This is a genomic window from Gordonia tangerina (genome assembly GCF_021556435.1).
Taxonomy (GTDB): Bacteria; Actinomycetota; Actinomycetes; order Mycobacteriales; family Mycobacteriaceae; genus Gordonia; species Gordonia tangerina.
This window is the reverse complement of record NZ_JAKGCU010000008.1, coordinates 115,343-173,013: the sequence shown is the minus strand read 5'-3', so window position 1 is coordinate 173,013 and position 57,671 is coordinate 115,343. Positions and strand designations below refer to the sequence as shown.

The 57,671-nt window shown below is 67.6% G+C and carries 55 protein-coding genes and 1 riboswitch (1 of these 56 cut by a window edge); of the genes, 20 read left to right on the top strand and 35 right to left on the bottom strand.

Going from position 1 to position 57,671, the window contains the following annotated elements:
• Positions 1-60 precede the first annotated feature (60 nt).
• From L1892_RS11610 to L1892_RS11595, 4 genes are all read left to right on the top strand, one after another.
• Positions 61-525 (top strand): Lrp/AsnC family transcriptional regulator, encoded by a 465-nt coding sequence (locus L1892_RS11610; RefSeq protein WP_235723736.1) that lies wholly within the window; start codon positions 61-63, stop codon positions 523-525.
• Positions 522-1,919: an aspartate aminotransferase family protein gene (locus tag L1892_RS11605; RefSeq protein ID WP_235723735.1), complete on the top strand. Its 1,398-nt coding sequence runs from the start codon at positions 522-524 to the stop codon at positions 1,917-1,919. Before L1892_RS11610 ends, L1892_RS11605 begins: the two co-directional genes overlap by 4 nt.
• A 3-nt stretch (positions 1,920-1,922) precedes the next feature.
• Positions 1,923-2,942: an adenosine deaminase gene (locus L1892_RS11600; RefSeq protein WP_235723734.1), complete on the top strand. Its 1,020-nt coding sequence runs from the start codon at positions 1,923-1,925 to the stop codon at positions 2,940-2,942.
• Between the two features lie 311 nt (positions 2,943-3,253).
• Positions 3,254-4,477: a D-alanyl-D-alanine carboxypeptidase family protein gene (locus L1892_RS11595; RefSeq protein WP_235723761.1), complete on the top strand. Its 1,224-nt coding sequence runs from the start codon at positions 3,254-3,256 to the stop codon at positions 4,475-4,477.
• Positions 4,478-4,480: 3 nt separating this feature from the next.
• Here L1892_RS11595 and L1892_RS11590 read toward each other — a convergent pair whose 3' ends face one another.
• From L1892_RS11590 to L1892_RS11580, 3 genes are read right to left on the bottom strand one after another with little or no spacing between them, the layout of a single operon-like run.
• Complete coding sequence (locus tag L1892_RS11590; protein WP_235723733.1) at positions 4,481-5,533, bottom strand: YhjD/YihY/BrkB family envelope integrity protein; 1,053 nt, start codon at positions 5,531-5,533, stop codon at positions 4,481-4,483.
• Positions 5,534-5,583: 50 nt separating this feature from the next.
• Complete coding sequence (gene trpS, locus L1892_RS11585; protein WP_235723732.1) at positions 5,584-6,618, bottom strand: tryptophan--tRNA ligase; 1,035 nt, start codon at positions 6,616-6,618, stop codon at positions 5,584-5,586.
• A 28-nt stretch (positions 6,619-6,646) separates the two neighbouring features.
• Positions 6,647-7,483, bottom strand: a complete 837-nt coding sequence (locus L1892_RS11580; RefSeq protein WP_235723731.1) for an exodeoxyribonuclease III — start codon at positions 7,481-7,483, stop codon at positions 6,647-6,649.
• A 114-nt stretch (positions 7,484-7,597) separates the two neighbouring features.
• On the opposite strand from L1892_RS11580, the gene L1892_RS11575 reads away from it, so the two are divergent.
• Positions 7,598-7,780, top strand: coding sequence for a (2Fe-2S)-binding protein (locus L1892_RS11575; RefSeq protein ID WP_235723730.1), 183 nt, complete (start codon positions 7,598-7,600; stop codon positions 7,778-7,780).
• Between the two features lie 105 nt (positions 7,781-7,885).
• On the top strand, positions 7,886-8,371 hold the full coding sequence (bfr, locus tag L1892_RS11570) for a bacterioferritin (protein WP_235723729.1): 486 nt from the start codon (positions 7,886-7,888) through the stop codon (positions 8,369-8,371).
• Here bfr and L1892_RS11565 read toward each other — a convergent pair.
• Positions 8,329-9,564, bottom strand: coding sequence for an MFS transporter (locus L1892_RS11565; RefSeq protein WP_235723760.1), 1,236 nt, complete (start codon positions 9,562-9,564; stop codon positions 8,329-8,331). The two genes, bfr and L1892_RS11565, sit on opposite strands and share 43 nt — an antisense overlap.
• A 103-nt stretch (positions 9,565-9,667) precedes the next feature.
• Complete coding sequence (locus L1892_RS11560) at positions 9,668-11,536, bottom strand: cutinase family protein (RefSeq protein ID WP_235723728.1); 1,869 nt, start codon at positions 11,534-11,536, stop codon at positions 9,668-9,670.
• A 241-nt stretch (positions 11,537-11,777) separates the two neighbouring features.
• Positions 11,778-11,897, top strand: a riboswitch (SAM riboswitch).
• Between the two features lie 61 nt (positions 11,898-11,958).
• Between L1892_RS11560 and L1892_RS11555 the strand changes: the two genes are divergently transcribed.
• Both L1892_RS11555 and metX read left to right on the top strand, forming a co-directional pair.
• Complete coding sequence (locus L1892_RS11555; RefSeq protein WP_235723727.1) at positions 11,959-13,287, top strand: bifunctional o-acetylhomoserine/o-acetylserine sulfhydrylase; 1,329 nt, start codon at positions 11,959-11,961, stop codon at positions 13,285-13,287.
• Between the two features lie 75 nt (positions 13,288-13,362).
• A complete protein-coding gene (gene metX, locus L1892_RS11550) occupies positions 13,363-14,511 on the top strand; it encodes a homoserine O-acetyltransferase MetX (protein WP_235723726.1) in 1,149 nt (382 codons plus the stop codon).
• 38 nt (positions 14,512-14,549) lie between these two features.
• Here metX and L1892_RS11545 read toward each other — a convergent pair whose 3' ends face one another.
• The 3 genes from L1892_RS11545 to L1892_RS11535 all read right to left on the bottom strand — a co-directional run bounded on the left by L1892_RS11545 (position 14,550) and on the right by L1892_RS11535 (position 17,392).
• Positions 14,550-16,049, bottom strand: coding sequence for an Hsp70 family protein (locus L1892_RS11545; protein WP_235723725.1), 1,500 nt, complete (start codon positions 16,047-16,049; stop codon positions 14,550-14,552).
• A gap of 120 nt (positions 16,050-16,169) precedes the next feature.
• Positions 16,170-16,517 (bottom strand): DUF3017 domain-containing protein, encoded by a 348-nt coding sequence (locus L1892_RS11540; protein ID WP_372475002.1) that lies wholly within the window; start codon positions 16,515-16,517, stop codon positions 16,170-16,172.
• On the bottom strand, positions 16,514-17,392 hold the full coding sequence (locus L1892_RS11535; protein WP_235723724.1) for a bifunctional methylenetetrahydrofolate dehydrogenase/methenyltetrahydrofolate cyclohydrolase: 879 nt from the start codon (positions 17,390-17,392) through the stop codon (positions 16,514-16,516). Before L1892_RS11535 ends, L1892_RS11540 begins: the two co-directional genes overlap by 4 nt.
• A gap of 53 nt (positions 17,393-17,445) precedes the next feature.
• Between L1892_RS11535 and L1892_RS11530 the strand changes: the two genes are divergently transcribed.
• Together L1892_RS11530 and L1892_RS11525 are read left to right on the top strand one after the other, a co-directional pair.
• Positions 17,446-18,396 carry a serine/threonine dehydratase gene (locus L1892_RS11530; protein ID WP_235723723.1) on the top strand — a complete coding sequence of 317 codons (951 nt, stop codon included), beginning with the start codon at positions 17,446-17,448 and terminating at the stop codon, positions 18,394-18,396.
• Between the two features lie 108 nt (positions 18,397-18,504).
• Entirely contained in the window at positions 18,505-18,969 is a 465-nt protein-coding gene (locus L1892_RS11525; RefSeq protein ID WP_235723722.1) for a tRNA (cytidine(34)-2'-O)-methyltransferase, read from the top strand.
• Between the two features lie 17 nt (positions 18,970-18,986).
• On the opposite strand, the gene L1892_RS11520 is transcribed toward L1892_RS11525, so the two are convergent.
• From L1892_RS11520 to L1892_RS11510, 3 genes are read right to left on the bottom strand one after another with little or no spacing between them, the layout of a single operon-like run.
• On the bottom strand, positions 18,987-19,214 hold the full coding sequence (locus tag L1892_RS11520; RefSeq protein ID WP_235723721.1) for a DUF167 domain-containing protein: 228 nt from the start codon (positions 19,212-19,214) through the stop codon (positions 18,987-18,989).
• Between the two features lie 37 nt (positions 19,215-19,251).
• On the bottom strand, positions 19,252-22,524 hold the full coding sequence (locus tag L1892_RS11515; protein ID WP_235723720.1) for an error-prone DNA polymerase: 3,273 nt from the start codon (positions 22,522-22,524) through the stop codon (positions 19,252-19,254).
• Positions 22,525-22,568: 44 nt separating this feature from the next.
• Entirely contained in the window at positions 22,569-23,120 is a 552-nt protein-coding gene (locus tag L1892_RS11510) for a GNAT family N-acetyltransferase (protein ID WP_235723719.1), read from the bottom strand.
• Positions 23,121-23,201: 81 nt separating this feature from the next.
• On the opposite strand from L1892_RS11510, the gene L1892_RS11505 reads away from it, so the two are divergent.
• A complete protein-coding gene (locus L1892_RS11505; protein WP_235723718.1) occupies positions 23,202-25,139 on the top strand; it encodes an SDR family oxidoreductase in 1,938 nt (645 codons plus the stop codon).
• Positions 25,136-26,233, top strand: coding sequence for an alanine racemase (locus L1892_RS11500; RefSeq protein WP_235723717.1), 1,098 nt, complete (start codon positions 25,136-25,138; stop codon positions 26,231-26,233). The genes L1892_RS11505 and L1892_RS11500 overlap by 4 nt, the downstream gene beginning before the upstream one ends.
• A 5-nt stretch (positions 26,234-26,238) precedes the next feature.
• Here the strand turns inward: L1892_RS11500 and L1892_RS11495 are convergent, their stop codons facing one another.
• The 3 genes from L1892_RS11495 to L1892_RS11485 all read right to left on the bottom strand — a co-directional run bounded on the left by L1892_RS11495 (position 26,239) and on the right by L1892_RS11485 (position 29,950).
• Positions 26,239-27,891 (bottom strand): DNA polymerase Y family protein, encoded by a 1,653-nt coding sequence (locus tag L1892_RS11495; RefSeq protein ID WP_235723716.1) that lies wholly within the window; start codon positions 27,889-27,891, stop codon positions 26,239-26,241.
• Positions 27,891-28,685, bottom strand: coding sequence for a DnaE2-dependent mutagenesis accessory factor ImuA' (gene imuA' / locus L1892_RS11490; protein WP_235723715.1), 795 nt, complete (start codon positions 28,683-28,685; stop codon positions 27,891-27,893). The genes L1892_RS11495 and imuA' overlap by 1 nt, the downstream gene beginning before the upstream one ends.
• A 245-nt stretch (positions 28,686-28,930) precedes the next feature.
• Positions 28,931-29,950: an Rv2578c family radical SAM protein gene (locus L1892_RS11485; RefSeq protein WP_235723714.1), complete on the bottom strand. Its 1,020-nt coding sequence runs from the start codon at positions 29,948-29,950 to the stop codon at positions 28,931-28,933.
• Positions 29,951-30,027: 77 nt separating this feature from the next.
• Between L1892_RS11485 and L1892_RS11480 the strand changes: the two genes are divergently transcribed.
• Positions 30,028-31,236, top strand: a complete 1,209-nt coding sequence (locus L1892_RS11480; protein ID WP_235723713.1) for a serine/threonine-protein kinase — start codon at positions 30,028-30,030, stop codon at positions 31,234-31,236.
• Positions 31,237-31,255: 19 nt separating this feature from the next.
• Here the strand turns inward: L1892_RS11480 and L1892_RS11475 are convergent, their stop codons facing one another.
• Both L1892_RS11475 and L1892_RS11470 read right to left on the bottom strand, forming a co-directional pair.
• Positions 31,256-31,939, bottom strand: a complete 684-nt coding sequence (locus L1892_RS11475) for a LuxR C-terminal-related transcriptional regulator (protein WP_308191702.1) — start codon at positions 31,937-31,939, stop codon at positions 31,256-31,258.
• Positions 31,936-33,222 carry an ATP-binding protein gene (locus tag L1892_RS11470; protein WP_235723757.1) on the bottom strand — a complete coding sequence of 429 codons (1,287 nt, stop codon included), beginning with the start codon at positions 33,220-33,222 and terminating at the stop codon, positions 31,936-31,938. Before L1892_RS11470 ends, L1892_RS11475 begins: the two co-directional genes overlap by 4 nt.
• Positions 33,223-33,390: 168 nt before the next feature.
• On the opposite strand from L1892_RS11470, the gene L1892_RS11465 reads away from it, so the two are divergent.
• Both L1892_RS11465 and L1892_RS11460 read left to right on the top strand, forming a co-directional pair.
• Entirely contained in the window at positions 33,391-34,839 is a 1,449-nt protein-coding gene (locus L1892_RS11465) for a PspC domain-containing protein (protein WP_308191701.1), read from the top strand.
• Positions 34,836-35,066: a hypothetical protein gene (locus tag L1892_RS11460; protein ID WP_235723712.1), complete on the top strand. Its 231-nt coding sequence runs from the start codon at positions 34,836-34,838 to the stop codon at positions 35,064-35,066. The genes L1892_RS11465 and L1892_RS11460 overlap by 4 nt, the downstream gene beginning before the upstream one ends.
• A gap of 24 nt (positions 35,067-35,090) precedes the next feature.
• Here the strand turns inward: L1892_RS11460 and guaA are convergent, their stop codons facing one another.
• A complete protein-coding gene (gene guaA / locus L1892_RS11455; protein ID WP_268900204.1) occupies positions 35,091-36,728 on the bottom strand; it encodes a glutamine-hydrolyzing GMP synthase in 1,638 nt (545 codons plus the stop codon).
• Here guaA and L1892_RS11450 point away from each other — a divergent pair.
• Genes L1892_RS11450 through L1892_RS11440 form a run of 3 tightly spaced genes read left to right on the top strand, consistent with a single transcriptional unit; the run spans position 36,727 to position 38,639 of the window.
• Positions 36,727-37,338 (top strand): biotin transporter BioY, encoded by a 612-nt coding sequence (locus L1892_RS11450; protein WP_235723710.1) that lies wholly within the window; start codon positions 36,727-36,729, stop codon positions 37,336-37,338. The genes guaA and L1892_RS11450 overlap by 2 nt on opposite strands.
• 27 nt (positions 37,339-37,365) lie before the next feature.
• The gene (locus tag L1892_RS11445) at positions 37,366-38,040 is read left to right on the top strand and encodes an energy-coupling factor ABC transporter ATP-binding protein (RefSeq protein ID WP_235723709.1); all 675 of its coding nucleotides are present in this window, start codon (positions 37,366-37,368) and stop codon (positions 38,038-38,040) included.
• On the top strand, positions 38,037-38,639 hold the full coding sequence (locus tag L1892_RS11440; protein WP_235723708.1) for an energy-coupling factor transporter transmembrane component T family protein: 603 nt from the start codon (positions 38,037-38,039) through the stop codon (positions 38,637-38,639). The genes L1892_RS11445 and L1892_RS11440 overlap by 4 nt, the downstream gene beginning before the upstream one ends.
• A gap of 81 nt (positions 38,640-38,720) precedes the next feature.
• On the opposite strand, the gene L1892_RS11435 is transcribed toward L1892_RS11440, so the two are convergent.
• Positions 38,721-39,881, bottom strand: coding sequence for a GuaB3 family IMP dehydrogenase-related protein (locus L1892_RS11435; protein ID WP_235723707.1), 1,161 nt, complete (start codon positions 39,879-39,881; stop codon positions 38,721-38,723).
• Positions 39,882-39,948: 67 nt separating this feature from the next.
• Positions 39,949-41,460: an IMP dehydrogenase gene (gene guaB, locus L1892_RS11430; RefSeq protein ID WP_235723706.1), complete on the bottom strand. Its 1,512-nt coding sequence runs from the start codon at positions 41,458-41,460 to the stop codon at positions 39,949-39,951.
• Positions 41,461-41,596: 136 nt separating this feature from the next.
• On the opposite strand from guaB, the gene L1892_RS11425 reads away from it, so the two are divergent.
• On the top strand, positions 41,597-41,986 hold the full coding sequence (locus tag L1892_RS11425) for a DUF5319 domain-containing protein (RefSeq protein ID WP_235723705.1): 390 nt from the start codon (positions 41,597-41,599) through the stop codon (positions 41,984-41,986).
• A 155-nt stretch (positions 41,987-42,141) separates the two neighbouring features.
• Here L1892_RS11425 and L1892_RS11420 read toward each other — a convergent pair whose 3' ends face one another.
• From L1892_RS11420 to L1892_RS11410, 3 genes are all read right to left on the bottom strand, one after another.
• Positions 42,142-43,068: an anti-sigma-D factor RsdA gene (locus L1892_RS11420; RefSeq protein ID WP_235723704.1), complete on the bottom strand. Its 927-nt coding sequence runs from the start codon at positions 43,066-43,068 to the stop codon at positions 42,142-42,144.
• Complete coding sequence (gene shbA, locus L1892_RS11415; protein WP_235723703.1) at positions 43,052-43,639, bottom strand: RNA polymerase sigma factor ShbA; 588 nt, start codon at positions 43,637-43,639, stop codon at positions 43,052-43,054. The genes L1892_RS11420 and shbA overlap by 17 nt, the downstream gene beginning before the upstream one ends.
• A 90-nt stretch (positions 43,640-43,729) precedes the next feature.
• Entirely contained in the window at positions 43,730-44,392 is a 663-nt protein-coding gene (locus tag L1892_RS11410) for a hypothetical protein (protein WP_235723702.1), read from the bottom strand.
• A 579-nt stretch (positions 44,393-44,971) separates the two neighbouring features.
• Between L1892_RS11410 and L1892_RS11405 the strand changes: the two genes are divergently transcribed.
• Positions 44,972-45,268, top strand: coding sequence for a WhiB family transcriptional regulator (locus L1892_RS11405; protein WP_129911804.1), 297 nt, complete (start codon positions 44,972-44,974; stop codon positions 45,266-45,268).
• A 116-nt stretch (positions 45,269-45,384) separates the two neighbouring features.
• Here L1892_RS11405 and groL read toward each other — a convergent pair whose 3' ends face one another.
• The 13 genes from groL to L1892_RS11340 all read right to left on the bottom strand — a co-directional run.
• A complete protein-coding gene (gene groL, locus L1892_RS11400; protein ID WP_235723701.1) occupies positions 45,385-47,001 on the bottom strand; it encodes a chaperonin GroEL in 1,617 nt (538 codons plus the stop codon).
• A 99-nt stretch (positions 47,002-47,100) separates the two neighbouring features.
• Positions 47,101-47,400, bottom strand: a complete 300-nt coding sequence (gene groES / locus L1892_RS11395; RefSeq protein WP_006334733.1) for a co-chaperone GroES — start codon at positions 47,398-47,400, stop codon at positions 47,101-47,103.
• 182 nt (positions 47,401-47,582) lie between these two features.
• The gene (tsaD, locus tag L1892_RS11390) at positions 47,583-48,635 is read right to left on the bottom strand and encodes a tRNA (adenosine(37)-N6)-threonylcarbamoyltransferase complex transferase subunit TsaD (RefSeq protein ID WP_235723700.1); all 1,053 of its coding nucleotides are present in this window, start codon (positions 48,633-48,635) and stop codon (positions 47,583-47,585) included.
• Positions 48,632-49,138 (bottom strand): ribosomal protein S18-alanine N-acetyltransferase, encoded by a 507-nt coding sequence (gene rimI, locus L1892_RS11385; protein WP_235723699.1) that lies wholly within the window; start codon positions 49,136-49,138, stop codon positions 48,632-48,634. Before rimI ends, tsaD begins: the two co-directional genes overlap by 4 nt.
• Complete coding sequence (tsaB, locus tag L1892_RS11380) at positions 49,135-49,857, bottom strand: tRNA (adenosine(37)-N6)-threonylcarbamoyltransferase complex dimerization subunit type 1 TsaB (protein WP_235723698.1); 723 nt, start codon at positions 49,855-49,857, stop codon at positions 49,135-49,137. The genes rimI and tsaB overlap by 4 nt, the downstream gene beginning before the upstream one ends.
• On the bottom strand, positions 49,836-50,321 hold the full coding sequence (tsaE, locus tag L1892_RS11375) for a tRNA (adenosine(37)-N6)-threonylcarbamoyltransferase complex ATPase subunit type 1 TsaE (RefSeq protein WP_235723697.1): 486 nt from the start codon (positions 50,319-50,321) through the stop codon (positions 49,836-49,838). Before tsaE ends, tsaB begins: the two co-directional genes overlap by 22 nt.
• Positions 50,294-51,424, bottom strand: coding sequence for an alpha/beta fold hydrolase (locus tag L1892_RS11370; protein ID WP_235723696.1), 1,131 nt, complete (start codon positions 51,422-51,424; stop codon positions 50,294-50,296). The genes tsaE and L1892_RS11370 overlap by 28 nt, the downstream gene beginning before the upstream one ends.
• Positions 51,417-52,550, bottom strand: a complete 1,134-nt coding sequence (gene alr / locus L1892_RS11365; protein WP_235723695.1) for an alanine racemase — start codon at positions 52,548-52,550, stop codon at positions 51,417-51,419. Before alr ends, L1892_RS11370 begins: the two co-directional genes overlap by 8 nt.
• Complete coding sequence (locus L1892_RS11360; RefSeq protein ID WP_235723694.1) at positions 52,547-54,007, bottom strand: NAD(P)H-hydrate dehydratase; 1,461 nt, start codon at positions 54,005-54,007, stop codon at positions 52,547-52,549. Before L1892_RS11360 ends, alr begins: the two co-directional genes overlap by 4 nt.
• Positions 54,008-54,033: 26 nt before the next feature.
• The gene (gene glmS, locus L1892_RS11355) at positions 54,034-55,896 is read right to left on the bottom strand and encodes a glutamine--fructose-6-phosphate transaminase (isomerizing) (RefSeq protein WP_235723693.1); all 1,863 of its coding nucleotides are present in this window, start codon (positions 55,894-55,896) and stop codon (positions 54,034-54,036) included.
• Between the two features lie 23 nt (positions 55,897-55,919).
• Positions 55,920-56,867 (bottom strand): dienelactone hydrolase family protein, encoded by a 948-nt coding sequence (locus L1892_RS11350; protein WP_235723692.1) that lies wholly within the window; start codon positions 56,865-56,867, stop codon positions 55,920-55,922.
• Between the two features lie 9 nt (positions 56,868-56,876).
• Positions 56,877-57,152: a hypothetical protein gene (locus L1892_RS11345; RefSeq protein ID WP_235723691.1), complete on the bottom strand. Its 276-nt coding sequence runs from the start codon at positions 57,150-57,152 to the stop codon at positions 56,877-56,879.
• Between the two features lie 22 nt (positions 57,153-57,174).
• Positions 57,175-57,671: the 3' portion of a hypothetical protein gene (locus L1892_RS11340; protein WP_235723690.1), read on the bottom strand. The gene runs 574 nt beyond the window's last position; only the last 497 of its 1,071 coding nucleotides appear in the window; its start codon lies off the right edge, out of view; it ends in the stop codon at positions 57,175-57,177.

Genomic DNA, 57,671 nt, shown 5'->3' with positions numbered 1-57,671 from the left:
GGACTACGAATTCCGTGAGATCTGTTGCTTTCTACTACTGAATCCGCCAGGATCGTAGGTGTGGCCGAATCCGCTCTCCCCACACTCGACGACACCGCGAAGAGAATTATCGAACAGCTGCAAGCCGACGGCCGCGCCTCGTATGCATCGATCGGCAAAGCAGTGGGCCTGTCGGAGGCCGCTGTTCGCAACCGCGTCCAGAAGTTGACCGAGAGCGGGCTGCTGCAGGTGGTCGCGGTCACCGACCCGCTCACCCTCGGCTTCTCCCGGCAAGCCCTGATCGGCGTCCGGTGTACCGGCGACACCGAAGCATTGGCAGAGCAATTCGCCACCCGTCCGGAGATCGACTACGTGGTGCTCACAGCAGGCTCGTTCGACATCCTCATCGAAGTGGTCTGCGAGGACGACGACCACCTGCTGCAGATTCTGAACCGACACGTCCGAGCCCACCCTGAGGTCAACGCCACGGAGACCCTTGTCTATCTCAAACTCGTGAAACAGCAATACAATTGGGGAACCCGATGAGCATGGCCGACGAGCCCACCGCCACCCTGTCGCTCGGCGACCGCAGCGCCGCACACCTGTGGGGACATTTCGCCAGGCACGGCGACGCGATCCGGCCACCGGTCATCACCCGCGGTGAGGGAGTGCGGATCTTCGACGACCGCGGCCGGAGTTACCTCGATGGCCTGGCCGGCCTCTTCGTCGTCCAGGTGGGGCACGGCCGAGACGAGCTCGCCGAGGCCGCCGCGCGGCAGGCCAAGGACCTGGCGTTCTTCCCACTCTGGTCCTACGCGACCCCGCCGGCGATCGAACTCGCCGAACGGCTCGCCGCTCATGCACCCGGCGACCTCAATCGCGTGTTCTTCACCACGGGTGGCGGCGAGGCCGTGGAGAGCGCGTGGAAGCTGGCCAAGCAGTACTTCAAGCTCACCGGCAAACCGGGCAAACACAAGGTGATCTCGCGCTCGGTGGCCTACCACGGCACGCCACAGGGCGCACTCGCTATCACCGGTGTGCCCGCGCTCAAGGAGGCGTTCGAACCGCTGACGCCGGGCGCGTTCCGGGTACCCAACACCAACATCTACCGCGCGCCGGATCCCTTCGGTACCGGCGAGTTGGCCGCCGATCCGAAGAAGTTCGGTCGGTGGGCAGCCGACCGCATCGCCGAGGCCATCGAGTTCGAGGGCCCGGACACCGTGGCCGCTGTGTTCCTTGAGCCGGTCCAGAACGCCGGCGGCTGCTTCCCACCGCCACCGGGATACTTCGATCGGGTCCGCGAGATCTGCGACACCTACGACGTGCTGCTGGTCTCCGACGAGGTGATCTGCGCGTTCGGCCGCATCGGGTCGATGTTTGCCTGCGACGACTTCGGCTACGTCCCCGACATCATCACCTGCGCCAAGGGAATGACCTCGGGTTACTCGCCGATCGGCGCGATGATCGCCAGCGATCGACTGTTCGAACCGTTCCGCGACGGCACCACCAGTTTCCCGCACGGTTACACCTTCGGCGGTCACCCCGTTTCGGCTGCGGTGGCGCTGGCCAACCTCGACATCTTCGAGCGGGAGCACCTCAACGACCACGTCAAGAACAACGCTGCTTCGTTCCGGGCGACCCTGGAGCGGCTCGGTGACCTGCCGATCGTCGGTGACGTCCGCGGCGCGGGGTATTTCTACGGGATCGAACTCGTCAAGGACAAGGCCACCAAGGAGACGTTCACCGCCGTCGAGTCCGAACGCATCCTGCGCGGATTTCTGTCCTCGGCCCTATTCGACGCGGGGCTGTACTGTCGCGCCGATGACCGCGGCGACCCGGTTGTGCAGCTCGCTCCCCCACTGATCGCCGGTCAAGCGGAGTTCGACGAGATGGAGCAGATCTTGCGCTCGGTACTCACTGAGGCATATACGCTCCTGTAGAGCATGTCCCGGATTCGCGAACTACCCAAGGTCGAGCTGCACGTGCACATCGAGGGCACGTTGGAGCCCGATCTCGTAGTGGAACTCGCGCACGATCAGGGCATCGAACTGCCGTATCCCGATGCCGAGGTACTACGTGAGCGCTACGTGTTCGCCGACCTGTCATCGTTCCTCGACATCTACTACGCCAACCTCGATGTGCTCCGTCGCCGCCACGACTTCGCCCGCCTCGCATACGAATACGGCGCGCGGGCGCACCTGGCCGGAGTCGTGCACGCGGAGGTGTTCTTCGACCCGCAGGCCCACCGCTCACGTGGCGTGCCACTGCACGACGTCGTCGGCGGACTCGTCGACGGGTTCGATGATGCGCGGGCGGAGTTCGGTGTCACCACCGATCTCATCGCCTGTTTTCTGCGTGACCGGCCGGTCGCCGAAGCGTCGGCGGTACTCGACGAGCTCGTGGACATGTCCGCGCCGATCGTCGGCGTGGGCCTCGATTCGGCCGAGATCGGTAATCCCGCCGCGCCGTTCGCCGAAGTGTTCGCGCGGGCAGCCGCGCTCGGCCTGCGACGGGTGGCCCATGCCGGCGAGGAGTCAGGTCCGGAATCGGTGCGCGAGGCGATCGAGGAACTGGCGGTGCACCGCGTCGACCATGGCATCCGCAGCGTCGACGATCCAGGTGTGATGGCCCAGCTCGCGGCCCACCGCATTCCGCTGACGGTGTGTCCGTTGTCGAATGTGCGGCTGCGCACGGTCGCAGATCTCGCATCGCATCCGTTGCCGCACCTGATCGAGGCAGGCGTCGTGGTGACCATCAACTCCGACGATCCCGCATATTTCGGCGGCCACGTCGACGACAACTTCCTCGCCGTCGCCGAACAGTTCGCCTTGACCGACGACACACTCGCCCAGCTGGCCCGCAACTCGGTGACCGCGAGTTTCCTACCACAGGAGCGCCGAGACACGGTGCTCGCCCAGATCGACGAGTGGCTGGCAGCCGGCCACCCACCGCCGGTCGAGTAACCGCCGAGCCACCCCTCCACCTACCGCTGGTCGAGTAGCCGCCACGCCACCCCACCACCGGCCACAAACCGCTGGTCGAGTAGCCGCCGAGCCCCTGGGCGAGGCAGCGTATCGAGACCCCGACCAACCAGGTTTCGATACGGCCTCGGCTAGCGCCTCGACCTACTCAACCCACGACGTCCCGCCAGAACTCGCCACCCGACGCCATCAGCAGATAGGCGGCCGCTGGTAGGCTCCTGCCGGTGACGGAGGGGAGGCCGGCGGGTGTCGGCAAGCGTCTGGCCGCGGCCTTCGCCGCGGCACTGTGCCTGATGGTGACCGGCGGGACGTTCGCGCCGGCCGCCGCCGCTCCGATGGCGACGACCCCGATCACCGATCACTGCCCCTATCGGGTGGGCACCCCGCCTCCGGTGGACGAGTCCGAGGTGGTCGCACCCGGTTCACCGACCCCCACACCGCTGCCGGTGCCTGCGACGTCCGTGGGCGGTGAACAACTCGCGCACTGCGGTGTCGTCGCCGATCCGATCGCCGGACCCATCCCGCCCGCGCTCACGTCGGCCGGTTGGTTGGTCGCCGACCTCGACGCGGGAGCGGTACTCGCCGCCAAGGACCCCCACGGTCGGTACCGGCCGGCCTCGACGATCAAGGTGCTCCTGGCCCTCGTCGTCCTCGACGAGCTCGACCTCGACGCCGTCATCACGCCCACCGTGGCGGAATGGAGCACCGAAGGCGACTCCTGCGGGATGGGCCCGGGCGGCCACTACTCCAATCGCGACCTGCTCACCGGCCTGCTCGTCGTCTCGGGCAACGACTGCGCCAACGCGCTCGCCCGTCAACTGGGTGGCGTCGAGGAGACGCTCGCGAAGATGAACGCCAAGGCGCAGGCGCTCGGGGCGCTCGACACCCGCGCGGCGTCACCGTCTGGGCTGGACGCGCCAGGAATGTCGTCGTCGCCGTACGACCTCGCGGTGATCTTTCGGGAGGCGATGACCGACACCACGTTCCAGTCGATCGTCGCGCTCGAGAGCTACCGGTTTCCCGGTTACCCGAAGCGTCCCGATGTCCCGGGCGACAAGGATCATCCCGCGTATCTGATGCAGACGTCCAATCACCTTCTACTCGAGGGATATCCGGGCATGATCGGCGGCAAAACCGGCTACACCGACGATGCCCGCAAGACGTATGTGGGCGTCACCGAGCGGGACGGACGACGAATCCTCGTTGTGGAGATGTTCGGCCTGACCGTCGGCACCAATTCGTACTGGGACCAGACGAAAGCACTGTTCGACTACGGATTCCGGACACCTGCGAACGTCGAGATCGGCACGCTGACAACCCCCATGGCCGACTCTGCCGCCACTGGGACACGAACGTCCACTCCGACCACCACCCCGACCGCATCGCCGCGGACGGTCACCGCGACCGGACCCGACCATCCGGCAGGCTGGTCGGTCCGCATCCTGATCGGTCTCGTTGCCGCGCTCGTGGCAGTGCTGTTGGCGCTCCTCGCGATACGCCTGTTCGCCAAGAGGTGATGCTCAGCGTCGCATCAGCCAACCGACGACGGCGCTTGCGGCAGCACCGATCCCCGCCACCGCCACCAGCGTCGTCGGTCGCGGTGCCGGGCTGACCTGATAGTTCGGCGACACCAGCACCGGCGCCGGTGTCTCGTCCTCCTCGGTCACCTGATACGGCTCGTTGGCCACGTCGGTGGCACACCAGGCGGCGGCGTACAACACGATCCGCGAGGCCAGGTACGCGAAGACCAGCAGGCCGATGATGGGACCGAACGTCACTCCGGCGGGCCCGTTCAGCACCGACTCCAAGTATATGCCGCCGACCGTCTTGACGATCTCGAAGGCGATCGCGGTGAGCAGACCGGCCTTCATCGTGTTGCGAAATGGTAGCTGCACCAGGGGAAGTCGCGACATCACGAAGGTGAACAGCAACCAACTCGCCAATACCGACACCACGATCGCAACCGTGCGAACGACGGCCGGCGCCCACGCCGCGTCGTCAAGACCGACCCAGGACAGAACCTCGGTGGTCAGCCCCGAGTTCCCCAGCGCGGTGATCGCCATCGTCCCCGCGAAGGCGATGCCCAGCAGGGCGAAGGTCACCAGATCCCACACCTTGGACATCACCGGGTTGCGGTTGACTCGTCCGCCCCACATCTCGGTCATGCCGGTGCGCACCCCGGAGATCCAACCGATGCCGGTGAACGCGGCGCCGACCAGACCGACGATGCCGACAGCGGCGCGTTGGTCGACCGCGGAGTCGATGAGATCGCTGACCTGATCACCCAGCCCTTCGGGCATGTTCTCCACCACGGCCCGTTGCAGGTCGTCGAGCAGGTCGGGCTGACTGGCCAAAACGAAACCGGCGATCGCGAAAACTACCATCACGATCGGGACCAACGCCAAGATGCCGTTGAAGCTGATCGAAGCAGCGTAGAGGTTGCCCCGGCGATCGTTGTAGCGCTGCACCGTCTGGATGACGTGTTCGAGCCAGGTCCATCTCTCCCGGGCGGCGGCGAATCCGCTCTTCGCACGCTCCACGGTCCCTTTGGCCGAATCAACCACCGAACTCACCTGCGCCGCCTCCTCGGTCGGGTTGCGGGGTCAGCCCGGTCGGTGACTGATCACCCGCCGGGTGCCAGGAAACCCACTTTGTCATAGACGGCCGCAAGTGTCGCCGAAGCGACCGACCGCGCGCGTTCGGCTCCGCTCGCGAGGGTCGCGTCGAGTTCGGCCGGATCGTCCATGTACTCGGCCACCCGGCCCCGTAGCGGGGTCACGAACTCGGTCAGCACGTCGGCGGTGTCGACCTTGAGATCGCCGTATCCCTTGCCCTGATACTTGTCGACCAGGACATCCACCGGAGTGCCACCGAGCGCCGACTGGATGGTCAGCAGGTTGCTCACCCCGGGCTTGGTGTCCGGATCGAACCGGATCTCGGTGTCGGTGTCGGTGACCGCGGAGCGGATCTTCTTCGCCGAGCGCTTGGGCTCGTCGAGCAGATTGATCAGGCCGCGGTCGGACTCCGCCGACTTGCTCATCTTCGCGGTCGGGTTCTGCAGGTCGTAGATCTTGGCGAATTCGCGCACGATATGCGCCTCGGGCACCTTGAGGACCTTGCCGAAACGAGAGTTGAAGCGCTGCGCGAGGTTTCGCGCAAGTTCGAGGTGCTGACGCTGATCCTCGCCGACCGGCACGCGGTCGACGTCGAAGGCCAGGATGTCGGCGGCCATCAGAATCGGATAGGTGAACAGCCCGACGCCGGCGGCGTCGACACCCTGCTTGGCCGACTTGTCCTTGAACTGCGTCATCCGGCTGGCCTCACCGAAACCGGTGATGCAGGACAGCACCCAGGTCAACTGCGCGATCTCGGGAATGTGGGACTGCACGTAGATCGTGGACCGCGCCGGGTCCACGCCGACCGCCAGCAACTGGGCGACGCTGCGCCGGGTCCGCTCGGCCAGTACCGCGGGCTCATAGGCGACGGTGATGGCATGCATGTCCGGGATGAAGTAGAAGGCTTCGAAATCGTCCTGCAGCGCAACCCATTGCCGAACGGCACCGAGGTAGTTGCCGAGATGGAAGGAATCACTGGTCGGCTGGATACCCGACAACACGCGCGGCCGCGCGGCGCCTGACCCTGGGACGTCACTGCTCATGACGTCCAGTGTCTCAGACGACCTCGGGTCAGTCGTAGACGACGGTCATCGGTGCATGATCCGACCAGCGCAGGTCATAGGCGTCGGCGCGGTCCACCCATGTCTTGACCGCATGCCGGGCCAGTCGTCGATTGGCCAGCTGGTAATCGATGCGCCACCCCGAGTCGTTGTCGAAGGCCTTGCCGCGCCACGACCACCACGTATACGGACCCGCCTGCCCAGGTGTCAGCTCGCGCATCACATCCGACCATCCCGCACCCAGCCGATCGCCGACCCAGGAACGCTCGTGGGGCAGAAAGCCCGGACTCTTGCGATTGCCTTTCCAGTTCTTGATGTCGGCCTCGGAGTGCGCGATGTTCCAGTCACCGCCGATCACCACATGGCGCTGCCGACGCGCCAACCGGTCGAGGTGTCGACCGAAGCCATCGAGAAATCGGACCTTCTCGTCGTACTTCTGCACATCCTTGGGTTCCGACGTCGCCGCCGCACCCTTCGGCAGATACACACTGGCGACGGTCATCGGACCCAACGGCCCGTCGAGATCGGCCTCGAGGTATCGGCCGGTGGGATCGAACTCGGTATCACCGAAGCCGACGCGAACCGCCTCGATCGGCAGGCGGCTGAGAATGCCCACACCGGCGTGCCCCTTGACGACCGAGTCGCTCATCTCCAGTTGCCAACCGTCGGCAAGCGCCGGCGCCAACGCCTCGTGGGCCTGCTCGGCATCGGCTCGGATCTCCTGCATCAGCACGATGTCCGACTCGGTGCCGGCCAGCCAGGCATGCAGGCCGCGGTTGCGTTCCGAACGGTGTTTCACGGCCGCGCGGATTCCGTTGACGTTGACAGTGGTGATGGCAAGTGACACGGCCACGAGGGTACCGGCGAAATTGGTGCGTCCGTACCAAAGGTAAGGCAACCCTTGCCATGGGTAGCGCTTTATGTAATCCTTGCCTAACTGATCCGATTCGAGGTGAAACCGATGTTCGTTTGCATATGCCGCGCAGTGACCGAGGACGAAGTCCACGAGCACTGCTCAGCGGGCGCCATGTCCGTGGACGCCATCGGCGAACGATGCGGCGCCGGTGAAGGTTGCGGCACATGCCTCGAGCGACTCGCACAGATCGTCTCCGAAAGGACCGCCACCGCGACCACCGCAGCATGATCACCGTCGTGTGACGGCCGAATCCACAACCTCACGTTCAGATGCCGAACGTGGGGCTTTTCGGCGTGCTACGTTCATTTCACCACTGTGAACGGAGGAACGGTCATGCGCGGCGACGACGAAGTGATCGCACTGCTCAACGAACAGCTCACCAGCGAGCTGACCGCCATCAACCAGTATTTCCTGCATTCCAAGATGCAGGCCAACTGGGGCCTCACCGAGATCGCGAGCAAAACCCGCGCCGAGTCCATCGAGGAGATGCAGCACGCGGAGATCCTCACCGATCGCATCCTGTTCCTCGAGGCGCTGCCGAATTATCAGAAGATCCTTCCCCTGCGCATCGGTCAGACGCTGCGCGAGCAGTTCGAGTCCGACCTGGCCATCGAGATGGAGGTCGTCGAACGGCTCCGCCCGGGCGCCACGATGTGTCGCTCGAAGGGCGACATCACCAGCGCGAAGATCCTCGAGGACATCCTTGCCGACGAAGAACACCACATCGACTATCTCGAGACCCAGCTCGAGCTGATGGACCGCATCGGCGAACAGCTCTACCTGTCCAAGACGGTCGCCACACCCCCGACCATCGACTGAGGTCGGGGCCCGCGGCGTCGCCCGGTGAACAGCGCCAAGCCCAACACCGCGATCCCCGCGACCGCCAGCCCCGCACCCATCATCGACGGCGCCCGGTATCCGTGCCCCGCGGCGATGACGAGGCCGCCCAGCCAGGCGCCTGCCGCATTGGCGATGTTGAGTGCGGAGTGATTCAGCGCCGCCGCCAACGTCTGCGCGTCGTCGGCCACGTCCATCAGCCGGGTCTGTAGTGCGGGGATCGTCGATGCCCCCGACAGACCGATGGCGTAGCTCAGGATCATTGCCGCCCAGGCGTTCTGCAGGGTCAAAGCGAACAGCGCCAGGGACACCGAGGTGGCGATGAGGCCGGCGAGGATGCCGAACGGGACGCTGCGGTCGGCGAGAATGCCGCCGACGATGTTGCCGCTGACCATGCCGAGTCCGAACAGCATCATCGCCACCGGTACGAGCGACACCGGCACACCCGCCACCGTGGTCAGCGCCGAGTTCAAGTACGTGTAGTAGGCGAACATGCCGCCGAACCCGACCACGCCGATCAGCAGGGTGAACCACACCTGCGGCCGGGCCAGTGCGCCCAATTCGGTCATGGGATTGGTCACCCGCATGTCGGCCAGCGGCGGAAGGCTGCGCATCAGCGCCACGATCGTCGCCAGACCGATGACCACCACCAGTGCGAACGCCGAACGCCAACCCAGCGATTCACCGAGCCAGGTGGCCATCGGCACACCCGCGACATTGGCCACCGACAACCCGAGCATCACCTTGCCCACTGCCTTGGCACGATCACGCGGGCCGGCCAGGTGCGCGGCGACCAGAGCCGCCACCCCGAAGTAGGCGCCGTGCGGCAGACCGGCGACAAAGCGCGCGGCCATCAACAGGCCGTAACTCGGTGCCAGCACCGTCACGAGGTTGCCGACGGTGAACGCGACCATGAGACCGATGAGCAAGGTCCGGCGCGGGACGCGGGCAGTGAGCGCAGCGATCAACGGGGCTCCGACCACCACCCCGAGGGCATACGCCGAGATGACGTGACCGGCGGTGGGCTCACTGATCCCCAGGGTGCCGGCGATGTTGGGCAACAATCCCATCGCCACGAACTCGGTGGTACCGATCCCGAAGCCGCCCAGTGCCAGCGCGATGATGGCCCACCGCCGCACCGACGGGGGAACCGGCGCGCGGTCGGCGACGGTCAGGGCTGCGGAATCGGCAGGGGCTGAAGACACTCCGTCACCAACCACGGCCTCCCCGGACGTGATTCCCCGAGCCGGGCGTGAGTTCGTTCACACGGGTGCGCGGCTACTCGTCGTCCTCCGGACTGTCGCCGTCCGACGTATCGACCTTGGACGAGCCGGAGCCCGATCCGGTGCCGGTCACGCCCGTCGCGGGGCCGGGCTCGGTTCTGCTGTCGCCCTCGCCGTCGTCTTGATCGGTGTTCTCCGCGGTCGGGGTGTCCGGGTCGGACGTGTCCGTCTCGATCGGTGCCGGCACCTCGGCCGTCGAGGAAGCCGTGCCCGACGAGGAGGCGGGCGGTGTCGTCGGAGACGACGGGGGCGAAGTGTCGGCCGTCGTGGACGGACTCGTCGGCGTGCGGCGGACCGAGGTGGCCGTCGAGCTGCCGGCCGTCGTCGGCCAGCTCGGTGGCGTAGCGTTCGGTGGCGTAGCGCTCGGTGACGATTCAGGCCCCGAGTCAGGTGCCACTGCCGACGTAACGGCCCCGGACTCCGAGGGCGTCGGGCGTTCGGGGCCCACCGCCTCGGACTCGAGGTCCGTCACCTGCGACATCGCACGCAAGAAGGTGACCTGTCGGGGCGCATCGTCGGCGCTCTCTTCCGTGACGTGCGGACCCACGACCGTGCTGCGTGTCGGCAGCGGTCCGATGATCTCGCCGGCCCAGTACTTCACGAAGTTGGCGGGGATCAGCACGATGCTCTTGGCGCTGGCGGCCAGGGCGGCGACGCCCTCCCTGACATCGTCGGGTGCCCGTTCGACCACTCCATTGAGGATCTTCTCGAACACCAACAGATCGGGAAGATAGCCGCCGTAGCCGACGTTTGGCAGCGGCGGCAGGACGTCCTGGACGACGCGGACCACCGGCTGCAGGTTGGACAGCTCGATTCCATAGGGCAGATCGACGGTCCACCGATCGGCGAGGACATCGCGGATCCTCGTACCGTCGAGCCCGATCGTCTCGGCACCATCGCGGATGACGCCGATGATGGCCGAGTCCGCCTCGGCGATGCAGTCGGTCTGGTCGGCTCCGCAATCGACCACGCGTCCCGTGTTCCATACCGGTTCGGTGGGATCGCGATACATCTGCCAGTTGTACAGACCGTGCTTGGTGAAATAGCCGACCAGGCCGTCGACGGTCCCGATGGGGTCGTATAGCGGGTCGGGCAGGTCGCAGATGGGGTCGCCCTGGACGCAGACCGAGACCACGGAGTCCTCGAGCTCACCGAAACCCCGGTTGCCATAGCCCTCTCGGGCGCCGCTCATGGTGAGTCCGGGGATCACGCCGATCAGTGAGAGTTCGATGCCACGGCCGGTCTTGTCCCCCACCCGCCGGGGATCGGCGTAGAGCTCGCCGGACAGGTCGTCGGTACTGATGTCGACGACGATCGGTTCGCCCTCGTCGTCGAGCTCCGGGTTCCCGTGCTCGTCGAGCAGTACGACCTTGTCGTCGCGGTCGTTGCCGATGTCGGAGAGGACGTCGCCGGCCACCCGCGCACCCTGCGAGTAGCCGGCGACCACCACCGGCGTGTCACAGTGATACTGGTAGCGCGCGATCGCCTGCTTCGTCGCGGCGTTGCCCTGCGCGACGCTGTCGTCGTAGCCCGCAGCGCCGAGCGGCCACAGGGTCGTCGGATAGTCGGCGTTGATCACTTTGTAGGGAGCGTCCGCGTAGCGCGGGTCGTCGTCGGCGGTCCCGGGCGTGTCATCGATTCCGGTGCCGCTGAAGCGTTGCTTGACGCCGATCATGTTCGCCGCGTCCGGGTCATTCGTCCCGCCGACGATGATCACGGCGCCCGCACCACAGTCGTAGTCGTCGTCCGAATCCGCCCGGGCCACGCCGGCCGGAAGGCAGTACGCGGCAGCCACCGCGAGAGCACTCGCTATGGCAACGAGCACGACCGTCATCCGGTGTGCCGAACGGCACCGAGCAGGCATCAGATCTCTTCTCGTCGCAGGGCCTGGGCTGGCGACAGCCTAGATCCGCGATCTCAAAGACCGCATCATCGTTCGTTAGACTAACGACTCTCACCTGGGGTTTCAGTCGCATTACGGCCGAAGTTCATCCTTTCGGACGACAGTTGTTCTCAGTTTGTGACCTGCCGATCCAGGCGTGTTCCGATCACCGCGAACAACACGGTTCTCAGCCGCGCAGGGGCGTGCTATATCCTTGACGCCAGGTCATGAGCATCAGCGTCAAGCCCCGGCTTGCTGATCGGCAACCCTCCAACCGCGGTGGGGTGCTCCGGGTGATGACCGGGTTGAGGAATGCAGATGCACTCCGAGGCAAGCGCGGGTCCGAAGGTCGGACCCCACCAGGGTCGTTGCACCCTGCCGACCGCAGAAAGTAGGACATGGTCATGTCTGACTCCACTGGCTCCGACGTCGTCGATCCCACGTCGAACTGGAGCTTCGAGACCAAACAGATCCACGCCGGACAGACGGCGGATCCCACTACCAATGCACGGGCACTGCCCGTTTACCAGACGACGTCGTACGTCTTCAACGACACCCAACACGCCGCTGATCTCTTCGGGCTCGCCGAACCGGGCAACATCTACACCCGGATCATGAACCCCACCCAGGATGCGGTGGAACAGCGAATCGCCGCGCTCGAAGGTGGCGTCGCCGCGCTCCTGCTCGCGTCGGGTCAGGCCGCCGAGACGTACTCCATCCTGAACATCGTCGAGACCGGTGGCCACGTGGTATCCAGCCCACGGCTCTACGGCGGCACATTCAACCTGTTCCACTACACGTTGCCCAAGCTCGGCATCGAGGTGTCCTTCGTCGATGATCCCGAGGACCTGGACTCCTGGCAGGCGGCCATCAAGGACAACACCCGGGCGGTGTTCGGTGAGACCATCTCCAATCCGAACAACGAGATCCTCGACATCGAGGGCATCGCCGAGGTGGCGCACCGTAACAGCCTGCCGCTGATCGTCGACAACACGGTCGCGACGCCCTACCTGCTGAACCCGCTCGCCCACGGCGCGGACATCGTGGTGCACTCGGCCACCAAGTACATCGGCGGCCACGGCACCGCGATCGGCGGTGCCATCGTGGACGGCGGCACCTTCGACTGGCGGGTACAACGCGACGGCGTCGATCTCTTCCCGGGCTTCACCACACCGGACCCCAGCTATCACGGTGCGGTGTTCGCCGACCTCGGTGCCCCGGCGTTTGCCCTGAAGGCCAGAGTTCAGTGGCTGCGCGACACCGGCGCGGCGATTTCTCCGTTCAATGCCTTCCTGTTGGCGCAGGGACTGGAGACGCTGAGTCTGCGCATCGAACGCCACGTGAGCAACGCACGTCGCGTGGCCGAGTTCCTGGAGGGTCACGCTCAGGTGGAGTCGGTGGCCTACGCGGGTCTACCGTCGTCGCCCTGGTACGACCGCGCCCAGAAGCTACTGCCGAAGGGGCAGGGCGCCATCGTCAGTTTCGAGATCATCGGCGGCGTGGATGCGGGCAAGAAGTTCGTGGACGCACTGACGTTGCACAGTCACGTGGCCAACATCGGTGATGTGCGATCACTGGTGATCCACCCCGCCTCCACCACCCACAGCCAACTGGCCCCGCAGGAGCAGATCGACGCCGGCGTCACCCCCGGTCTGGTGCGGCTGGCAGTGGGTATCGAGGGCATCGACGACATCATCACCGACCTGGAACTGGGGTTTGCTGCTGCCAAGTGATGTGTGGGACAAGAGCATTCATGTGACAACAGGCCAATGCGTCGACAATCGAGTGTGACGAAGAGTGAGTGAATTGTGTCGGTGAGTATCGAACCGCAAACCCAGCCCGCTGATCGCCCCGACTGGGAGCAGATGCCGGACGGGGCGATGTCCAGCGTCCGCATCGGTGCGGTATCTCTCGACAACGGCCAACGGCTCGACGATGTCACCCTGGCCTTCCAGCGCTGGGGGACATTGTCGCCCACCCGCGACAACGTCATCCTCACCCTGCACGCGCTGACCGGTGACTCACACGTCACCGGCCCCGCCGACGACGAGCACCCGACCGCTGGATGGTGGGACGGGCTGATCGGCCCCGGACTCGCCATCGACACCGACGAATGGTGTGTCATCTCGGCCAACGTGCTCGGCGGATGTCGCGGCTCCACCGGACCTGCATCGCCGGCCCCGGACGGGCGGCCGTGGGGCTCTCGCTTTCCGCAGATCACGGTGCTCGATCAGGTTCGCGCCGAACGAATCCTGATGGATCACCTGGGGATCACCGGAATCGGCTCGGTGGTCGGCGGGTCGATGGGCGGCGCGCGGGCGCTCGAGTGGGCCATCGAATATCCGGAGATGGTGCGCAGCGCACTGGTGCTCGCGGTCGGGGCCCGGGCGACTGCCGATCAGATCGGCACCCAGACCACTCAGATCGCCGCGATCCAGGCTGATCCCGCATGGCAGAACGGCGATTATCACCGCACGGGCCGTGCTCCCACCGCCGGACTGGGTGTGGCCCGGCGGATCGCCCATCTCACCTATCGGGGTGAGGTGGAACTCGATCGTCGCTTCGCCAACCATCCCCAGGCCGACGAACAACCCCTGCACGGTGGTCGCTACTCCGCCGACAGTTACCTGCAGCATCAGGCGGACAAGCTGACCCAACGCTTCGACGCCGGCAGCTACGTCGTACTCAGCGAGGTGCTCAACCATCACGACGTCGGCCGCAACCGGGGCCGCGTCGAGGACGTCCTGGGTGCCTGCCAGGTTCCGGTGATCGTCGGTGGGATCGCGTCGGACCGCCTGTATCCGATACGGCTGCAGGAAGAACTCGCCGAGCAACTCGGCAACTGCGTCGGGGGTCTGCAGGTGCTGCACTCCGACAACGGTCACGACGGTTTCCTGACCGAATTCGACGCGATCAGTGACCTTCTCAAGCGCACGGCAGAGATCGCCCGAACCTGAGACCCGACCCGACCCGATGGCGGTCGGCCTGATCGGCGCTACCGGACCGGGGTCGGCGTTGTCGTGGTCGGTGTGGTCGTGGACACCGGCGCCGCATCCTCCGGAGCCGCGCGCCGCGGTGCCGGCGTCGTCGTGGTCGGCGTCACCGGTGCTGCGGGTGGCGCCTGCGTGGACGACTGCGGCAGCAGTCCCGGTGGGATGAACTCCGGCAGGGTCGGGGTGGGGCGGGTGCCCGGCGGCCACGGCAACGACGGCAGCGGATACGGCAGCAGCGTGCGTGTCGGTGTCGACGTGGCGGGGCCCGACTCTGCGGTCGGCGGCAGTTCCGTGGTCGCCCATCCCGGCGATTCGTCCCACCGCGGTTGCGGCTGCTGCGTCGTCGGCACCATCGGTTCAGGTTGGAGCTGCGGGGTCCGCGGCGCCGGTGCGGCGGCGGTGGTGGTGCTCGACGTCTGGGCGGTCGTCGTGGACGTCTCCGACTCGATGGATGTGGCGACCGGCGGTATCGGTGACGGCGCCGGGGCGTTGTGACCCGCCAACGATGAACTCACCGCATAGATCGTCATCGTCGCAGCCGCGAGGATCGCCCCCACCACCGCCAGCGGAGTGGCCGAGAGCCATTCCCGGTTGCGCCGCCCACCGATGAACGCCAATCGCGAGGTTGCCGCCGAGGTTTGTGCCCGGGCCGCAATCGCCGCGCCGACCGATGCCGCGAGTTCCGGGGCGTCGGGCACCACCACCTCGACGCGGGCCGTGTCGAGCATGGCACGCACGGCCGGCAGATTCGCGATGCCACCGACCAGCACGACGGCTTCCGGGCGGGCGTCACGCACCGCACTCTCGGACAGATAGCGCGTGATCACCGCACGGGCCTCGGCGACCATCGGAGCGAGAGCCCGCTCCATCACGGCGCTGGTGAGGCGAGGATGACCGCGGCCTTCGGCCAGCACGACCGAATCGTCACCGTGCGGAGTGACCTCTTCTTTGGCGGCGCGGCAGGCCGCGATGAGTGCGCTGCGACGGCCGCGCGCCAGGTGACTGTCGCGGTGGGTGTCTTCAGCGGTCAGCTCGGCCACGAGCGCCCGGTCCACGTCACGGCCGGCCAGCGCACGCGAGCGCATAGGCGCCGAGATGCGTTGCGAGGACGGATCCACGGTGTAGAGCGACATCCCCGTATCACCGCAATCGGCCACCACGACCGACGCGTAGCGGTCGATTCGCCCGCTTGCCGACAGATAGGCCACCACAGCGTCGCCCTCGTCGACGAGATGGATCTGACGACGCGGACCGCTGCCCCGCGAGGCCAGATCGCGCCGCTGCTTGGCGGTGCGCGCTGCAACGCCGATGGGTCCGACACGCCGACCGGCGTCCCGGGCAGCGGTGAGCATGAGGTCAATGCCGGCGTTCACGCGACCCGCCATGTCGAGGCCGTCGCTTCGATCGATGTCGATGACCCGGGTGTCGACCACGTTGCGACCCACGTCGTCGCGGGTGAGCAGGACGAAATGGATCATGCCCTCGCCTGCGGACACACCCATCGACGTGTAGGTGTCGGCGGTGGTCGAGTCGTCGGTGGTGATCGTCGAAGTGATGCGTTTTCTCCAGCTGTGTTGTCCCCGGTCGGGGGCCGTCAGGTCACATGTTGATCTCTATTGTAATCAATCTGTGCCCAACGGATCGATGGACGTCGCCAGCCACAAGATCAGCGAGCCCACCGACGCCATCACGGCGACGTCAAAGAATTTACTTCTGACCTGCAACAATCCCACTCTTGAGGTTGGAATGAAGGCACGTAACACGGCACCGAGCAGCAAGACCGACCCGAAGACGAAAGCGCCGCGACGCCAGCGGTCGAACAACACGAGCACCGCTGCGGCGAGCAGACCGAGCAACACGACGAAGTACGGAATCTGCACCAGGTAGCGGCGCAACCGCGCTGCGTTGCGGCCACGCCGGACCCTGGTGACGGAGCCGCGGGCCGTAGGGTCCCGGTCGGCCGGCGTCACCCCGACGTTCCCACCCGGGCCCGTTCGGCCAGCTGCGCCTCTGCCCGTTCCACCACATTGACCAGCAAAAACGCGCGAGTCAGCGGCCCGACGCCACCGGGGTTGGGCGACACGTGTCCGGCCACCTCCCATACGTCGGGAGCCACATCGCCGGTGAGTCCGGCATCCGTGCGGCTGACGCCCACGTCGATGACGGCGGCACCCGGCTTCACCATGTCCGCGGTGATCAGGTGCGGCACGCCGGCGGCGGCCACGACGATGTCGGCGCGGGCAACTTCCGCCGCGAGGTCACGCGTGCCGGTGTGACAGAGCGTGACAGTGGCGTTCTCACTGCGGCGGGTCAGCAACAGCCCGATCGGGCGACCGATGGTGACGCCGCGCCCGATCACGGTGACCCGCGCCCCGGCGATCGGGATGTCGTATCGCCGCAGCAGATGCACGACGCCGCGCGGCGTACACGGCAGCGTCGCCTCCTTGCCGAGAACCAGTCGCCCGAGGTTGATGGGATGCAGACCGTCGGCGTCCTTGTCGGGATCGATCCGCTCGAGTGCCGCGTTCTCGTCGAGGTGCCGCGGCAAGGGCAACTGCACGATGTAGCCGGTACATGCCGGATCGGCGTTGAGATCGTCGATGGCCGCGTTGAGTTCCTCGGTTGTCGCGTCCGCCGGCAGGTCCTTGCGGATCGAGGCCACCCCGATCCGCGCGCAGTCGGAGTGCTTGCCCTTCACATACGACTGCGATCCGGGGTGGTCACCGACGAGGACCGTGCCGAGGCCCGGGGTGATGCCGGCGGCCCGCAACTTCTCCACGCGGGCTCCGAGGTCGGTGAAGATCTCGTCGCGAGTGGCCTTGCCGTCTAGTCGTATCGCGGTCACGGGAGACCATTGTTCCACTCCGACTAGCGTGACCGGACGTGGACACTCATCCGATGTCGAACGACGCCGTGACCCGAGCCGATGTCATCGCGGCACAAGACCGGATCGCGGGGCATCTGCGGCGCACGCCGACGCTTCGAACTGCACTGCCCACGGTGGACGGGCCCGTCGAGGTGGTCATCAAGCTGGAGTATCTGCAGCTCGGCGGGTGCTTCAAGGCGCGCGGCAGCCTCAACGCGGTCCTGCATGCCGCAAACGATGGACGACTCGACGATGCCGGCGTGCTGGTGGCCTCGGGCGGCAATGCCGCGATCGGCGCGGCCTGGGCGGGCCGGATCGCCGGTTGCCGCTGCACCGTTGTAATCCCCGAGACCGCGCCGACGGTGAAAGTGGAGCGGCTGCGAGCGTTGGGCGCTGATGTTCATTTGATCGGTCGGCGCTACCAGGACGCGGCCGACGCGGCTGCGCAGATGATCCGGCGCTCCGGTGCGCTGGCACTGCACGCCTATGACCTGCCCGACATCGTTGCCGGTGCCGGGACCATCGGTCTCGAGCTCGCCGAGGACGTGGACGGTCCGCTGACCTGCGTGGTCTGTGTCGGTGGGGGCGGACTGCTCGGCGGCATGACCGCCGCGACGGGACCCGGTGACCGGATGGTCGGGGTCGAACCGATCGGGGCGTCGTGTCTGCACCAGGCCATCGACGCCGGCCGACCGGTACCGGTGGAGCTGGACAGTGTCGCGGCCGATTCCCTGGGTGCCACCCGCCTCGGCGACATCTGCTGGGCCACGATCGCCGGCCGCGAGGTGACCAGCGTGACGGTGTCGGATGCCGACCTGATCGCGGCTCGTCGGATGCTGTGGACCGACTACCGGATCCTGGTGGAACACGGCACCGCGTCTGCGGTCGCCGCCATCTGCACCGGCCAGGTCACCGCCGCACCAGACACCACACTGTGCGTGGTCCTCTGCGGCGCCAACACCCCCTTCACGCTCGACCCGTAACCGTTTTGGCCGCAGTTCCGGGTTCCGGCTTGGGGCCTAAACTGCGACCGGAAGCAGAAGCTGCGGCCAGAAGTTCTGGACTCGCGACACTGGCTAGACTCGCCGATCATGTTCCGCATCATGTTCTATCAGCCGTGCATTCCGCCGAATACCGGCAACGCGATCCGGCTGGCCGCCAACACGGGGTGCGAGTTGCACCTCATCGAGCCGCTGGGATTCGACATGTCCGATGCACAGGTGAAACGAGCCGGACTCGACTACCACGAGATGGCGACCGTGACAGTACATCCCGATCTGACGGCGGCATGGGAGACGCTGCAGCCGGAACGGGTGTTCGCATTCACCGCCCACACCTCGCGCTATCACACCGACGTCGACTATCGGCCCGGCGACGTGTTGCTGTTCGGTCCCGAGCCGACCGGCCTGTCCGACGACGTCCTCGACCAACCGCAGATCACCGACCGTCTGCGGATTCCGATGCTCGACGGTCGTCGGTCGCACAACCTGGCCAACGCCGCCAGCATCGTCGTGTACGAGGCCTGGCGGCAGAACGGGTTCACCGGCGCGGTGTGAGGGACGCGGCGCGCACCTCAGTCGATGCGGAACCGTTTGGTGCGCGATGTCGCGCCGCCCACGAGTGCGATGCGACTTTTGGGCACCCTGAGATGGTCGGCGAGGATCTCGGCGACCGCCTTGTTGGCCTGTCCCTCCGCTGCCGGCTCGCGCTCGTAGACGGTCATCGATCCCGCCGGATTCGTCTCCACCAACGGCCCTTTGCGGCTGCCCGGCTTCACGGTCACCACGATCTGTTTCCCCATGACGGTTTCCCTACTTCCATCCTCGGGCCAGTATGTGTCAGTGCCAGTCACGCGAACGTGTTCCCACTCGAAGATCCAAGCGCTGCAAACGCTCTGCCACCACCGTCACCGCCCCCTCGGCATTCTGCACGGTGCCCCGGATCAGCAACGCCGAGGCCGAGTGTGCCAGATTCCGGTGCCGCGTCCACAGCCCGACCGAGCACACCACATTGACCATTCCGGTTTCGTCCTCCAGGTTGATGAACGTCACGCCGGACGCGGTGGCCGGACGCTGTCGATGAGTCACCGCACCGGCCACCAGGACGCGCGAACCGTCGGCGACCGTCAAAAGACCATCCGCGGGGATCACGCCCATCGCCGCCAACCGCGGCCGCAGGAACTGGGTCGGATACGACGTCGGGGTGATCCCGGTGGCCCACGCGTCGGTGGCCGCGAGTTCCACATCCGAAAGCCCCGGAAGCGTCGGCGTGGGGGCAGCCGCCTCGAGTGGCAGTTGATCCGAGCGGACCGTCGCGGCCGCCCCGGCCTCCCAGAGCGCTTGCCGCCGACTCATCCCGAAACAGCCGAACGCATCTGCACCGGCGAGCCCCTCGAGTTGCGCGACCGTCAGACCGGCCCGCCGGGAAACATCCGCGATGTCGGCGAAATCCCCTTCTCGAGTGCGACATTCGACGATCCGGTCGGCAACGTCGGCACCGACGCCACGCACTCCACCCAGACCCAGACGGACCTCGAGGCCCGCGTTCTCCAGGGTCGCATGCGCCAACGACCTGTTCATGTCGGGTCGATGAACCCGCACACCGTGACGCCGGGCATCGGCGACCAGCGATTGCGGCGAGTAGAAACCCATCGGCTGCGCCCGTAGCAGCGCCGCGCAGAACGCGGCCGGATGGTGCAGCTTGAACCACGACGAATAGAACACCAGCGACGCAAAGCTCTGCGAATGACTCTCCGGGAAACCGAAATTCGCGAATGCCGCCATCTTCTCGAAGATGCGGTCGGCCATCTCCCCGGTGATCCCGTGCAGTTCCTGCATCCCGGCGTAGAACCGCCGGCGCAGCCGCTCCATCCGTTCCGGTGAGCGCTTGGACCCCATCGCACGCCGCAACTGGTCGGCCTCCGACGCGTCGAATCCGGCCACATCGACCGCCAACTGCATCAGCTGCTCCTGGAACAACGGCACCCCCAGGGTCCGGTCGAGTGCCTTACGCATCGACGGATGTTCGACGGTGGGTTCCTCGGCACCGTTGCGGCGCCGGATGTAGGGATGCACCGACCCACCCTGGATGGGACCGGGACGGATCAGCGCGACCTCCACCACCAGGTCGTAGAAGGTACGCGGTCGCAGCCGCGGCAGGGTCGCCATCTGGGCACGCGACTCCACCTGGAAGACGCCGACCGAATCTGCGCGACAGAGCATCTCGTACACCTCGGGTTCGGTGAGATCGAGTGTGGCGAGATCGACCTCGATCCCTTTGTGCTCGGCCACCAGATCGATCGCGTAGTGCAACGCCGAGAGCATCCCCAGACCGAGCAGGTCGAACTTCACCAGTCCGATCGCGGCGCAGTCGTCCTTGTCCCACTGCAGGACACTGCGGTCGGCCATCCGCGCCCACTCCGTGGGACACACGTCGGCGATCGGCCGGTCACAGATCACCATCCCACCCGAGTGGATACCCAGATGTCTTGGCATACCCAGGATCTCACCGGCGAGTCGGGTGACGTCGGCAGGCGCCTCGTCGGGCGCGCGACTCCAGGCGTCCTGCTGGCCGGTCGCATATCCCAGTGCCCGCGACATGTCGCGAACCGCGGACTTACCGCGATAGGTGATGACGTTGGCGACCTGCGCGCTGTAGTCGCGACCGTATCGACGGTAGACGTACTGGATCGCCTCTTCGCGGCGGTCGGATTCGATGTCCACGTCGATATCCGGCGGACCGTCCCGCTCCGGCGCGAGAAACCGCTCGAACAGCAACTTGTTGGCCACCGGATCGACATTGGTGATCCCGAGGGCATAGCAGACCGCGGAGTTCGCCGCGCTGCCACGGCCCTGACACAGGATGTCGTTGGCCTTGCAGAAATCGACGATGTCGGCGACCACCAGGAAATAACCCGGGAAGGTGAGGGTCTCGATGATGGCGAGTTCGTGCTCGATCTGCCGGTAAGCCTGCGGATGAGCACTCGGCGGGCCGTAGCGACGCAACGCCCCGGCCATCGCCTTCTCCCGCAACCAGCTGTTCTCGGTGTGCCCGGCGGGTACATCGAACGGCGGTAGCTGCGGCGCGATCAGACCGAGCCGGAACGCGCAGTCGGTCGCCAGACCGACCGCGTTGTCGATGGCCTCCGGGTGGCCCGGCAGCAACCGGGCCATCTCGTCGCCGCTGCGCAGATGTGCTCCGCCCACCCCCGGCAGCCAGCCGTCGATGGTCTCGATATCGGTGCGGGCACGGACCGCGGCAACGGCCGTGGCCAGTCGACGTCGCCGCGGACCGGCGAAATGCGCACCGGTGGTCGCCACCGTCGCCAGCCCGAACTCGCCGGCCAACCCGGCCAGGACCGCGTTGCGTTCATCGTCGTCGGGCAACCCCTGCGCGGTGAGTTCCACGACGACGTCATCGACCCCGTACCGCTGCACCAGCCCGGCCAGCGCATCTCGCGCCGCCTGCGGACCACCCCGGTCCAACGCGCGGCGCACCGCCCCTTTCCGGCATCCGGTGAGGATCAACCAGTGTCCACCTGCCATGTCCGGCAGGGCATCGGAGTCATAGCGCAGCAACCCCTTCTCCCCCGCACGCATGTGCGCGTCGGCGATGGTCCGCGACAGCCGCCGATATCCTTCGCTGTCACGGGCGAGTACCAGCAGATGCTCACCCGGCGGATCGGGGACGCCGGTCCGCGCGGCGTCGGGTTCCAGGGAGAGTTCGGCACCGAACACCGTGGGCAGCTCGAATTCGCGTGCCGCCTCGGCGAATCGCACGATCCCGTAGAAACCGTCGTGATCGGTCAGGGCCAGTGCGGACAGGCCGAGACGTTGCGCCTCCTCCACCATCTCCTCGGGCATCGAGGCACCATCGAGGAAGCTGTAGGCGCTGTGCGCATGCAGTTCGGCGAATGGCACCGACGATCGGCCCCGTTCGACCCCGTCGGCGCGGTAGGCCCCCCGCTTGCGCGACCACGCCGGACTGTCGTTGCCGTCACCGGCGTTGTCACCGGGACCGAAGGCCTCGCCCGGACGTCGTCCGTCCGGCGCACGACCGGAGAGCACCCGCTCCATCTCCGACCATGTCGGCGGTCCTTGATCCCAACCCACCGAGGAAGTTTATCGAACATGCGTTCGATGAATCAAGCGCGAGCTCACACCCCGAAGGCAGGCGGATAGTCGATCATCCCCGCGGGCGTCGAACGGGTCGGGTCGAGAGCCAGAAACATCAGCGCCTCGTCGGGGACCTCGAACGGCGCGGCGACGCCGACCTCCGACGCGCGCCGGAATCCGAATCGCGGATAGAACCCCGGATGCCCGAGGACCACGACGAGGTTCTCCTCGGCGCCGGCCTCGACCCGCCCACGTGCGGCGTCGAGCGCAGCTCGCGTGACCAGTGTCCCGAGTCCGGAGTTCTGCATCGACGGCCACACCGCGCACGGCGCCAGCGCCAGCGCCGCCCGGTCGCCCACCCGGCAGCGCGTCAACAGCGCGTACGCCGCGACGCAGTCTGCGTCGTCGACGGCCACGAACGACAGCTGCGGAATCCAGGCGGCGCGGTCGCGCCTCAGCGCGCTGACCAGATCCGCTTCCGCCCGACGGCCGAACGCCGCGGCCACCAGGTCGTCGATGCCGCGACGATCGGCGTCGACCTCGGGCCGACATGCGTGTTCACCGATGTTGCCATTCGTCAATGTAAGTGTCACCCTGTCTATCAACAGCGTTCTTACCGTGAAGTAAGAACTCATCGCCTGGTCCAGTATCCCCTCGAGATCGGATCCATACCCATGACGACCTACTTCATCACCGGCGGTTCCGGCTTCATCGGCCGTCGGGTCATCGAACGCCTCCTGGCCGTCGAGTCCGACACACGGATCATCGCGCTGGTACGGGGCGCCACGCTGTCGCGGTTCAGCGAATTCCTGGCCTCCGCCGACAGCACGGGACGCGTCCTGCCGGTGGTCGGCGATCTCACTGCTGCCGGACTCGGCCTCGACGCCGACGAACTGCCCGACATCGATCACGTCATCCATCTCGCGGCCATCTACGACATGACCGCGGACGCCGATGTGCAGCACACCGCCAACGTCGAGGGCACCGCACGCGTGGCCGACTTCGCGATGGCCGCCGACGCGCTTCTGCACCATGTCTCGTCTATCGCGGTGGCCGGCGATCATCGCGGCACCTACACCGAGGACGACTTCGACACCGGTCAGGGGTTCCCCACGCCGTATCACCGCACCAAGTTCGAGGCCGAGCGTCTGGTTCGCAACCGAGAAGGGTTGCGCTGGCGCATCTATCGTCCGTCGGTAGTGGTCGGCGACTCCCGTACCGGTGAGATGGACAAGGTCGACGGACCCTACTACTTCTTCGGCCACCTGCAACTGCTCGGCGCGCTGCCCTCGTCGCTGCCACTGCCGATGCCCGATCTGGGAAACACCAACATCGTCCCGGTCGACTATGTGGTCGCCTCGCTCGTCGCGCTGTGCGCGCTCGATCCGGAACACAGCGGCCTCGTCCATCACCTCGCCGACCCACGGCGACGGACGATCACCGACATGTACAACGCGATCGCACCGGGATTCGACGGACCGCGCGGGCACACCGTGGTGCCGAACGCCATCGTCGAACCGATGCTGCGGTTGGCGGGAACCGGTCCGCTGCGGGTCGGCCGCGATCTACTGGCCACCCAGCAGGGTGTCCCGCCGGCGCTGCTGGACACCGTCGCACTGACCGCGGACTTCCGTGCGGACGCCACTGCCACCGTTCTGCACGGTCTCGGCATCACGCTGCCCGACCTCGAGGAGTACGGGCCACGGCTGTGGTCCTACTGGGCCGAACACCTCGACCCCGCACGACATCGGCGGCAGGATCCACGCGGGCCACTGGTCGGCAAGAACATCCTGATCACCGGCGGCTCGGCGGGAATCGGCAAGGCTGCGGCCAGGATGTGTCTGGCCCGCGGCGCGAACGTGATGATCGTGGCACGAGATCCGGCGGGACTCGATGCGGCCGTGTCCGAACTCTCCGCGACCCCTAGCAAGGACGGGGTGCCTCCCGGCCGCGTGAGCGCCTATCAATGCGACGTCACCGACACCGAATCCGTCACCGGCATGGTCAAAAGAGTTCTCGCCGAACATGATCACGTGGACGTGCTGGTGAACAACGCGGGTCGCTCCATCCGCCGGGCCACCATCAACGCCACCGATCGGATGCACGACTACCAGCGGGTCATGGCGGTCAACTACTTCGGTGCGGTCAACCTGATCCTCGCGCTGCTACCACATATGGTGGCCCGGCAATCCGGCCATATCGTGAACGTGACCTCCATCGCGGTGCAGTCCAGAACGGCTCGGTTCGGTGCGTATGCGGCGTCGAAAGCGGCGCTGGAGGCCTTCAGTGACGTCGTCGGGGTCGAGACCCTGTCCGATCACGTGACATTCACCAATGTCCGGCTACCACTGGTCCGCACCCGCATGATCGCTCCGACCGAGGCCTATGAGGACCAGGCCGGCGTCTGGGGCGTGGACAAAGCGGCGTCGCGGGTGCTGCATGGCATCGTCGACCGCCCGCGCCGGATCAACTCCGCGATGGGGTCACTGGCCGAGTTCGGGCATCGGATCGCTCCGGGTCTGACCGCGCGGCTCCTGCACCAGGAATACCTGCTGTTCGGCGAATCGGCCGCCGCACTCGGACAGGCCACCGGCTACGATCGTCGTCCATGACAGATGAGTCGATGGCCGACGACACGCCCTTCCTGTCGGTCGACCTCGCTCGCCTGGACCGCAACCTCACCGCGGTCGCCGATCGCGCACGCGAGCTCGGCATCGACCTTCGGCCCCATGCCAAGACCCACAAGTGTGCACAGCTCGCCCGACGCCAAATCGATTCCGGCGCAGTGGGCCTGACGGTGGCGACGATCGGCGAGGCGGAAGCCTTCGCCGACGCTCTGGCGCCGACGGTCTCCGACCTGTTCATCGCCTACCCCTTGTGGGTCACCGAGCACAAGGGTGCACGGCTGCGTTCACTCGCCCGCCGAACCCGGCTGCGCCTGGCGATCGACTCGGTGGCCGGTGCACGACAACTCGCTGCCGTGTTGACGGATGTCCCGGTGGAGGTGGTCGTGGAGGTCGACTCCGGTCAGCACCGGACCGGAGTTGTCGCCGACAAAGCCGGAGCCCTTGCCCGCGCTGCCGACGACCTCGGGCTGCACGTCGTCGGCGTGTTCACCTTCCCCGGCCACGGCTACGGCCCCGGCCCGGCCCGTCGACGCGCCGCCGACGACGAGTTCGAGGCCCTGACGCAGGCAGCCCGATCACTGCGCGACAACGGGATCGACCCGGTGGTGCGCAGCGGCGGCTCCACCCCGACGATCGGCTTCGCGAGCGCCGAGGTGCTCACCGAGATCCGTCCCGGGGTCTACCCGTTCAACGATGCACAGCAGCTCGAGCTCGGGTCGTGCACCGCCGACGATGTCGCGCTGACGGCGATCGCCACCGTGGTACACCGCAGCGGTACCCGGATCGTCATCGATGCGGGCAGCAAGATCGTGGGCGCGGACCGACCCGCCTGGACGTCGGGGTTCGGTCGCCTCCTCGAAGCCCCGACGGCTGTCGTCACCTCGCTGTCGGAACACCACGCAGTCATCGACTTTCCGATCGACCACCCGGCAGTGTTGATTCCCGATCCCGGCACGACGGTGCGCATGGTGCCCAATCATGTGTGTACCGCAGTCAATCTGGTCGATGAACTCGTCGTGCCGATGGCCGATGGGCCTGCGGACCGATGGCCGGTGATCGCCCGCGGCGCCAACAGCTGACCACATCACTCATACACTCCCTCCACCACCCAGCTCCGCGCCCGATAGCGCAGGAGCAGGGCACGCGAATCATCGAGCAGCACCTGAGCTCGGGCGGTCATCCCGGTGGGGTCATCGTCGTCGAGCCCGCTCGGCCACGGTCCGGCCCACCACCGCAGTTCCCAGCTGCGTCGTCGCCGACCGTCCGACGCCATCTGAATCGTGGTGGGCTCGGCGGAGAAACCGCCCCGACCGGTGACCTCCACCGGGGTGCCCAGCATGTCCAACACCTGGATCGGTGTCGCCATCAGCACCGCCGGGGTCGGTTGGGGTAGTCCACCCGGCCATGGTGCCGCCGGATCCCGTGACGGTAGCCGCTCCTCGCCGAGCGCCACCAGGGTGATCTGGTCCGCGGGGCCGCGGCCTCCGCTCGTGACGGGGAGCTGCACGGCATCGCCGCCGAGCAGACCCTGAACCCGCACAAGAGCGCGCCGGGCCCGTTCACCGATCTCCGGGTCCTCGGGTAAACCGTTGCCGCTCAACGAGTATTGCAACGTACCCGCACCGACCACCTCGATGGGCTCGAGACGCAGCAGTGCCACCGGGGAATCCGGTCGGTCGTCGGCCCCGGGACGCCCGCCGGTCAGCCACCCCTCGAGTTGCCATCGGATTCGGTCGGCGGTGGCCTCCGGTGTCAGCGGTTGCGCACACCGCCAGGTCCGGGCATGGCGCTGCCCTCGTTCGGTGACCGCTTCCACGGTGAGCCGCGTACACGCCGCCGACGCCGCCGCCAGACGTCCGGCCAGTTCGTCGGCCAGTCGGCGCCCGAGAAAAGCAGCCGAGTCCACCCGGTCGATCGGCGGATCACACCGGTGCTCGATGATCAGGTCGGCCGGGGCAACCTGTCCCGAAGGCGGCCTGCCGGGTGCGGCGTTGGCCAACCGATGAGCCACCACCGCGTCGGCGGCGAACCGGGTGGCGACGTCGCGGACCGACATCATCGCGAAGGCCCCGATGGTGGAGATCCCCAGTCTGCGCAGCAGTTCCACCAGCTCGACACGAGCCGGATCGCTCAGGCTCGGCTCCACCGCGAGGTCGCCGACAGGTCGATCGGCCAGATACGCAGCGTCACCGCCCGGCGGCACATGATGCCCACCACGGGCAGCCAGCACGGCGGTGAACAACTCGTCGGCGATCCCGCCCTGGACCTCCACCCCGCCCGCCGCCACCGCATCGATCAGCTTCTCGACCAGCACGTGCTCGTCCCCGAAATACCGGGCGGCCCTCCCCGCGGGCACCACCAGCAGCCCCGGCCGCAACACCTCGACGACGGGCACCAGATCTGCCACCACCGCGACCACCGGCTCGAACACCCGACCATCCCGGTGGTCGTCGCCGGCCATCACCGTCATCTCCGGACAGGCCGACTGCGCCTGCCGCTTACGCATGCCACGCCGCACCCCGGCCATCCGCGCCGGCGCCGAACAGGCCACCACCCGATTGGCGTGGAGGACGGCGACCGGGTGATGTGGCGGCAGATCCGCGGCGATCGCCGCCGCGGTCGCAGGCCAGTCCGGGCACCACAAGGCGAGGATGCGCTTCTCCGACGCTCCCGATGCCTGCGACGCTCCCGGTGGTTCCGGTGAGCCGAGCTCCGGTGCCGTGGTCAGCTCGGACATCAGTTCGCCACCGCCAAGCGGGGGCCGGTCGATGACGCAGCCAGTTCCACCTGCCGGCCCGCACCGTATCCGCTTGTCCGCATCTCGATCTCGCCGACCACACGACGCGCACCGCGATCGGCGACCGTCAGCCGAAGGATCATCCCACCGATCCGGCCGACCCCCGGCCGCGCCGTCGCCAGATCTGCGGAATCGGCACCCGGTAGATGCCGGTAGGTGACGACCTCGGTCACCAGCCGCAGGTGCGCACCCGGCCAGGAACCACCGGTGATCAGCAGCACCGACTTCTGTTTACGCAGCCGTCCCATCATCACCCGGGTCCGCGCGGGCGGCACCGCGGCGCCGGCCAGATCCAGCACGACCAGATCCATCCCGTCGAGTAGCACGCCGGCCACCTCGACCGGGTCGACACCCGGCTCTGGCACCGTGGCGATACGGGCCAGATCGCCGCCGAGTCCGGTCACCGCCCCCAGGTTGAGGTGCGGCATACCCACCAGTCCCACCTGACATCCCGCGCCGCTCACCGATGCGATCACCGCCAGTAACACCGACCGCGCGCCATCGACCGTGAGCACACCACCGCGGCCCAGGCCACCGCGCGGCAACAGATCGGCGATCGCGGCCGGGACCGGCAGGACCTCGTCGGACGGATCGGACACCCGCATCGCCGGCCGGTCCGGCTGCCCCGACATCGCCGCGATCCGACGCCGGAGACGGTCCAGTTCACCGTCTGTCGAACGGCGGACACGGGGGTTCTCCGAACCGTTCTCGGAAACCTCCAACGACACACTCATACAGCCTCCTACCAGCGACTTTCCGCAATAGCGCGCCGGGAAGATGCACGTGCGTTCGAACATGTTTTCGAGTGATTTCGATACTAGGGCGCACCACCGACAACCGCAACGCGCGAGGTCAGCGGCATGCGCCCGATCGTTGTTCCACCCAGAACCCAGACGCCCCCGCAACACACGGAGGAGGCCGACATCGAGCACGCGAAGCACGGCGGCGACGCGCACGGCCGCACGCGGCACGGCGGAACTCAGAAGAGGGTGAGCGCCTCTGGCGTCGGACCGGGGGCAGGGGCACCGGCCGACGCCGCGGCCCGCAGGCCGGCCGCACCCGACAACCCGTGACGTTCGACGAGGGGGCGCATCCGAGCGGCCAACCACGCCGAGTACTCCGGGGTCACATAGGCACCCCGGCCGTAGAGGCCGCGGTACCGACGCACCAGCGCCGGATGCTCGGCAGCCAGCCACTCCAGAAACCACGGCTTCGTAGCACCGCGCAGATGCATCGGGAAGGCGGTGACACCGGCGGCACCGGCATCGGCGAGGGCCGCGATCAGGCTCTCGAGATGAGACACCGAGTCGGTCAGATACGGGATCACCGGCGCGACCATCACATGCGGCGCGAATCCCGCATCGGCCACCGCCCGGATCAGCTCCAGCCTTGCCTTGGGCGAGGGTGTGCCCGGTTCGATCGCCTTCTGCAGCTCGGCATCATAGAAGGCCAGTGAGATCCCGATGCTCACCGGCACCTTCTGCGCCGCCTGCCGCAACAACGGCAGATCGCGACGCAACAACGTGCCCTTGGTCAGGATCGAGAAGGGTGTCGCGGACTCCGCAAGCGCCGAGATCACCCCCGGCATCAGCCGATAACGCCCCTCGGCGCGCTGATAGGGGTCGGTGTTGGTCCCCAGCGCAACGGTCTCCCGGGTCCACGATCGCCGCCGCAGTTCCTTGCGCAGCACCGCGGCGACATTGAGCTTCACCACCACCTGGCTGTCGAAGTCACGGCCGGCGTCGAGATCCAGGTACTCATGGGTCGGCCGGGCAAAACAGTATCGACAAGCGTGCGTGCAGCCGCGAAAGGTGTTGACAGTGAAACGGAACGGCAGATTCGCGGCGTCGGGAACCTGATTGAGCGCACTCTTGGCGAGCACCTCGTGGAACGTGACTCCCTCGAACTCAGGGGTCTGCACCGACCGCACCAGACCCGCCTTTCCCAAGCCGGGCAGAGCACCGTCGTCGACCCCGACCCCCTGATCGGACCACCGCATACCCGAAGTCGAACATATGTGCGATGACGCTGTCAAGCGTCGCACCCTGTCTCGACGGCACGACTATCATGCAGCCTATGCCGACCACCCCGGACCACCATCGCACGCCCGGTCCCCAGTATCTGGTCGCCGGACGGTATCGATTGCGGTCACGCATAGGCGGCGGCGGCATGGGCGCGGTCTGGCTGGCCCGCGATCAGCTGTTCGACCGGGACGTCGCGGTCAAGCAAGTGGTCTCCACCGAGGGCCTCAGCGAAGAAACCGCCGAGAACATCCGACAACGCGCCATGCGCGAGGGTCGGATAGCCGCCAAACTCGTCCATCGCAACGCCATCGCGATGCACGACGTCGCCCTCGACAGCGGTGAGCCCTGGCTGGTGATGGAGTATCTCCCATCCCGCAGCGTCGCGCAGATCCTGCACACCACAAAGACTCTCGATGTACGACAAGCGGCGCAGATCGGCGCCCAGGTGGCCGACGCCATGGCCACCGCACACACCGCCGGCATCATCCACCGTGACATCAAACCGGGCAATCTGCTCGTGACCACCACCGGCCGCACCGCCGGTCTGGTCAAGATCACCGACTTCGGGATCTCCCGCCTCAAGGACGAGGTCAGTCTGCACGGCTCCGGTGTGATCACCGGGACGCCGGCATACTTCGCACCCGAGGTTGCCCGTGGCGCCGAACCCACCGAGGCGTCGGATGTGTATTCACTCGGCGCAACGGTCTACACCCTGGTCGAGGGACAACCACCGTTCGGCGTAGACGACGATTCACTTGCCCTGCTGCACAAGGTCGCTCGCGCCCGCATCAACCCGATGACGCGGGCCGGCGCAGTCGAGCCGGTACTGCTACGGCTGCTGGAACCGAGCCCGTCGCGGCGACCGACCATGGCCCAGGCACGCGACCTGCTCGCCGAAGTCGCTGCGGGTGAACGTGGTTCGGTCCGCCACGTGCTGACCAGCCCGATCACCACACCGGATGGCGGACTGCCCACATGGGCCCAGCGATCGCCGCGTCCACCACGAACGCATCCCACCGGCACCCACCTCCCGGTCGGGGGACCGCTGCCGGCCCGACCGCCCGCTGCCTCCCCGCACGCCGACGACCGAGTGTCGGCGGTGTCGACGGCAACAGAATCCGGGACCCATCAGCCCTCGGACCGGACCGGGCTGGGGCGCTCAGGCCCGTCGGGATTGTCGCCGACGATGCTCGCCGTCGGCATCGGTGCGGTCCTCGCGCTGATCGTCGTGGTGGTGCTGATCCTCGTCGTAGCCGGGTGAACGGCCCGGAGTGCTGGGGCTAGCCGATGTGGCGGGTGGCCGCCCATCGGGTCAACGCGTTTCGGTTGGACTGTTGGGTCTTGCGCAACACATTGGAGGCATGCGTCTCGACCGTCTTGATCGAGATGAACAGCTCGTCGGCGATCTCCCGGTAGGTGTAACCGCGCGCCAGCAGCCGTAGCACCTCGAGTTCCCGCTTGGTCAGCGAGTCGAGTTCCGGATCGAGAGGCGGCTCGGGCGCAGCGGACTTGCCGGTGAACGAGTCGAGCACGAATCCGGCCAGGCGCGGACTGAACACCGCATCCCCATCGGAGACCCTCCGCACGGCGTCGGCGAGCGCCGCCCCGTCGATGGTCTTGGTGACATAGCCACGCGCACCGGCCCGGATCGTCGCGATGACATCCTCGGCGGCGTCGGACACGCTGAGCGCCAAGAACACCGGCGGCGGGCCATCGGTGATCGCGTCGGTGACCCCACGCAACACGGCCACCCCTCCGCCCGACGGCATGTGCACGTCGAGCAGAACGACGTCGGGCGCTACGGCGAGGATGCCCGCCACCGCCTCGGCCACCGTGCCCGCCTCGCCCGCGATCGCCAGACCCGGCTCCGAGGACAGCTCGGCTCGCACGCCGGAACGAAACACCGCATGGTCGTCGACCAGAAAGATCCGACACACCGCCGCGTCCGTGGATTCCGTCGTCACGATGCCTCCCTGGTCTGTCCTGCGTCGAGATGTGAGGGCCGGCCCGCGCCACTTGTATTGTCTGCGGTTCCGGCCGAACCCGTCTGTCCGGCACCCTTATCCACCGAACCGCCGTCGGGATCGGCGTGTCCCCCACCGGATTCGCGGGGCATCACGAGCCGGACGTTGGTGCCACGTCCGGGCGCCGAATCGATGGTGGCCTCCCCGTCTGCGCGATGCATCCGGGCGGTGATCGAACGGGTGATGCCGTGCCGATCGCCATCGACGAGTTCGGGGTCGAAACCGATGCCCCGATCGCGCACGAACACCTCGACCTGGTCGTCGGTCACCTCCCCGTAGACATCCACCTTGCGCTCCCCGGAATGCTTGGCGGCGTTGATCAAGGCCTCGCGTGTCGCCGCCACCAACGCCGCCCAGCGGCGTCGCTGCGCAGCGGGTTCATCCTCCGGGCGCAGGTCGCCGACCGTGATCACGTCGACCTCGATGCCGTAGTGGTCCTCGACCTCCGCGCCGACCTCCTGCAAACTCGCCGACAGCGAACCCGCGCGTTGGGCGGGATCACCGAACAACCAGCCGCGCAGTTCACGTTCCTGACTTCGCGCGAGCCGGGCGACCTCCTCCGGTCTGCCCGCCTGCTTCTGTATCAACGCGAGCGTCTGCAACACGGAGTCGTGCAGATGCGAGGCGATCTCCTCGCGTTCGGCGTTACGGATGCGTGCGGCCCGTTCCTCGTTGAGCGCACGCCACATCCGCATCCACAGTGGCACGGTCAGCAGTACCACCCCGATCAGGGTGGCGACCACCGCGAGCAACGTCGTCGACAACCCCCCGAACGACCGGTCGCCGGCCAGCACGATCACCACCAGACCGCCGATCACCAACAATGCGCCGCCGATGAAGCGCGTCCAGGTGAGCAACGGGGTGCGGGGTGTGCTGTGCGAGGTGTCGAACTCCCGCCACACGAGGCTCGCACCGATCACCACGAAGACGAACGGGACCAGATAGGCCGCCGGTGTGCCGGAGGTGGCGAAGCCGACCACCGACATCGCGACCAGCCCGACCAGCGCGAGGCCATAGGCCTGCCGACGCTCACCAGGTCCGGGCGGTGCGGTGTCGCGACCGGGCGGACAGAAGAACCACAGCAGCCCGTAGGCGAGCACACCGGCTCCGGCGAGCGCGGCGAGCACCATGAACACCACCCGCACGCGAAAGGCGTCCACACCGAGGTGATCGGCGATGCCTCCCGCGACCCCGGCGATGACCCGACCGCCGTCGCGACGCATCAGTCGCGGCGTCGGCAACTGGGCCGACGTCGACGGGCTCGAGGCCGCGGGCACGGGGGAACCACTCACACCTCGATAGTGGCACGACCGACCCGCCCCGCACATCAGGGACTTTCTCAGGGTCCTCCCCCGATGTGGTGGCACGTCCGAGTCGCCACGATGGAGACCATGGACACCAAGCAGTTCGAGGGGTTGTGGGCGACCCGGCCGATTCGACCGAGCACCAACCGCACCGTCGCCGGTGTGTGTGCCGGCATCGGCGCGCGGTACCGCGTCGACCCGACGCTGGTCAAGATCGCATTCGTGGTGGCGACGCTGTTCGGCGGTAGCGGCCTCGTGCTGTACATCGCCGCGTGGGTGGCCACGCCGAGTGAGAACAAGCAGCACGACGAGCTCGGCTCGATTCGGCACGGCGAGTTCATCCACGGCCCCACGCAACAGCATTCGCGCCATCGGCGTCACCGCAATCCACAGCTGATCCTGCTGATCGTGCTCGCGATCATCGTGCTCACCTCATTCGGCCCCAACACCACGTGGAGTTCTGGTGGCCTCCTCGGCGCAGCACTGATGCTGCTGGGCTGGTGGCTGCTCTACCAGCGCACACCGGAACCGCCGGCGGGCACCAGCGTCGACACTCATCACCCGGTCACGCCCGACGTGGTCGCGGCCCGCACCGATGGCCCACTGCAGCCGTGGATTCCACGGGCGATGATGACCGGTCCGAGCGGTGCCGCTCCCGCCACCCCGACGAACTCCCCCGGTTCTGCCGCACCACCCGCAGGTCCGTCGACCTCTCCTCCCGGGCAATCGGCGTTCGGGCCCGGGGCATTCACGGCCGGAGCACCTGACGTCGCCTCCCAACGCGCTTCCGGCACAGGGCCTGCCGCCCCGACCGACACCGGACCGGCAGAGGTTTTCGCGACCGACGAGTTGCGCCGTACCCCACCGGCCTGGGATCCGCTGGGCACCGCCCGCTTCGCCTGGGATCTGCCCGAACCCGCCACCGAACAGGCGATCGACCATCGCTCGCAACGCCGTTCGCCGCTGACCCTCGTGGTGATCGGCCTCGCGGTGATCGTCGCCGCGGCCGGTGCCGCACTGCATCAGGTCGGCGTCGACTGGTTCACCCCGGCACGCATCGTCTCGATGGCCCTCGCGGTGGTGGGTGGCGGCCTGATCTATGCGGGTCTACGCCGTCGCAACGCCGGCGGGCACAGTGCCGGGTTGGTGCCGATCGCCCTAATCCTGGGCGTCGCCGTTATCGCGACCACCAGTATCGGACATCTGAACCTGCCGTCGGGAGGCGTCGGTGAGCGGACGTGGACACCGATCGCGGAATCCGACATCGACGACGCGTATTCCCTCACGATGGGCAAGATGGTGCTCGACCTGCGCGGTGTGGACATCACCGCCGATCGCACCGTGGAACTGCGAAACGGCGTCGGCGAGATCGAGGTACTGGTGGGCGAGAACACCAACATAAGCGCCAACTGCGATGCGAACGTCGGCGACTATGTCTGCCCAGACGGACTCGACGGCGGCCGCGACGGTACCGACGGACCCGTGCTCACCATCGATGCGCACACCAACGTGGGACATGTGGAGGTGACCCGATGAACGACGACGACACCGATCTCCGCACCACCGGGAGCAGCGATACCCGGCACCGCGCGCCAGGTCTGGTCCTCCTCGGAATCGCCGCCCTGTCGGTCGCGGCGTGGGGACTGGCCGGTGGACCGGACCTACCGTCGGCCGGCGACCTCGGATGGATCGCGGTCGCCACCGGCCTGGTGATCGGCCTGCTGCTCATCGTCACCGGCGCACGGTCGTCACGACGACGATGACCCATCGATCGCCATCGACCGAAGTCACTCCCACTCGATGGTGCCCGGCGGCTTGCTCGTGACGTCGAGAACCACCCGGTTCACGTCGGGCACCTCGTTGGTGATGCGCGTCGAGATGAGTTCGAGCACCTCGTAGGGCACCCGGGTCCAGTCCGCGGTCATCGCGTCCTCACTGGACACCGGGCGCAGCACGATCGGATGGCCATACGTGCGGCCGTCGCCCTGCACCCCCACACTGCGCACATCGGCCAGCAACACCACCGGGCACTGCCAGATCTGACCGTCGAGGCCGGCGGCGGTGAGTTCCTCACGGGCGATGAGGTCGGCCTTGCGCAACATCGCCAGACGATCGGCGGTGACCTCGCCGACGATCCGAATGGCCAGACCCGGCCCCGGGAAGGGCTGGCGCCCCACGATCTCCTCGGGCAGACCTAGTTCCCGCCCAACCGCCCGGACCTCATCCTTGAACAGCAGCCGCAAGGGCTCGACCAGCGAGAACTCCAGATCCTCGGGGAGACCACCCACGTTGTGGTGACTCTTGATGTTGGCCGTACCGCTGCCGCCACCGGACTCGACGACATCCGGGTACAAGGTCCCCTGGACCAGGTACTCGACCTTGGCACCATCGGACGCGTGATCACCGAGCACGTCGGTGACCGCACCTTCGAAGGATCTGATGAACTCGCGACCGATGATCTTGCGTTTGGTCTCCGGGTCGCTGACACCGGCGAGTTCGGACAAGAAGGTGTCGGCGGCGTCCACGGTGACGAGCTTCGCGCCGGTCGCGCCGACGAAATCGTGCTGTACCTGCTCCCGCTCGCCTGCCCGCAACAACCCGTGGTCAACGAACACGCAGGTCAACCGATCGCCGATGGCCCGCTGCACCAAGGCAGCCGCCACCGCGGAGTCGACGCCGCCCGACAGTCCGCAAATGGCCAATCCGTCGCCGATCTGATCGGCCACCGCGTCGATGAGCGCATCGGCGATGTTGGCCGCGGTCCAGGTCGCCTCGAGACCGGCGATCTCGTAGAGGAAGCGCGTCAGCACCTGCTGACCGTGCGGGGTGTGCAGTACCTCCGGGTGATATTGGACACCCGCCATTTGACGGTCGACGCACTCGAACGCGGCCACCGGCGCGCCCGGGGTCGATCCGGTGACGATGAAACCCTCCGGGGGCCGCTGCACCGCATCGTTGTGGCTCATCCACACCGGCTGCGTCTCGGTCAGTCCCTCGTGCAGCACTCCGTCACCGGTCACCGTCAGCGTGGTCCGACCGAACTCACGCCCGCCGGTGTTGGCCACCTCCCCACCGAGCTGGCGGGCCATGGCCTGGAACCCGTAGCAGATGCCGAACACCGGGACCCCCAGGTCGAAGACACCCGGGTCGAGGGCGGGCGCATCTTCGGCGTACACCGACGCCGGCCCACCCGACAGGATCAGTGCCAGCGGCTTACGGGCCTCGAACTCCGCGAGCGGCGCGTCGTGCGAGATGACCTCCGAATAGATCCGCGCCTCACGCACCCGCCGGGCGATCAGCTGCGCGTACTGCGCACCGAAGTCGATGACGAGCACGGGGCGAGGACCGTCGGGAAGGGGTGCGGAAGAAGAATCTGTCACCCCGGTAAGTTTAGTGATCAACGCCGCCAGACATAATGCAGGCATGTCTTCGACCACCGGCGCGCCATCGTCCTCGCGTCGTTTCTCGCTGTCGGTGGCCGATCTCACCCAGGCCGCCGTGTTCGCCGCGCTGATCGCGGCCCTCGGGCTACCCGGCACCATCACCATCGGCTCCTCGGGTGTGCCCATCACCCTGCAGACCCTCGGCGTGATGCTGGCGGGTTCCATCCTCGGCCCGCGCAAGGGCACGCTCGCGGTGATCATCTTCGCCATACTGGCTATCGCCGGGCTACCCATCCTGGCCGGTGGACGCAGCGGACTGGTCGCACTGTCCTCCCCGACAGCCGGCTTCTTCGTGGGCTTTCTGCCCGCCGTGCTGGTGATCGGGCTGGCCACCGCGGTGATGATGCCGCGGTATCGCATCGTGTGGGGCGTTGCGATCAACATCGTCGGTGGCATGGTCGTGATCTATGCGTGCGGCGTCATCGGGTTGCTGCTGCGCACCGATCTGTCGCTGTGGGCGGCCATCTCCACCAATGGCATCTACATTCCCGGCGACATCGCCAAGGCTGTGATCGCGGCGCTGGTGGCCGCTCAGGTGCACCGCGCCTACCCGGGACTGATCGCCCCGATCCGGCTGCGCCGCCGCCACTGACCCGACGTCGGTGAGCGAATCAGATCCATGATCGATTTCCGTGGTGTCGGCCACGCCTACGAGGGCCGGGTCGTGCTCGACGACATCGACCTGACCCTGAGCGAGCGGCGGATCGGGATCATCGGCGCCAACGGCAGCGGCAAGTCGACCCTGGCGCGAATGATCAACGCTCTGGTGGTCCCCGACCGCGGTTCGGTGACGGTCAACGGGATCGACGCTGCCCGGGAGAAACGTCGGGTCCGCAAAGAGGTCGGGTTCATCTTCAGCGATCCCGATCGGCAGATCATCATGCCGACCGTCATCGAGGACATCGAGCTCTCCCTCACCCGTACCGTCCGAGACCGCGCTGAGCGCTCGGCGCGCGCCGCGGCGGTGCTCGCGCAGTTCGGGCTGGCCGATCACGCCGACCACCCCGCGCACCGGCTCTCGGGTGGCCAAAAACAACTACTCGCGCTGGCCTCGGTGCTCGTGACCGGGCCATCGGTGCTGGTCGCCGACGAGCCGACCACGCTGCTGGATCTCCGCAACAGCGCGATGCTGCGCACGGTGTTCACGACGCTGGACGAACAACTGGTGGTGCTCACACACGATCTGGACATGGTCGCCGACTACGACCGGGTCATCGTGCTCGACGAGGGCCGCGTCGTCGCCGACGACGAGCCCGCCGCGGCGGTCACCGCTTACCGTCGGCTGATGACATGACGGCCCTCGGTGTCTATCGGCCGGGTCATTCACCACTGCATCGGCTTCCTGCAGGGCTCAAACTGCTCGGTCTGGGTGCGGCGATCCTCGCGGTCAGCATCACCGTACGGACGCCGGCCGCGGTCGGGTTCCTCGCGCTCGGAGTGCTCGGCGTGTTCGCTCTCGGCGGCATCCGGCCGCGTGAGGCGTGGCGCCAGATGCGCCCGGTCGTCTGGGTGGTGGTGTTCGTCTTCGTCTTCCAGGTGATCTTCACCGATTGGCAGCGTGCCCTGGTCGTCTGCGCCGTCCTCGCGGCATCGGTGGCGATGGCCGCCGCGGTCACCCTCACCACCAGGACCTCGGCGATTCTCGACGCCGTCGTCACCGCGCTTCGGCCGCTGGCCCGGCGAGGAGTGCGGGTCGATCACATCGCGCTGGCGCTGGCGCTGGCCATCCGGTCCATCCCGCTCATGGTCGAGGTGGTGGCGCAGGTCGACGAGGCCCGCAAGGCGCGCGGGTTGCGTCCCGGCGCACGGATTCTCGTCGCGCCGGTGGTCATCGCGGCGCTGCGTACCGCCGACGGGTTCGCCGACACGCTGATCGCCCGCGGCCTCGACTGACCCGCCGACCGTACCCGCGCCGAGCCGCTCGCCTCCCGCGCTACCGCACCCGGAGCCAACCGCGTGATCACGGATGACTGCTCAGACGTGGACGGTCAGGCCCACCTTCTGGAATTCCTTGAGATCGCTGTAGCCGGCCTTGGCCATCGAACGACGCAGCGCGCCGACGAGATTGAGTTCGCCGTACGGGTCCTGCGACGGCCCGTTCAGCACACACTCCAGGCTGGGCCGGTCCTCGTCGGTCGCGACCTGCAACAGAGCACCGCGTGGGGTGTCGGGGTGGGCGGCGGCCGACGGCCAGTACCACCCGCGCCCGGGCGCCTCGGCGGCGGCGGCCAGCGGTGTACCGAGAACTGCCGCGTCGGCACCACAGGCGATGGCCTTGGCCAGGTCACCGGAGGTGTGGATATCACCGTCGGCAATCACGTGCACATACCGGCCGCCGGTCTCGTCGAGGTACTCGCGCCGGGCCGCGGCCGCGTCGGCGATCGCCGTCGCCATCGGCACCCCGATGCCGAGTACCTCGCCGGTCGTGGTGGCGCCCTCGGCAGAGCCGTACCCGACGATGACGCCGGCCGCACCCGTGCGCATCAGATGCAGGGCGGTCCGGTGATCGTGTACGCCACCGGCGATAACCGGGATGTCGAGTTCGGCGATGAAGGTCTTCAGGTTCAACGGCTCGCGAACCGGGCCGTCGTTCGGATCCGCCTGGGCCACATGCTCGGCGGAGATGATGGTGCCATGCACGACGAGGATCTCCACACCCGCCTGCAACAGCGCCGGCGTCAGTTCGGGCGCATGCTGGGGACTCACGCGGACGGCTGTGGTGACACCCGCGTCGCGCACCGTGGCGACCGCCGCACCGAGTAGGTCGGGGTCGAGCGGTGCGGCATGCAGTTGCTGCAGCAGCCGGATCGCGGCCAACGGATCGGCGTTGTCGGTGGCCACCGCGGCCAATTCCTCGAGTTTGGCGTCCACGTCGCGGTGTCGGGCCCACAGCCCTTCACCGTTGATCACCCCGAGAGCGCCGAGGCGGCCCAGTTCGACCGCCGCCGACGGCGACACCAAGGCGTCGGTGGGATGACTCAGGATCGGTGACTCGAAGCGGTAGGCATCGATCTGCCAGGCGGTCGACACATCCTTGGACGACCGGGTCCGCCGCGACGGGACGATACTGATGTCATCGAGTTCGAACGTCCGTCGGGCCGTCCGCCCCATGCCGATGTCGACGAGGTCACGCACCGTTGCGCCTTTCTGCTACACGTTTGGGTCGCGGTTGTGCCCCGGATCACACCGGGGCAAACGCGCGTCAGCGGGAATAGTAGTTGGGCGCTTCGGTGGTCAGTGTGATGTCGTGCGGGTGCGATTCCTTCAAACCGGCCGCGGTGATCTGGACGAAGCGGGCGTCGTGCAGATCGGTGATGCTCGACGACCCGGTGTAGCCCATCGCCGCGCGCAGGCCACCGACGAGCTGATGGATCACCTGGCCGAGGGGCCCGCGGAAGGGGACCCGGCCCTCGATGCCTTCGGGCACCAGCTTCTCCTCGGCGAGCACGTCGTCCTGGAAGTACCGGTCCTTGGAGTACGACTTGCCCTGACCGCGCCCCTGCATCGCGCCGAGCGAGCCCATCCCCCGGTAACTCTTGAACTGCTTGCCGTTGACCAGGATCAACTCGCCCGGTGCCTCTGCGGTGCCCGCCAGCAGCGAGCCGAGCATGGCGGTCGACGCACCGGCGGCGAGCGCCTTGGCGATGTCGCCCGAGTACTGCAGACCGCCATCGGCGATGACCGGCACGTCATGCTGCTTGCAGACGGCTACCGCTTCCAGGATCGCGGTGATCTGTGGTGCCCCGACGCCCGCGACGACCCGGGTGGTGCAGATCGACCCCGGTCCCACGCCCACCTTGACGGCGTCGGCGCCGGCCTCGACGAGCGCGAGGGCCGCCTCACGGGTTGCGACATTGCCGCCGACGACCTGCACCCGGTCGCCCACCTCGGCCTTGAGCTTGGCCACCATGTCGAGGACGAGGCGGTTGTGCGCGTGCGCGGTGTCCACGATGATCACGTCGGCGCCTGCATCGGCCAGCGCCATCGCTCGATCCCATTGCGGGTCACCGGTTCCCACAGCAGCACCGACCAGCAGACGGCCGTCGGCATCCTTGGTCGCCAACGGGTGTTGTTCGGTCTTGACGAAGTCTTTGACCGTGATCAGGCCGGTGAGTTTGCCGTTGCCGTCTACGATGGGCAGCTTCTCCACCTTGTTGCGACGCAGCAAACCGAGGGCGGCCTCCGCGGAGACCCCTTCCTGTGCGGTGATCAGCGGAGCCTTGGTCATCACCTCGGACACCGGGCGCGACTGGTCGACCTCGAAACGCATGTCACGGTTGGTGATGATGCCGACGAGTTCACCCGAACCGTCGACCACCGGGAGACCGGAGATCCGGTACCGCGCACACATCGCGTCGACCTCGGCGAGGGTGTGGGTCGGCGAGCACGTCACCGGGTCGGTGACCATGCCGGCCTCCGAGCGCTTCACGGTCTCCACCTGCCCTGCCTGATCCTCGATCGACAGATTGCGGTGCAGCACACCCATGCCACCCGCGCGCGCCATCGCGATGGCCATCCGCGCCTCGGTAACGGTGTCCATCGCCGAACTCACGAGCGGGACCTTGAGGGTGATGTCCTTGGTCACCCGCGACGAGGTGTCCACGTCGCTGGGAATGACGTCGGACGCCGAGGGCAGCAACAAGACGTCGTCGAAGGTGAGGCCGAGCATCGCGACCTTGCCGGGGTCGTCTCCACCGGTGCGCACTGCAGTCATTGCACCATGGTATCGGCACCATGGGCGTGTCCGGGCTCACCCTGCGTCGAGCCTTTCCACGTCATCGCCCACCGGGGTCGATCGACCTGTGGACGCCTTGCTCCACCGGGGTCCGATCATCGGTTACCGTGGTGTTGTGCGTGACCATCTTCCACCCGGACTGCCGCCAGATCCGTTCGCCGACGACCCCAGCGACCCGGCGTCGGCTCTCGACTCGGTGGAACCCGGCGTCCCGCTCGACGAGAACGAGCGCGTCGCCGTCGAGGAGGATCTCGCCGATCTGGCGGTCTACGAAGCGCTGTTGGCCCATCGTGGGGTCCGCGGCCTGGTCGTCGTGTGCGAGGACTGCCACGAGGATCACTATCACGATTGGGACATGCTGCGTGCCAACCTGCTGCAGCTGCTCATCGACGGCACCGTTCGGCCTCACGAACCGGCCGTCGATCCGCGCCCCGAGGCCTACGTCACCTGGGACTACTGCCGCGGCTACGCCGATGCGCGCGGACACATGGACGACGAGCGCTGAGAATTCCCCTCGCGCCACGTTGAGTGGCGTCCGTGCGCTATTTCAGCGTTTCATCGGGTCGCTTCGACATCCATCCTGAGTAGGGCCCTTCGTGACGGGCCTCCGCACGCTCCGGCCCTCCTCAGAGATCAGGGGCAACCGGGCCTCCGCGCCACTCACCACAAGAAGAACGTCGTGGTGGTGGTCGTCGTGGTGGTGACCGGCCGACTGGGCTGTCCGGTCTCATCGCCCGGCGCAGCAGTCGGCGTGGGAGTCGTGGTGGAGGTCGGCGGCTGCTCGGGCTTGGTGGTGTCGGGTTGACCGGTCGGGCTGTCCGGCGCCGACGTCGCCGGCGGATTCCCCGAACTGGGCAGGGTGACGGTCACCGAACCACTGCTCTGACGATCGAGGTCACGCGGCGGTGTGCTCGGGCCGGGCGCACCACCCACACTGCTCGATCCGCCGGGCACGGCAGCAGACGAGGCAGACGATGCGGACTTGGCCGAATCGGTGTCGGCGCGCAGTCGCTGCATCCACTCGTTCATGCGGTTACGGGTGGCATCGTCGCGCACCGGCCCCATCTGCTGCTGCGCCTTGGCGATCAACGCAGCAGCCTGATCGGCGTCGCCGGCTGCCATCGCGGCCTCGGCCTTCTCCAGGTCGGACTGGATGTCCATCGCCGCCTGGGTTTCACTGGCAGCTTCGGCGAAGACCACCTTCTTGACACCCCACAGCGGGTCGCCGGGAGACGATCCCTCTGCCAACACGGTGAGGCCCGCGCAGGCGATGACCACAACCGCAGCCACGCCGGAGGCCACCCGCAGGTGCCGGATGACCCCGCGCCCGCGTTCTGCGCGCTGGGACGCCGCGATCGCGGACTCGACCTCGTCGACGGTGGGCAACTCGGGCAGCGGCGCGGCGACAGCCTCGTGACGCCAGCCCGACAACAGTTCGGCCAGTTCGTATTCGGCCTGATCCCGGGTCGGCACGGGTCGATCGTGAGACAACGACTCGATGAAATGGTCGTCCGCGTGAACCGAGGTCATGTCGATGGGATCGTTCACATCCCATCGCTGATCGGCAGGCTCATGCTCGTCGTTCATCGACCTCACCTGCCTTCCTCAGTTCGGTCCGTAGTTTTGCCAGCGCGCGGTGTTGGGCGACCCGCACCGCGCCGGGCGTACTGTCGATCGCGTCCGCGGTCTCCTCGGCCGACAATCCCACCACCAGCCGCAGCACGAGCACCTCGCGTTGCTTGTCCGGCAGGATCTCCAGCAGCGACCGCATCCTGCGGCTGCCGTCGGAATCCAGCGCCATCTGCTCGGGCCCACCGACGAACGACACGGTCTCGGGGAGCGTCTCGACCGGATCGGACTTGACCCGACCGGCCACTCGCATGGCATCGGCAACCTTGTGCGCGGCAATGCCGTACACAAATGCCATGAACGGCCTGCCCTGGTCTTGGTACCGGGGCAGCGCGGTCATCACTGCCATCAACGCCTCCTGCGCGATATCGTCGGCGGAGAACAGGTGGCGTTCTCCGACTCCAATCCGCCCTCGGCAGTAACGCAGGATCGGATCCTGCACACTTTCGAGAACCGACGTGAGCGCTGTTCGATCGCCCTGCCCTGCGGCGCGGACGGCCTCGTCCAGCTCAACACCCGTCAGTTTCATCGTCAGTTGAGATCCCCGTGTTACATGGTCGTGGTGTTGCTCGTGTGCTGTGTACCCACGTCACCTTAGCGATTGCCACCGAGTACCGAGTCACCCACCGGCGGTCCTCTCATCTGCAAACGGCACTCCTCGACCCACCAGTAACCCCCGAACCCGGGTGAGGTCTCCGGCCACGTCCTCATCGGCGGGATCCAGACCGTGTCGCAGCGCCAACGACGCCCATTCCAACGGCATGAGCCCACCAGCCCGCGCGTCCGCGGTGACCTCGGCCGCACGTTGAGCGGCCATGAGCAGGTCGCCCGCCGCCGCGTGCGCTGCCGCAGCGATCAACTCGGTCTTGACCCGGTGCCGCAGGGGCGTGTCGGCGACCGTGCACAGTTCCCGGGCGTGTTGCGCGTGCTCGAGCGCCGACGCGGAGTCTGCCGAGTAGATCGCGACCTCGGCACTGACCCACTCGATGCGCAGCAGCGGCCGACGGCCGGCCAGCCATGCGGTGTCGGCCACGTCTGCGATGCCACGTGCCCGCGCCAACAGGCGTCGTGCTGCCGCGAGGTGCACCTGCCCCAGATGATCAGCGGCCAGACCGACGAGCGCATCGAGCACTGCGGCGCGATGCGTCTGTGTCTGTGTCCGGTTGCGCGACTCTGGTGCGCCAGACGATCCGACAAGCAGCAACGCGCGACCGTCGAGCGCGGCCGCGTTCCGATGTCGGCCCGCCTGCCGCAGAAGTGAGGCGCGCGTCGACAGTGCCAAGGACTCCAATGCCGGAGCCCCGCATCGCCGGCCGGCACGCTCAACCTCGTCGAGGATCGCGAATGCGCCGGCAGTGTGACCTATACCTCCCTGCTCAACCGCGGCAGACCACAACGCCCGGCCGTGCGCGCATTCCCCCATTTCACACCCTGTTTTTTGCGGTTCCGACGTCGATTCAGAACGAGTGTAACCTGTTCTAGTTTGCATGAATTTAACCTGGTGTCACAAACATTAATTCGCCGCCCAGGTCACACAGAAATGAGCTCTGAGTTTCAATCGTGTTACTCGGCAGTTGTTCCGTCACCTGCTCGTCACGCGACACAGGGCCGCGCCAAGCACCCGCCAACACACCGAAAACAGCAGGTCAGTCGCACCAAAACGACGAATGTGCCGGGTCGGGCCGACCACACCGAATCGGTATGGTAGCCGCCGACGCATAGTCAACGCACAGTTAACATTTCTGGAAATTTCACCATCGTTGACCCCTTATTTGGCGGGATTGACTGCATTTCTGCGGCTTGCTTACTGTGTGTTTGCGCCGATCAATCGAGTGCCACTCGCAGACAAGGAGTCGCTGTCATGCCTCAGCCGAATCACCTCCCTGGCCCGAATGCCGACATCTGGGACTGGCAAATGCAGGGCCTGTGCCGCGGTGTGGACTCGTCGATGTTCTTTCACCCGGACGGCGAACGCGGCCGGGCGCGCGCCCAACGCGAGCGCCGCGCGAAAGAGATGTGCCATCAGTGCCCGGTGATCGCCCAGTGCCGCGAACACGCCCTCGCCGTTGCCGAACCCTACGGCATCTGGGGCGGGCTGTCGGAGTCCGAGCGCAGCATGCTGATGAAGCGCGGTGTGGGCCGCCGCATCGCGAGCTGACGACAGTTCTTCAGACCTCTACGCCGATGGGGGCATCGATCGTGTGATCGATGCCCCCATCGGTGCGTCTCGGGCAGTGCGGTCGGGTTCGTCCGCCGCTGCCCGGTCTCACTTCATCAGTGCGCGTGACCGTGACCGTGCGCGTCGGCCGCGGCCTCTTCCGGCTGATCGGTGATGGCGGTCTCGGTGGTGAGCACCATGCGGGCCACCGAGGCTGCATTGACGACAGCCGACCGAGTCACCTTGACCGGGTCGATGATGCCGTCGGCGAGCAGATCGCCGTACTCCAGTGTCGCGGCGTTGAAGCCGATACCCGAGTCCGAATCGGTCACCCGGGTAGCGACGACCGAGCCGTCGACGCCGGCGTTCGATGCGATCCAGTAGAGCGGGGCCCGCGCTGCGTCGCGGACGACCTTCACGCCCAGGGCCTCCTCGTCGGACAGGTCGGCGGCCAGATCGTCGAGGACCTTCGCGGCCTGCAGGATGGCGGTACCGCCACCGGCAATGATGCCCTCCTCGACGGCTGCCTTCGCCGCGGCGACCGCGTCCTCGACGCGATGCTTACGCTCCTTGAGCGCAGTCTCGGTGGCGGCGCCCACTCGGATCACCGCGACACCGCCGGCGAGCTTCGCCAACCGCTCGGCGAGCTTCTCGCGGTCCCAATCGGAATCGCTGCGCTCGATCTCGCGGCGCAGCTGCTCGGAGCGCTGCGCGATCTCCTCGGATGTACCCGCACCCTCGACCAGCGTCGTGGTGTCCTTGGTCACCACCGCCCGGCGCACGGAGCCCAACAGTTCGACACCCGCGTCGGAGAGGCTGACGCCGATGTCCGAGGAGATGACGGTGCCGCCGGTGACCACGGCCAGATCCTCCAGGAACGCCTTGCGACGATCACCGAAGAACGGCGCCTTGACCGCGACCGCCTTGATGGTCTTGCGGATCGAGTTGACCACCAGGGTCGACAGCGGCTCGCCCTCGACGTCCTCGGCGATGATCAACAGAGACTTGCCGTCGCCGGCGACCTTTTCCAGCAGCGGCAGGAATTCCGGCAGCGAGCTGATCTTGTCGCGGTAGAGCAGCACGAGGGCGTCCTCGAGAACGGCTTCCTGGCTGTCGGCGTCGGTCACGAAGTAGGGCGACAGGTAGCCCTTGTCGAACTGGATACCTTCGGTCACGTCGAGGTCGGTCGACAGACCCGATCCTTCTTCGACGGTGACGACGCCGTCGGCGCCGACGCGCGTCATGGCCTTGGCGACCATCTCGCCGATCTCCTCGTCACGAGAAGACACGGTGGCGACCTGGGCGATGGCCTTCTCCCCATCGACGGGGGTGGACAGCCGGACCAGTTCGGCGCTGACCGCGTCGGCGGCCTTGCCGATGCCGGCTCCCAGCGCGATCGGATTGGCGCCTGCGGCCACGTTGCGCAGGCCTGCGGTCACCATTGCCTGGGCCAGCACCGTCGCGGTGGTGGTGCCGTCACCGGCGACATCGTTGGTCTTGGTGGCAACCGACTTCACCAGCTGGGCACCGAGGTTCTCGAACGGATCCTCGAGGTCCACGTCGCGGGCGATCGTGACACCGTCGTTGGTGACGTTGGGTCCACCGAAGGCCTTGGCCAGCACCACATGCCGACCACGCGGGCCGAGCGTCACCTTGACCGTGTCGGCCAGTTGGTTGATGCCGCGCTCGAGTGCGCGGCGCGCTACATCGTCGAATTCAATCTGTTTGGGCATGGATTTCTTTCTCGATCCGGGGAATCGCGGGAGAAATGGCTCCGCCCCGGCGCCCGACGAGGGCACCGGGGCGGGAGACTCACGAAGTGCTCGTGGGTCTTACTTGCCGATGACGGCCAGCACGTCGCGCGCCGAGAGGATCAGGTACTCCTCGCCGGCGTACTTGATCTCGGTGCCCCCGTACTTGCTGTAGATGACGGTGTCGCCTTCCTTGACGTCGACGGGGACGCGGTTACCCTGCTCGGTGACCCGGCCCTCGCCAACGGCGATGACGGTGCCTTCCTGCGGCTTCTCCTTGGCGGTGTCCGGGATGACCAGACCGGACGCGGTGGTCGTCTCTGCCTCCACGGCCTGCACCAGGATCTTGTCCTCAAGCGGCTTGATGTTCACGCTCGCCACGATGTGGTTCCTCAACTTTCGTACTGAGTTGTTGAACGATGAATCGAATTGCACGTTCATTGGCCCTGGGCCGAAACCCCGCCGTCGCGGGTGTACGAGGCTTCATCACAGTGCCACTAGCACTCTATACACGAGAGTGCCAGCACTCAAGGGCGGAGGCTGCGAAAGTCCGATCTGATCGCTCAGAGCTGACTGACCTGCACCGACATTCCCGGGTCTGTGGCCACGGTCAGTGGCGAGGGCTCTGCCCCACCACCGATCACGTGCGCTCCGAGGGTGGCGATCATGACGCCGTTGTCGGTGCATAGGCGCGGCTTGGGTACTCGCAAGGTGATCCCGGCGGCCGCGCAGCGCTCCTGGGCCAGCGACCGGATGCGCGAGTTGGCGGTGGCACCACCCCCGAGAACGAGGGTGTCGACATCGAGATCGGTGCACGCCCGCACCGCCTTCATCGTCAGCACGTCGGCGACCGCTTCCTGAAACGATGCGGCGACATCGGGAATCGACACCGCGGTGCCCTGCCGCTCACATTTCTCCACGTGGCGGGCGACAGCGGTCTTGAGGCCGCTGAACGAGAAGTCGTAGCGCGCATCACGGGGACCGGTCATCCCGCGGGGGAAGCCGACGGCCTGCGGGTCGCCGTGGGCCGCCGCCCGGTCCAGCGCCGGACCGCCGGGAAACCCGAGGTCGAGCAATCGCGCCACCTTGTCGAACGCCTCCCCCGCCGCGTCGTCGACGGTGGTGCCCAGCTCCGTGATGGGACGTGCCAGGTCGGTGACGTGCAACAGGTGGGTGTGTCCACCCGAGACGAGCAGCGCCACACACTCGGGCATCGGGCCGTGCTCGAGGGTGTCCACCGCCACATGGCCGCCGAGATGATTCATCGCATATAACGGGACGTCCCAGGCCAGCGCGTACGCCTTGGCCGCGGCCACCCCGACCAGCAACGCCCCGGCCAGCCCCGGGCCGATCGTGACCGCGATCGCGTCGGGCCGGTCGACACCAGCCGCCTCCCGGGCGCGCTGCATGGTCGGCACGATGGCCTCCAGATGTGCCCGGGACGCGATCTCGGGTACCACGCCACCGAAGCGCGCATGTTCGTCGACGCTGGATGCCACCTCGTCGGCAAGCAACCTCGCCGTACCGCGTCCACCGTCGCCCATGCCGTCGCGCGTCCACTCGACGATGCCCACGCCGGTCTCGTCGCAGGAACTCTCGATACCCATCACGATCATTGCGCACCCCCGGTCTGCTGCAACGTGACTCCGCTCGCCGGGCGGATCATCGTGTACGCGTCGGCGCCGGACGGCTGATAGTAGTTGCGGCGCACGCCGGACCGGACAAAACCGGTGCCCTCGTACAGGGCGATCGCGGTGTCGTTGTCGGTACGCACCTCCAGGTAGACGGACGCACCGCACTCGTCGGCCACCGCGAGCAGCGCTGCGAGCAACGCGCGCCCGTATCCGCGACCGCGATGGGTCGGCGCCACCGCGATGGTGTGGATCTCACACTCGAGATCCCCCGGCGACCCGAGCGTGGAGATGCCCGCGTAGCCGACGACCGGGCCACCGGGTTGTTCGCGCGCAGCGAAGTACCGGTTGTACGGCGCATTCAGCTCGGCACGGAAAGCAGTCGCCGGCCAGGGAGAGTCGTCGGCGAACATCAGCTTCTCCAACGCCGCGCAACGCGGGATGTCCGGGTGTTCGAGGGCGTCGACGATCAGTTCCGAGGTCGTCACCGGGCCAACTCCTGTCGCTGCGGGTCGGCGGGTCGGCGCCGCTTGGGTTCCACCGCGTCCGGTCGCCGCAGGTACAGGGGCACCAGCGCCGCCGGGGGCATGCTGCCCGACAAGTCGGCGCGTGCCACCGTCACCAGTCCGGCCACCGACGGCACCGACGCCGCGCCGACCGGCCGATCGAACAGCCCCGCGTGGGTCGGTGAACCGACGACGACATCGATCGGCATGTCGGCGAGATCGGCGACGACCTCGCCGGGCGGCGCCACTGCGGGGCCGGCCGTCCGCCTGCCCTGATCGTAAGTAGCCCAATAGATCTCGCGGCGCCGCGCGTCGGTGACCACCAACAGCGACGACGCGGAGGTCTGCGACATCTGCGCTGCGGCGATCGCATCGAGTGAACACACCCCGTGCACCGGCACGCCCAACGCGTCGCCGAATGCCGCCCCGGTGGCCATCCCGACCCGCAGTCCGGTGAACGGCCCCGGACCGCAACCCACCACCACGGCGTCGAGTTGACTGCGGGCCACGCGGGCCTCGTCCAGGGTTTCGCCGACGAGGCTGGTGAGGATCTCGGCATGCCGCCGACCGTCGGTCACCTGCCGTTCGGCGAGCACCTCTTCGGTGGCGTCGGCTCCCCGAAGCGCCGCGACACCGGCGACGACTGCGTCGGTGGAGGTGTCGATCGCGAGTATGTACATCAGTGCTCCACCCATTCCCATGCCGCGCTACGCACCTCGGACTCCGGTTCGCGCCGCAGGCGCACCAGGAGGTGACGCTCGACCAGACGTTCGGCCACCCCCCCGCCCCACTCGACCACGATCACCGAATCCGCGAGATCGGTATCGAGATCAAGGGCGTCGAGTTCGTCGAGGCCGCCGAGCCGGTAGGCGTCGACGTGGATCAGGCCGGGCCGTCCCGGCAGCGCGGCCCGGTGTTCCCGGGCGATGATGAACGTGGGCGATGACACCCGTCCGATCACCCCCAGACCTGCCGCGATGCCCCTGGTCATCGCGGTCTTGCCGGCACCGAGTGGACCGTCCAGGATCACCAGATCGCCTGCCTGCAACTGCGCCGCGAGTTCGCGGCCGAGTGCCTCGGTGTCGTCGACCTCGGGCAGTGTCCGTTCGCCTGCAGTGGCGGGTCGAGTCGATTCGCTCACCGCGCCATCAGCTTTCGCCACCATCGGCGGTGTGGCTGGGGGGCGGCGGCCCGGGCCCGCTCCACCAGGTCGGCGATGGCCTCGGTCACTTCCTCCGGCCGCTCCATCGGCACCATGTGCCCGGCACCATCCACCACGACGAGGCGTGAATCGGGACCGAGCTCGGCGTACATGCGCACCGACCTCGGCAGCGGCGTGAGCCGATCCTGGTTGCCGCACACCACCACCGACGGAACATGCGCCAGAATCGGAAACGCCGTCGTCTCATCGTGGTCCTCCAGAGCGTGCAGGAAGTCCACGAGCGTCTCGATCGGTGTGTTCTGGATCATCTTCTCGACTGCACGACCCGCGTTCGGGCTGTAGAAGTCGGTGCCGAAACTCGCGGCGACCAGGACGGGTTCGAGCGCCTGCCGGGTGATTCCGCGACCGGCGCGGACCAGCGCGGGGACGTGACGCACAGACACGCGGAAGGCGCCGACGAGCGGATTGTGCAAGCCCTCACCGAGTCCCGCCTCGGTGATGCCGCGCGCCGCGGTCGCGATGAGCGCCACCCCGGTGACGCGACCGTCCGGCCCGAATAGTGCCGGGTCACGGCGAGCCAGGCCCATCACAGACATACCGCCCATCGAGTGTCCGACCAGCACGATGGGCCCGCGCGGGGCCACCGATCGGATCACCGCGGCGATGTCGTCGGCGAGCTGGGTGATCGTGCACGTCTCCGACGGCGCCGGATCGCTACGCCCGTGTCCACGGTGATCGAAGAAGACCATGCGGACCGTCCGCTGCGACCACCATGCCTCCAGCGCATAGCGCTGGAAATGCCAACTCGCCATCCGCAGGCTGAAGCCGTGGACGAACACCACGGTGAGGTCGGGTTCGATCGAGGGGTCCTCGCGCCCCGGACCGGTGACGACGGTGCGCACGGCCAGCGATACGCCGTCGTCGGCGGTCACCGTGGTCGCGTCGTCGTCGTAGATCGTGGTGAAGTCCACGCCGGCAAATGGATCGACCCGCGCGGACCCACGTCGTCGTGCCGCGTTGCGGGCCACCCCACCGGCTGCGACCGCACCGATCGCCCCGACGCCGGTGACCCCGGCGAGCCAACCGAATCGCTCGGATCTACTCATCGACATCACCCACGTAGCGGCGTACGGCACGCGACCCGATACCGCTGACGATCTCGTAATCGATGGTGCCGATGGCGTCGGCCCAGTCGCCGGCCGTCGGCCCGCCGGTCCGTCCGGTGCCGAACAGCTCGGCCACGTCGCCCTCGCGCACCCCACCTCCGTCGGGTCCGAGGTCGATCACCAACTGGTCCATGCAGACTCGTCCGATGCCGGGGAAGAGCCGCCCGTTGATCGCGACCTGGAAGCGACCGGACAGCAGGCGGGGCACGCCGTCGGCATATCCGGCGGGTAGCACCGCGATCATCGTGTCGTGTTGCGCCACGAATGTGTGTCCGTAGGAAACACCTTGTCCGGCAGCGAGTTTCTTGACCAGCGCCACTTGAGCCGTCAGCGTCATCGCCGGCACGAGCCCGAAGTCACCGCGTTCGGGGATCGGGCTACGGCCGTAGAGGGCGATGCCCGGACGCACCAGATCGCGCGCGAGGTCCGGACGGGTCAGCGCCGCAGGAGAATTCGCGATATGGGTGACCTCGGGACCGGCGCCGAGCCGGCGCAGGTCGGCGGCTGCGTCGTCGAGTCGTCGTGCCTGCTCGGAATTGAGCGGATGTTCGGGCTCGTCGCCACGCGCGAGATGGCACATGATCGCACGCACCGCGACGGCCCCGCCGGCACGGGCTTTGCCGAGGACCTCACTGAAGTCCGGCCATTCATCGGCCGCCACCCCGCTGCGGTTGAGTCCGGTGTCGACCTTGACCGTGACGGTGGCCGGTTGCGACAGTCGTTCGGCTGCCGCCACCACCGAGTCCAGTTGACGCGTCGAGGACACCGCGATGTCGATGTCGTGCTCGATGGCGGATACGAAATCGGCGTCGGGTGCGTGTAGCCATGCGGTGAGGTGGGCGTCGACACCGGCACGGCGCAGCGCGAGGGCTTCGGTGATGTGGGCCACCCCGAGTTCGGCGGCGCCAGCGGCCAGCGCGGCCTGGGCGACGGGTACCGCCCCGTGTCCATAGGCGTCGGCTTTCACCACTGCCAGCACATCGGCGCCCGCGGCGGTACGCAGGACGTCGACGTTGTGGGCGATCGCGCCGAGATCGATGGTCGCGGTCAGGGCATGAGTGGTCATCGCGACCATTGTCCCAGACCGGCGCGCACATCCCTGATCGCGTCGCGGACCTCGGCCAGGAGGTCGGCGGCGCCGATCGGGGCTCCCCGGGCTGCCCGCGCGGCCGCCCGCGCATGCACCCGGGCAGCCGCGGCGCCCGCCAACTGCGGCGACAGGCCCGCCGCGAGCAACCCGCCGGCGATGCCGGTGAGCACGTCGCCGGCGCCGGCCGTCGCCGCCCACGACGATCCGGCGTCGTTGCCCAGGACCGTGCCGGTGGGATCGGCCACCAGCGTGATTCGGCCCTTGAGCAACACGGTCACCCGCCAGTCCCGGGCGAGGCCACGAACCGCACCGAGTCGGTCGGAACCGACGTCGGCGCCGGTCAGCCGGGCGAACTCACCGGCGTGTGGGGTCAACAGGGTCGGCGCGGCACGGTCGGCCACCAGTTCGGGGTGAGCGGCGAGGAGGGTGAGGCCGTCGGCGTCGACGAGGACCGGTAGATCGGTGGCCAGGATCTCACCCAACAGCGCCAGCGCGTCGTCGTCGGTACCCATCCCGGGCCCGACCGCCCACGCCTGCACGCGTCCGGCGTCGGCATAGCGCGCCACGGCGACCACCTCGGGGTGGTGGGAGACCACGTCCGCAGCGGCCGAACCGACGAATCGGGTCATCCCTGAGGTCGCGGTCACCGCGGCGCCGGAGGCGAGGATCGCCGCCCCCGGGTAGCGGGCCGACCCCGCGATCACCCCGACCACACCCTGGCTGTACTTGTCGTCGGACGGGCCGGGTACCGGCCACATCCGACCGACCTCGGCATCGGTCAGCTCCCACAGCGTGTCCACCTCGTCGGCACCCGAGGTGTCGATCCCGATGTCGACGAGTCGCACCCGACCGCACTGTGGGCCGGCCAGCAGATGCGCGAGACGCCGCACGCCGAACGTCACGGTGATGTCGGCGCGCACGGCCGGGTCGTGTACCTGTCCGGTGTCTGCGTCGACGCCGGACGGCACGTCGACAGCGACGACGATGGGTCCGCCCTGGTCGGCAGGCACCAGCGCGGCAAACACGGCAGCGGCCGCCGGACGCAGCGGACCCCGACCTCCGATGCCGACGACCCCGTCGAGCACCACGTCGAGTCCGGCGGGCAACTCGGCCACGACGCGACCGCCCGAGGCCCGGAATGCGGTGAGCCCCGCCGGGTGCGCCCGCTGCGGCGCGAGGAGCACCGCAACACACCGCACGCCGCGGCGGGCGAGCGCCGCGGCGGCATACAACGCGTCCCCGCCGTTGTCGCCGGCGCCCACGACGAGGCCGACATGACGGCCGTAGCAGCCGCCGGTGCGGCGCAACTCCTCGATCACCGTGGCTGCAACGCCCCCGGATGCGCGGCGCATCAAGGTTCCGTTCGCCAGCAGATCACCGGCCGCGTGTTCGGCGGTGCGGACGGCGTCGGCGGTGAGGTGGCGGATCGGCATCGGTGCTGCTCCTCCTCCGGGCCCGATTACTCGACGGTGACCGACTTGGCCAGGTTGCGAGGTTTGTCGACGTCATAGCCGCGGGCCTGTGCGACGGTGGCCGCGAACACCTGAAGCGGCACCGTGGACACCAGCGGCTGCAACAGGGTCGGCGTCTTGGGGATTGGGATGAAGTGGTCGGCGACCACTGCGGCTGCGGTGTCGTCCTGCTCGGCGATCACGATGGTGCGTGCACCACGCGCCTGGATCTCGCGGATGTTACTGACCATCTTGGAATGCAGTACCGCCCGACCGTCGGCCGAGGGCATCACGATGATCACCGGCAGCCCGTCCTCGATCAGCGCGATCGGTCCGTGCTTGAGTTCACCCGCCGCGAAACCCTCGGCGTGCATGTAGGCGAGTTCCTTGAGTTTGAGCGCTCCTTCGAGTGCCACCGGATATCCCACATGGCGGCCGATGAACAGGACCGTGTTGTGGTCGGCCAGCGAGCGGGCGAGCTGCTGGACCGGTTCCATCGTCTTGAGGACCTCGGTCACCGCACCGGACATCGCCTCCATCGCGGCGAACTCGCGCGAGACCTCGTCGGCGTATTTCGTGCCGCGCGCCTGCGCCAACGCGAGACCCACCAGGTAGGCGGCCACGATCTGCGCGAGGAAGCACTTGGTGGAGGCCACCCCGATCTCCGGGCCGGCATGGGTGTAGAGCACCGCGTCGGATTCCCGCGGGATCTGCGCCCCGTTGGTGTTGCAGATCGCCAGCACCCGGGCCTTCTGGTCCTTGGCGTGCCGGACGGCCTCGAGGGTGTCGGCGGTCTCGCCGGACTGGGAGATGGCGACCACCAGCGTCGATCGGTCCAGCACCGGGTCGCGGTAGCGGAATTCGCTGGCCAGTTCCACCTCGACCGGCAGTCGCGTCCAGTGCTCGATGGCGTACTTCGCGAGCAGTCCGGCGTGATATGCGGTGCCACACGCCACCACGAAGACCTTGTCCACGTCGCGCAGGTCGTCGTCGGTGAGACGTTGCTCGTCGAGCACGATGCGGCCACCGTCGAGATGACCGAGGAGGGTGTCGGCCAGCGCGGCCGGCTGCTCGGCGATCTCCTTGAGCATGAAGAAGTCGTAGCCGCTCTTCTCCGCCGCGGCGAGATCCCAGTCGATGTGGAACGGCTTCCCGGCCCGCGGGTCGCCGTCGAAATCGGTGATTCGGTAGTCGTCGGCGGTGATCACCACGACCTCGTCCTGACCGAGTTCCACCGCATCGCGGGTGTGCTCGATGAACGCCGTGACGTCGGAGCTGACGAACATCTCCCCCTCGCCGACACCGACCACCAGTGGGGTGGAACGGCGGGCGGCGACGATGGTGTCCGGATGGTCGGAGTGGGTGAAGACGAGCGTGAAGGCGCCTTCGAGGCGCCGCAACGCGGCGTAGGCGCTCGACACGAAGTCGCCGGCGGTAGGGCCGTCGGCGTAGAAGCTCTCGACGAGGTGCACGGCGGTCTCGGTGTCGGTCTCCGACGCGAACTCGATGCCGTCGGCCTCGAGTTCGTCACGAAGGGTGGCGTAATTCTCGATGATGCCGTTGTGCACCACCGCGAGCCGCCCGTCGGTACTCACATGCGGGTGGGCATTGCGATCGGTGGGCTTTCCGTGCGTCGCCCATCGGGTGTGCCCCATCCCGGTGGTGCCACTGAGCTTCTCCGGCCCCACGGTGGCGATCTGCTTGTCCAGGTTCTCCAGGCGACCGGCCTTCTTCTCGACCGCCGTGCCGCCCTTTCCGTCGAGGATGGCCACCCCGGCCGAGTCGTATCCGCGATACTCCATCCGCCGCAGCGCCTCGACCACGATGCCGAGCGCATCCCGCTGGCCGACGTATCCGACGATTCCACACATAGTCAGTCAGCGTACCTGTGAATTCAACGCTTCTTGAGCCGCCGCTTCCGTGGTTTGGCGCCGAGGAGGTGGGACACCGCGTCGACTGCCTGCACGGGCGGATCCGTGAGGTCGACAGCACTCAACTTGCCCACCGCACCGTCGGCGTCGGCGAATCCGCCGAACCCCTTCTCCCCGGCCACGCTGTGCAGGAGAAATCCGGTGCCAGCGGCGCGAATCATGGCGTGGAGCGCTCGGTCGGATCCGTTCATACCGACGAAGGACTTGATCGTGCGGCGCTCGAGCAGGTCGCGAGGCGCACCCCGAGGCACGGTGCGCAAGACCACATCTGCGCCGTAGGCCTGCGCCAGCGGAAGTGCGTTCGCATCCATCGTGTCGAGCTCGCCCGCACCGGCGATGATCAGGCCCGGCGCACGGACAAGAGCCGCCGCGGGCAGCAGCGCCGACGTGGTCGGCGCCGGGAACGCCGCGACCACACCGCCCAACTCCGGCGCCCGGTGTCCGCGCAACGCCTGATCCGATGCGGCCAGCACCGCGGCCGACGCTCCGAAACCGTGCCCCACCAGGCCCAGACGATCGGGGTCGACGGTCACCGCACCGTGCCCGAGTGGCACATGCGAGACGATGTCGAGTGCGGCCCGCAGATCAGCGGCCAGACCGATGTCGGAGGCGAAGAATCCGCTGTTGGCGTCGGGGGCGACCGTCACGAAACCCCAGGAAGCGAAGTGGTAGAGCAGGTCTCGATAGCGCTGGCTGTCGGCCATCCAGGTGTGTCCGACCGCGATCGCCGGCAATCGGCGCCCGCTGTCGGGCGAGAACACCTGCCCGCGCATACCCACGATCCCGAGATCACCGCGCAGCACACGGTAGGGGCCGCGACGCCCCAACTCCGACATCAGCTTGCCCGGCGAGCCCGATGGCAGCGGACGACGCGGTGCTGAACTGGACGGTCCTGGTTTGGTTGCCGGCACACCGACAGCCTATTCGCCCGAGACCGATTCGTCGGGGACCGGGGTGTGCGGACTCGCGGCGGCCTGGTCGGCGGGCAGCAGTATCCGGGGTATGGCCGTCTCGGCGACCTCGGACTCCCGATGCAGCTCGCCGCGCAACCGCTCGTCGGCTGTCGCGGTCGCCGCGCGGTGCTCGGCGCATGCCGCGACGAGCCGACGTTGCGTGGCAGAGAATTCGTTGGAGGCGGCGACCACGCGAGCGGTGGCCCGCCGTGCGATCGCCTCGATCTGATCGGCCAAATTCATCGCGCCTGCCCAGCGTCGGCCATCACTGCTCACCGGCCAGCGCGAGTTCGCCACCGGATGAGGGATGCGCCGGTGACGAACTCGACGGCGGAGAGGCAGGGGGCGGGGACTCGAGTGCCGGAGATGGCGGAGCCGGGGACTCTGCAGGTGCGAAATCTGCGGGCGGGGACTCGAGTGCCGGGGCGCCGGTGGCCACGGGCGACGGGTGCGAGGCGGCTTCCTCTGTCGTCGCCGACGGGACCTGATGAGGCTGCTCGGTATCGTCCTCGAGCGTCGGCGTAGTCGACGACCGCAACCGCAGCGGCACGTCGGTATCGCGGTCGGGGGTATCGCGGTCGGGGGTATCGCGGTCGGGGGTATCGCCCTCGGTCGACGCGGCAGTGTCTGTACCGGTGGGAGCGTTCGGTACTGACGCACGCGCGACAGAAACCGCACCGCTCGGCTGGTCCGTGTCACCCGGATAGGCGTCTGCCGCCAGGTCCTCGGTCGCGCGATCGAGGTGCTCTACGATCTCGTCGA

Coding starts and splice junctions, on each gene's coding strand:
- L1892_RS11605 (WP_235723735.1), top strand. CDS start 522: ATGAGCATGGCCGACGAGCCCACCGCCACCCTGTCGCTCGGCGACCGC.
- L1892_RS11600 (WP_235723734.1), top strand. CDS start 1,923: ATGTCCCGGATTCGCGAACTACCCAAGGTCGAGCTGCACGTGCACATC.
- L1892_RS11595 (WP_235723761.1), top strand. CDS start 3,254: ATGGTGACCGGCGGGACGTTCGCGCCGGCCGCCGCCGCTCCGATGGCG.
- trpS (WP_235723732.1), bottom strand. CDS start 6,618: ATGAGCAGTGACGTCCCAGGGTCAGGCGCCGCGCGGCCGCGCGTGTTG.
- L1892_RS11575 (WP_235723730.1), top strand. CDS start 7,598: ATGTTCGTTTGCATATGCCGCGCAGTGACCGAGGACGAAGTCCACGAG.
- bfr (WP_235723729.1), top strand. CDS start 7,886: ATGCGCGGCGACGACGAAGTGATCGCACTGCTCAACGAACAGCTCACC.
- L1892_RS11560 (WP_235723728.1), bottom strand. CDS start 11,536: ATGCCTGCTCGGTGCCGTTCGGCACACCGGATGACGGTCGTGCTCGTT.
- L1892_RS11555 (WP_235723727.1), top strand. CDS start 11,959: ATGTCTGACTCCACTGGCTCCGACGTCGTCGATCCCACGTCGAACTGG.
- L1892_RS11545 (WP_235723725.1), bottom strand. CDS start 16,049: ATGGGTGTGTCCGCAGGCGAGGGCATGATCCATTTCGTCCTGCTCACC.
- L1892_RS11530 (WP_235723723.1), top strand. CDS start 17,446: ATGTCGAACGACGCCGTGACCCGAGCCGATGTCATCGCGGCACAAGAC.
- L1892_RS11525 (WP_235723722.1), top strand. CDS start 18,505: ATGTTCCGCATCATGTTCTATCAGCCGTGCATTCCGCCGAATACCGGC.
- L1892_RS11520 (WP_235723721.1), bottom strand. CDS start 19,214: ATGGGGAAACAGATCGTGGTGACCGTGAAGCCGGGCAGCCGCAAAGGG.
- L1892_RS11505 (WP_235723718.1), top strand. CDS start 23,202: ATGACGACCTACTTCATCACCGGCGGTTCCGGCTTCATCGGCCGTCGG.
- L1892_RS11500 (WP_235723717.1), top strand. CDS start 25,136: ATGACAGATGAGTCGATGGCCGACGACACGCCCTTCCTGTCGGTCGAC.
- L1892_RS11495 (WP_235723716.1), bottom strand. CDS start 27,891: ATGTCCGAGCTGACCACGGCACCGGAGCTCGGCTCACCGGAACCACCG.
- imuA' (WP_235723715.1), bottom strand. CDS start 28,685: ATGAGTGTGTCGTTGGAGGTTTCCGAGAACGGTTCGGAGAACCCCCGT.
- L1892_RS11485 (WP_235723714.1), bottom strand. CDS start 29,950: ATGCGGTGGTCCGATCAGGGGGTCGGGGTCGACGACGGTGCTCTGCCC.
- L1892_RS11480 (WP_235723713.1), top strand. CDS start 30,028: ATGCCGACCACCCCGGACCACCATCGCACGCCCGGTCCCCAGTATCTG.
- L1892_RS11470 (WP_235723757.1), bottom strand. CDS start 33,222: ATGCGTCGCGACGGCGGTCGGGTCATCGCCGGGGTCGCGGGAGGCATC.
- L1892_RS11465 (WP_308191701.1), top strand. CDS start 33,391: ATGGACACCAAGCAGTTCGAGGGGTTGTGGGCGACCCGGCCGATTCGA.
- L1892_RS11460 (WP_235723712.1), top strand. CDS start 34,836: ATGAACGACGACGACACCGATCTCCGCACCACCGGGAGCAGCGATACC.
- L1892_RS11450 (WP_235723710.1), top strand. CDS start 36,727: ATGTCTTCGACCACCGGCGCGCCATCGTCCTCGCGTCGTTTCTCGCTG.
- guaA (WP_268900204.1), bottom strand. CDS start 36,728: ATGCCTGCATTATGTCTGGCGGCGTTGATCACTAAACTTACCGGGGTG.
- L1892_RS11445 (WP_235723709.1), top strand. CDS start 37,366: ATGATCGATTTCCGTGGTGTCGGCCACGCCTACGAGGGCCGGGTCGTG.
- L1892_RS11440 (WP_235723708.1), top strand. CDS start 38,037: ATGACGGCCCTCGGTGTCTATCGGCCGGGTCATTCACCACTGCATCGG.
- guaB (WP_235723706.1), bottom strand. CDS start 41,460: ATGACTGCAGTGCGCACCGGTGGAGACGACCCCGGCAAGGTCGCGATG.
- L1892_RS11420 (WP_235723704.1), bottom strand. CDS start 43,068: ATGAACGACGAGCATGAGCCTGCCGATCAGCGATGGGATGTGAACGAT.
- shbA (WP_235723703.1), bottom strand. CDS start 43,639: ATGAAACTGACGGGTGTTGAGCTGGACGAGGCCGTCCGCGCCGCAGGG.
- L1892_RS11405 (WP_129911804.1), top strand. CDS start 44,972: ATGCCTCAGCCGAATCACCTCCCTGGCCCGAATGCCGACATCTGGGAC.
- groL (WP_235723701.1), bottom strand. CDS start 47,001: ATGCCCAAACAGATTGAATTCGACGATGTAGCGCGCCGCGCACTCGAG.
- tsaD (WP_235723700.1), bottom strand. CDS start 48,635: ATGATCGTGATGGGTATCGAGAGTTCCTGCGACGAGACCGGCGTGGGC.
- tsaB (WP_235723698.1), bottom strand. CDS start 49,857: ATGGGAATGGGTGGAGCACTGATGTACATACTCGCGATCGACACCTCC.
- tsaE (WP_235723697.1), bottom strand. CDS start 50,321: ATGGTGGCGAAAGCTGATGGCGCGGTGAGCGAATCGACTCGACCCGCC.
- L1892_RS11370 (WP_235723696.1), bottom strand. CDS start 51,424: ATGAGTAGATCCGAGCGATTCGGTTGGCTCGCCGGGGTCACCGGCGTC.
- alr (WP_235723695.1), bottom strand. CDS start 52,550: ATGACCACTCATGCCCTGACCGCGACCATCGATCTCGGCGCGATCGCC.
- L1892_RS11360 (WP_235723694.1), bottom strand. CDS start 54,007: ATGCCGATCCGCCACCTCACCGCCGACGCCGTCCGCACCGCCGAACAC.
- glmS (WP_235723693.1), bottom strand. CDS start 55,896: ATGTGTGGAATCGTCGGATACGTCGGCCAGCGGGATGCGCTCGGCATC.
- L1892_RS11345 (WP_235723691.1), bottom strand. CDS start 57,152: ATGAATTTGGCCGATCAGATCGAGGCGATCGCACGGCGGGCCACCGCT.